Annotated in this window: 49 protein-coding genes (1 of these 49 only partly in view); 29 read left to right on the forward strand and 20 right to left on the reverse strand. The window is 74.5% G+C overall.

The window, feature by feature from the left end; all coding sequences use genetic code 11:
- Nucleotides 1-174: 174 nt before the first annotated feature.
- The gene (locus ABZ898_RS03440) at nt 175-1128 is read right to left on the reverse strand and encodes an ROK family protein (RefSeq protein WP_361652296.1); all 954 of its coding nucleotides are present in this window, start codon (nt 1126-1128) and stop codon (nt 175-177) included.
- Between the two features lie 219 nt (nt 1129-1347).
- Between ABZ898_RS03440 and ABZ898_RS03445 the strand changes: the two genes are divergently transcribed.
- Nucleotides 1348-2397 (forward strand): LacI family DNA-binding transcriptional regulator, encoded by a 1050-nt coding sequence (locus tag ABZ898_RS03445; protein WP_361652298.1) that lies wholly within the window; start codon nt 1348-1350, stop codon nt 2395-2397.
- Nucleotides 2398-2402: 5 nt separating this feature from the next.
- On the opposite strand, the gene ABZ898_RS03450 is transcribed toward ABZ898_RS03445, so the two are convergent.
- The 5 genes from ABZ898_RS03450 to ABZ898_RS03470 all read right to left on the reverse strand — a co-directional run bounded on the left by ABZ898_RS03450 (nt 2403) and on the right by ABZ898_RS03470 (nt 6864).
- Entirely contained in the window at nt 2403-3665 is a 1263-nt protein-coding gene (locus tag ABZ898_RS03450; protein ID WP_361652300.1) for an aldolase, read from the reverse strand.
- Between the two features lie 127 nt (nt 3666-3792).
- A complete protein-coding gene (locus tag ABZ898_RS03455; protein ID WP_361652302.1) occupies nt 3793-4755 on the reverse strand; it encodes an electron transfer flavoprotein subunit alpha/FixB family protein in 963 nt (320 codons plus the stop codon).
- 54 nt (nt 4756-4809) lie between these two features.
- A complete protein-coding gene (locus tag ABZ898_RS03460; protein ID WP_361652304.1) occupies nt 4810-5595 on the reverse strand; it encodes an electron transfer flavoprotein subunit beta/FixA family protein in 786 nt (261 codons plus the stop codon).
- A gap of 221 nt (nt 5596-5816) precedes the next feature.
- Entirely contained in the window at nt 5817-6326 is a 510-nt protein-coding gene (locus ABZ898_RS03465) for a flavin reductase family protein (RefSeq protein WP_361653090.1), read from the reverse strand.
- Between the two features lie 193 nt (nt 6327-6519).
- The gene (locus ABZ898_RS03470; protein WP_361652306.1) at nt 6520-6864 is read right to left on the reverse strand and encodes a thioredoxin family protein; all 345 of its coding nucleotides are present in this window, start codon (nt 6862-6864) and stop codon (nt 6520-6522) included.
- Between the two features lie 263 nt (nt 6865-7127).
- Here ABZ898_RS03470 and ABZ898_RS03475 point away from each other — a divergent pair, with 263 nt between their 5' ends.
- Entirely contained in the window at nt 7128-7856 is a 729-nt protein-coding gene (locus ABZ898_RS03475) for a lysophospholipid acyltransferase family protein (protein ID WP_361652307.1), read from the forward strand.
- Between the two features lie 67 nt (nt 7857-7923).
- Here ABZ898_RS03475 and ABZ898_RS03480 read toward each other — a convergent pair whose 3' ends face one another.
- The 3 genes from ABZ898_RS03480 to ABZ898_RS03490 are packed head-to-tail and all read right to left on the reverse strand — an operon-like array spanning nt 7924 to nt 11176.
- On the reverse strand, nt 7924-8994 hold the full coding sequence (locus ABZ898_RS03480) for a low specificity L-threonine aldolase (protein WP_361652309.1): 1071 nt from the start codon (nt 8992-8994) through the stop codon (nt 7924-7926).
- Nucleotides 8991-9737, reverse strand: coding sequence for an SDR family oxidoreductase (locus ABZ898_RS03485; protein ID WP_361652311.1), 747 nt, complete (start codon nt 9735-9737; stop codon nt 8991-8993). Before ABZ898_RS03485 ends, ABZ898_RS03480 begins: the two co-directional genes overlap by 4 nt.
- A gap of 41 nt (nt 9738-9778) precedes the next feature.
- A complete protein-coding gene (locus tag ABZ898_RS03490; RefSeq protein ID WP_361652313.1) occupies nt 9779-11176 on the reverse strand; it encodes a DUF6421 family protein in 1398 nt (465 codons plus the stop codon).
- Nucleotides 11177-11518: 342 nt separating this feature from the next.
- Here ABZ898_RS03490 and ABZ898_RS03495 point away from each other — a divergent pair, with 342 nt between their 5' ends.
- On the forward strand, nt 11519-12202 hold the full coding sequence (locus ABZ898_RS03495; RefSeq protein WP_361652315.1) for a glycerophosphodiester phosphodiesterase family protein: 684 nt from the start codon (nt 11519-11521) through the stop codon (nt 12200-12202).
- A gap of 12 nt (nt 12203-12214) precedes the next feature.
- Here ABZ898_RS03495 and ABZ898_RS03500 read toward each other — a convergent pair whose 3' ends face one another.
- A complete protein-coding gene (locus tag ABZ898_RS03500; RefSeq protein ID WP_361653092.1) occupies nt 12215-12751 on the reverse strand; it encodes a GNAT family N-acetyltransferase in 537 nt (178 codons plus the stop codon).
- A 71-nt stretch (nt 12752-12822) separates the two neighbouring features.
- Between ABZ898_RS03500 and ABZ898_RS03505 the strand changes: the two genes are divergently transcribed.
- Entirely contained in the window at nt 12823-13215 is a 393-nt protein-coding gene (locus tag ABZ898_RS03505; protein WP_361652317.1) for a VOC family protein, read from the forward strand.
- Between the two features lie 11 nt (nt 13216-13226).
- On the opposite strand, the gene ABZ898_RS03510 is transcribed toward ABZ898_RS03505, so the two are convergent.
- Together ABZ898_RS03510 and ABZ898_RS03515 are read right to left on the reverse strand one after the other, a co-directional pair.
- The gene (locus ABZ898_RS03510; RefSeq protein WP_361652319.1) at nt 13227-13781 is read right to left on the reverse strand and encodes a MarR family transcriptional regulator; all 555 of its coding nucleotides are present in this window, start codon (nt 13779-13781) and stop codon (nt 13227-13229) included.
- A gap of 37 nt (nt 13782-13818) precedes the next feature.
- Entirely contained in the window at nt 13819-15411 is a 1593-nt protein-coding gene (locus tag ABZ898_RS03515) for an FUSC family protein (protein ID WP_361652321.1), read from the reverse strand.
- A gap of 173 nt (nt 15412-15584) precedes the next feature.
- On the opposite strand from ABZ898_RS03515, the gene ABZ898_RS03520 reads away from it, so the two are divergent.
- The 7 genes from ABZ898_RS03520 (at nt 15585) to ABZ898_RS03550 (ending at nt 22564) form a co-directional block, all read left to right on the forward strand.
- Nucleotides 15585-16130: a DUF5134 domain-containing protein gene (locus ABZ898_RS03520; protein ID WP_361652323.1), complete on the forward strand. Its 546-nt coding sequence runs from the start codon at nt 15585-15587 to the stop codon at nt 16128-16130.
- Nucleotides 16131-16214: 84 nt separating this feature from the next.
- A complete protein-coding gene (locus ABZ898_RS03525; RefSeq protein ID WP_361652325.1) occupies nt 16215-17147 on the forward strand; it encodes a M56 family metallopeptidase in 933 nt (310 codons plus the stop codon).
- Between the two features lie 114 nt (nt 17148-17261).
- On the forward strand, nt 17262-17915 hold the full coding sequence (locus ABZ898_RS03530; RefSeq protein ID WP_361652327.1) for a phosphatase PAP2 family protein: 654 nt from the start codon (nt 17262-17264) through the stop codon (nt 17913-17915).
- Nucleotides 17916-17925: 10 nt separating this feature from the next.
- Nucleotides 17926-18636, forward strand: coding sequence for an HAD-IA family hydrolase (locus ABZ898_RS03535; protein ID WP_361652329.1), 711 nt, complete (start codon nt 17926-17928; stop codon nt 18634-18636).
- Nucleotides 18637-18750: 114 nt separating this feature from the next.
- Nucleotides 18751-19458 (forward strand): helix-turn-helix domain-containing protein, encoded by a 708-nt coding sequence (locus ABZ898_RS03540; RefSeq protein ID WP_361652331.1) that lies wholly within the window; start codon nt 18751-18753, stop codon nt 19456-19458.
- Nucleotides 19459-19743: 285 nt separating this feature from the next.
- Nucleotides 19744-21084 carry an NAD(P)-binding protein gene (locus tag ABZ898_RS03545; protein WP_361652333.1) on the forward strand — a complete coding sequence of 447 codons (1341 nt, stop codon included), beginning with the start codon at nt 19744-19746 and terminating at the stop codon, nt 21082-21084.
- A gap of 136 nt (nt 21085-21220) precedes the next feature.
- On the forward strand, nt 21221-22564 hold the full coding sequence (locus ABZ898_RS03550) for a nucleobase:cation symporter-2 family protein (protein ID WP_361652335.1): 1344 nt from the start codon (nt 21221-21223) through the stop codon (nt 22562-22564).
- Nucleotides 22565-22602: 38 nt separating this feature from the next.
- On the opposite strand, the gene ABZ898_RS03555 is transcribed toward ABZ898_RS03550, so the two are convergent.
- From ABZ898_RS03555 to ABZ898_RS03565, 3 genes are all read right to left on the reverse strand, one after another.
- A complete protein-coding gene (locus ABZ898_RS03555) occupies nt 22603-26973 on the reverse strand; it encodes a cation-translocating P-type ATPase (protein WP_361652337.1) in 4371 nt (1456 codons plus the stop codon).
- Between the two features lie 9 nt (nt 26974-26982).
- Entirely contained in the window at nt 26983-27501 is a 519-nt protein-coding gene (locus ABZ898_RS03560) for a hypothetical protein (protein ID WP_361652339.1), read from the reverse strand.
- 171 nt (nt 27502-27672) lie between these two features.
- The gene (locus tag ABZ898_RS03565) at nt 27673-28434 is read right to left on the reverse strand and encodes a PaaX domain-containing protein, C- domain protein (RefSeq protein WP_361652341.1); all 762 of its coding nucleotides are present in this window, start codon (nt 28432-28434) and stop codon (nt 27673-27675) included.
- 65 nt (nt 28435-28499) lie between these two features.
- On the opposite strand from ABZ898_RS03565, the gene ABZ898_RS03570 reads away from it, so the two are divergent.
- Entirely contained in the window at nt 28500-30158 is a 1659-nt protein-coding gene (locus ABZ898_RS03570; RefSeq protein ID WP_361652343.1) for a DNA alkylation response protein, read from the forward strand.
- Between the two features lie 31 nt (nt 30159-30189).
- Here ABZ898_RS03570 and ABZ898_RS03575 read toward each other — a convergent pair whose 3' ends face one another.
- Complete coding sequence (locus tag ABZ898_RS03575; RefSeq protein WP_361652345.1) at nt 30190-30777, reverse strand: hypothetical protein; 588 nt, start codon at nt 30775-30777, stop codon at nt 30190-30192.
- Between the two features lie 204 nt (nt 30778-30981).
- Here ABZ898_RS03575 and ABZ898_RS03580 point away from each other — a divergent pair, with 204 nt between their 5' ends.
- Entirely contained in the window at nt 30982-32067 is a 1086-nt protein-coding gene (locus ABZ898_RS03580) for an exo-alpha-sialidase (protein WP_361653094.1), read from the forward strand.
- A gap of 90 nt (nt 32068-32157) precedes the next feature.
- Here the strand turns inward: ABZ898_RS03580 and ABZ898_RS03585 are convergent, their stop codons facing one another.
- Complete coding sequence (locus tag ABZ898_RS03585) at nt 32158-32835, reverse strand: uracil-DNA glycosylase (RefSeq protein WP_361652347.1); 678 nt, start codon at nt 32833-32835, stop codon at nt 32158-32160.
- 125 nt (nt 32836-32960) lie between these two features.
- On the opposite strand from ABZ898_RS03585, the gene ABZ898_RS03590 reads away from it, so the two are divergent.
- Together ABZ898_RS03590 and ABZ898_RS03595 are read left to right on the forward strand one after the other, a co-directional pair.
- A complete protein-coding gene (locus ABZ898_RS03590; RefSeq protein ID WP_361652349.1) occupies nt 32961-33968 on the forward strand; it encodes a BadF/BadG/BcrA/BcrD ATPase family protein in 1008 nt (335 codons plus the stop codon).
- Nucleotides 33969-34120: 152 nt separating this feature from the next.
- Complete coding sequence (locus tag ABZ898_RS03595; RefSeq protein WP_361652351.1) at nt 34121-35041, forward strand: hypothetical protein; 921 nt, start codon at nt 34121-34123, stop codon at nt 35039-35041.
- A 143-nt stretch (nt 35042-35184) separates the two neighbouring features.
- Here the strand turns inward: ABZ898_RS03595 and ABZ898_RS03600 are convergent, their stop codons facing one another.
- Nucleotides 35185-36678, reverse strand: a complete 1494-nt coding sequence (locus ABZ898_RS03600; RefSeq protein WP_361652353.1) for an FUSC family protein — start codon at nt 36676-36678, stop codon at nt 35185-35187.
- A 261-nt stretch (nt 36679-36939) separates the two neighbouring features.
- Here ABZ898_RS03600 and ABZ898_RS03605 point away from each other — a divergent pair, with 261 nt between their 5' ends.
- The gene (locus ABZ898_RS03605) at nt 36940-37419 is read left to right on the forward strand and encodes an Lrp/AsnC family transcriptional regulator (RefSeq protein WP_361652355.1); all 480 of its coding nucleotides are present in this window, start codon (nt 36940-36942) and stop codon (nt 37417-37419) included.
- Between the two features lie 63 nt (nt 37420-37482).
- Complete coding sequence (locus ABZ898_RS03610) at nt 37483-38967, forward strand: MFS transporter (protein ID WP_361652357.1); 1485 nt, start codon at nt 37483-37485, stop codon at nt 38965-38967.
- Nucleotides 38968-39030: 63 nt separating this feature from the next.
- Here the strand turns inward: ABZ898_RS03610 and ABZ898_RS03615 are convergent, their stop codons facing one another.
- A complete protein-coding gene (locus ABZ898_RS03615; protein ID WP_361652359.1) occupies nt 39031-39777 on the reverse strand; it encodes a LysR family substrate-binding domain-containing protein in 747 nt (248 codons plus the stop codon).
- Nucleotides 39778-39835: 58 nt separating this feature from the next.
- Here ABZ898_RS03615 and ABZ898_RS03620 point away from each other — a divergent pair, with 58 nt between their 5' ends.
- From ABZ898_RS03620 to ABZ898_RS03655, 8 genes are all read left to right on the forward strand, one after another.
- Entirely contained in the window at nt 39836-40228 is a 393-nt protein-coding gene (locus ABZ898_RS03620; RefSeq protein WP_361652361.1) for a DUF5997 family protein, read from the forward strand.
- A gap of 108 nt (nt 40229-40336) precedes the next feature.
- Entirely contained in the window at nt 40337-41191 is an 855-nt protein-coding gene (locus tag ABZ898_RS03625) for a DUF4132 domain-containing protein (protein WP_361652363.1), read from the forward strand.
- Nucleotides 41188-46185, forward strand: coding sequence for a hypothetical protein (locus ABZ898_RS03630; protein ID WP_361652365.1), 4998 nt, complete (start codon nt 41188-41190; stop codon nt 46183-46185). Before ABZ898_RS03625 ends, ABZ898_RS03630 begins: the two co-directional genes overlap by 4 nt.
- Before the next feature lie 35 nt (nt 46186-46220).
- Nucleotides 46221-47378 (forward strand): AAA family ATPase, encoded by a 1158-nt coding sequence (locus tag ABZ898_RS03635; protein ID WP_361652367.1) that lies wholly within the window; start codon nt 46221-46223, stop codon nt 47376-47378.
- 5 nt (nt 47379-47383) lie between these two features.
- On the forward strand, nt 47384-50848 hold the full coding sequence (locus ABZ898_RS03640) for a DUF5682 family protein (RefSeq protein ID WP_361652369.1): 3465 nt from the start codon (nt 47384-47386) through the stop codon (nt 50846-50848).
- The gene (locus ABZ898_RS03645) at nt 50845-52560 is read left to right on the forward strand and encodes a hypothetical protein (RefSeq protein WP_361652371.1); all 1716 of its coding nucleotides are present in this window, start codon (nt 50845-50847) and stop codon (nt 52558-52560) included. Before ABZ898_RS03640 ends, ABZ898_RS03645 begins: the two co-directional genes overlap by 4 nt.
- Before the next feature lie 43 nt (nt 52561-52603).
- Nucleotides 52604-53386, forward strand: coding sequence for a class I SAM-dependent methyltransferase (locus tag ABZ898_RS03650; RefSeq protein WP_361652373.1), 783 nt, complete (start codon nt 52604-52606; stop codon nt 53384-53386).
- Between the two features lie 14 nt (nt 53387-53400).
- Entirely contained in the window at nt 53401-54210 is an 810-nt protein-coding gene (locus tag ABZ898_RS03655) for a M15 family metallopeptidase (RefSeq protein ID WP_361652375.1), read from the forward strand.
- 175 nt (nt 54211-54385) lie between these two features.
- Here ABZ898_RS03655 and ABZ898_RS03660 read toward each other — a convergent pair whose 3' ends face one another.
- Nucleotides 54386-54808: a secondary thiamine-phosphate synthase enzyme YjbQ gene (locus tag ABZ898_RS03660; RefSeq protein WP_361652377.1), complete on the reverse strand. Its 423-nt coding sequence runs from the start codon at nt 54806-54808 to the stop codon at nt 54386-54388.
- A 123-nt stretch (nt 54809-54931) separates the two neighbouring features.
- On the opposite strand from ABZ898_RS03660, the gene ABZ898_RS03665 reads away from it, so the two are divergent.
- From ABZ898_RS03665 to ABZ898_RS03680, 4 genes are all read left to right on the forward strand, one after another.
- Nucleotides 54932-55015, forward strand: a complete 84-nt coding sequence (locus ABZ898_RS03665) for a putative leader peptide (protein WP_361653096.1) — start codon at nt 54932-54934, stop codon at nt 55013-55015.
- Between the two features lie 142 nt (nt 55016-55157).
- Nucleotides 55158-56027 carry an ABC transporter permease gene (locus ABZ898_RS03670; RefSeq protein WP_361652379.1) on the forward strand — a complete coding sequence of 290 codons (870 nt, stop codon included), beginning with the start codon at nt 55158-55160 and terminating at the stop codon, nt 56025-56027.
- Nucleotides 56000-56773 (forward strand): ABC transporter ATP-binding protein, encoded by a 774-nt coding sequence (locus ABZ898_RS03675; protein WP_361652381.1) that lies wholly within the window; start codon nt 56000-56002, stop codon nt 56771-56773. The genes ABZ898_RS03670 and ABZ898_RS03675 overlap by 28 nt, the downstream gene beginning before the upstream one ends.
- Nucleotides 56774-56808: 35 nt before the next feature.
- Nucleotides 56809-57309, forward strand: partial view of an ABC transporter substrate-binding protein gene (locus tag ABZ898_RS03680; RefSeq protein WP_361653098.1) — the start only. It continues 513 nt past the right edge of the window; the window shows 501 of its 1014 coding nt (coding positions 1-501); the start codon lies at nt 56809-56811; the stop codon falls past the right edge of the window.

A 57309-nucleotide genomic window follows, 5' to 3' on the forward strand; every position in this document is an offset into this window, starting at 1 on the left:
TGCCTTCGGGCCGACCCGAGCGGGGTCTGGTGCGTGCGGCTGCAAGGCGGAGGAGGGCGTCGACGCGGAGCGTCGGCAACCGACGACAACGCCGCTGGGGGTCCCCCCTGCTCGCAGAGCTTGGGGGAGTGCGTGCCAGACCCCGCGACCCCGGCAAGATCCGGAAGACAGGCCCTAGACCCCGGCCGCCGCAGTGTCCGGCCTGAGGGCCAGCGCCGCGGCCGCGGCGCCGACCAGGCCCGCGTCGGTGCCCATCTGCGCGGGCACGACCGTGAGCCGCTGGACGAAGGAGAGGGTCGCGTAGTCGGTGAGGGCCTTGCGCAGCGGGGCGAAGAGCACGTCGCCCGCCTTGCCGACGCCGCCGCCGATGACCGCGATGTCGATCTCCACCAGGGTCGCGGTCGCCGCGATCCCGGCGGCGAGCGCCTGCGCGGCCCGCTCGAAGGAGGCGACGGCGACCGGGTCGCCCCGGCGGGCGGCCTCGGCGACCGCGGCGGCGGAGGCGTCGCCGTCCGGGCCGGGCCGCCAGCCCTCCGCGAGGGCGCGGCGGGCGATGTTGGGTCCGCTGGCCAGGCCCTCCACGCAGCCGCGCGCCCCGCAGGGGCAGGGCTCGCCGTCGAGGTCGACGCTGATGTGGCCGATGTGACCGGCGTTGCCGGTGGGGCCCGGGTGCAGCCGGCCGCCGAGGACCAGTCCGCCGCCGACCCCGGTGGAGACCACCATGCACAGCGCGTTGTCGTGCCCGCGCGCGGCACCCTGCCAGTGCTCGGCCGCCGTGATGGCCACCCCGTCGCCGATCAGCTCGACCGGGAGCCCGCCGGTCGCCGCGCGCACCCGCTCGACCAGCGGGAAGCCCCGCCAGCCCGGCACGTTCACCGGGCTCACGGTGCCCGCCGAGGCGTCCACCGGGCCGGCGCTGCCGATGCCGACGACCGAGGCGCGTCCCCACAAGGGCGAGTCGGCGAGATCGCCGAGCACCTGCTCGACGGCCTGCATGACCGTTTCGCCATCCTGTCGCGCGGGCGTCGCGCGCTGCGTGCGCGCCTGGATCCGGCCATGGCCGTCCACCAGCGCACCGGCGATCTTGGTGCCGCCGATGTCCAGGGCCGCCACGAGGTCGGTGTGCATCAGAGTCAGGTCTCCCCGTCGAGCCGTAGGTTGCGATTCACGTCGTGAGCGTCCCTGGCCGGTCGCGGTGGGGACGCGGGCCGGGACGGCGGTGGACAGTCTCTCGCGCACCTGACAACGTTGTCCAGGCTCTATGCTCGACGCCACATGCTTGTACCGGCCCCCGATTGCCCGCAGCACCCCGCGACATCCCCGGACAACAGGACAGGACACCGCACCGTGCCCGAGACCACCCGCCGAGCAGACCGCGCCAACGGCAGCCTTTACGGCAACCGGCCCACCATGAAGGACGTGGCCGCGCGGGCCGGGGTCGGCCTGAAGACGGTGTCCCGGGTGGTGAACGGCGAACCGGGCGTCACCCCCGACACCGAGCGCCGGGTGCGGGAGGCCATCGAGGCGCTGGGCTTCCGGCGCAACGACAGCGCGCGGGTGCTGCGCAAGGGCCGTACCGCGAGCATCGGCCTGGTGCTGGAGGACCTGGCGGACCCGTTCTACGGACCGCTCAGCCGCGCCGTCGAGGAGGTGGCGCGCTCCCACGGCGCCCTGCTGATCAACGGCTCCAGCGCCGAGGACCCGGAGCGGGAGCAGGAATTGGCGCTGGCGCTGTGCGCGCGGCGGGTGGACGGTCTCGTGGTGATCCCGGCCGGGGACGACCACCGCTATCTGGAGCCGGAGATCAGGGCGGGTGTGGCGACGGTGTTCGTGGACCGCCCGGCCGGGGGGATCGACGCGGACGTGGTCCTCTCCGACAACTTCGGCGGCGCCCGTGACGGCGTGGCCCATCTGATCGCCCACGGCCACCGCCGGATCGGCTTCATCGGCGACATGCCCCGCATCCACACGGCGGCCGAGCGGCTGCGCGGCTACCGGGCGGCGATGGAGGACGCGGGGATATCGGTCGCGGACCACTGGATGTCGCTGGGGGCGACCGATCCGGAGCGGGTGCGGCGGGCCACGGAGGAGATGCTCACCGGCCCGGAGCCGGTCACCGCGGTCTTCACCGGCAACAACCGCGTGACGGTGACGGTCATCCGGGTCCTGGCCGGACACGCCCGGCCGGTCGCCCTGGTCGGGTTCGACGACTTCGAGCTGGCCGATCTGCTCCAGCCCGGCGTGACGGTGGTCGCGCAGGACGCGGCCGCCCTCGGCCGCACGGCCGCCGACCGGCTCTTCCAGCGTCTGGACGGCGCGCCCGGCTCGCCCGAGCGGATCGAGCTGCCGACGCGCCTGATCGCCCGGGGCTCCGGCGAGCTGCCGCCCGCGGACTGACCCCGCTACCCGCGCCGGACCGACGCCAGGTCCTCCAGACCGGCCCGCGTCAGCCTGCTCGCGGCCGTGACCTCCGCCCCGTCCAGGGCGCCGCAGTCCAGGCCGCGCAGCAGGTAGCCGCTGAGGGCCCGTGCGGTGGCCGGCTCGTCCAGGATGTCGCCCTGGGCGCGGGCGGTGTAGGCGGCGAGGCGGGCCGCCGCCTGGGCGAACCCCTCGCGGTAGAAGGCGAAGACGGCCGCGTACCGGGTGGGGAGGTGGCCGGGGTGCATGTCCCAGCCCTGGTGGTAGGCGCGGGCCAGGGCACGGCGGGTGAGCCGGTGGTGCAGCCGCCAGGCGTCGTGGACCTGTGCGGTGGGCCCGACCGGCAGCACGTTGGTGGAGCCGTCCGAGACGCGTACGCCGGTCCCGGCGGCCGCCACCTGCATCACCGCCTTGGCGTGGTCGGCGGCGGGGTGGTCGGGGGCCTGGTGTGCGGCGGACACCCCCAGGGCGGCGCTGTAGTCGAAGGTGCCGTAGTGCAGCCCCGTGGCCCGGCCCCCGGCGGCCTGGATCATGCGGGCCACGGTGGCGGTGCCGTCGGCGGCGAGGATCGCCTGGCTGGTCTCGATCTGGATCTCGAAGCCGAGCCGTCCGGAGTCCAGGCCGTGGGTCCGTTCGAAGGCGTCCAGGACCCGGGCGAAGGCGCCGACCTGCTCGGCGTACGTCACCTTGGGGAGGGTGAGGTTGAGCCCCTCGGGCAGCCCGCCGGCCGCCATGAGGCCGCTGAGGAAGACGTCGAGGGTACGGATGCCGCGCTCGCGCGTGCCCGCCTCCATGCACTTGACGCGCACGCCCAGGTACGGAGGTGCCTCCCGCGCGAGCAGCCGGGCGGCGCGGGCGGCGTCCTCGTCCTCCTCGGCGTCCGGCCGGTGCCCGTACCCGTCCTCGAAGTCGACCCGCAGGTCTTCCACGGGCTCGCGCTCCAGCTTGGCCCGGACCCGGGTGTACACGGGCCCGGCGAGTTCGTCCGACAGCCCGAGCACGGCCGCGAACGAGGCCGCGTCCGGGGCGTGTTCGTCGAGCGCGGCCAGCGCCCGGTCACCCCAGTCGCGCACGGTGCCGGCGCCGAACACATCGCCGGGCACGTACACGGTGTGGACGGGCTGGCGCGTGCCGGGATCGCCGGGATAACGGAGGGCGAGTTCGGCGTCGACGGGCGCGAGAAGCCCGTCGACCTCCTTGCCGACCTCCGCGCCGAGACTCGTCCTCACCTGTTCCTGCCGACCCATTGCGCACCCTCCGGCCTCGACAAACCGTTGCCGGACGGTATCCAGGGCCGTTCCCGCCGGTCAACAACAGGGCGAGGCCCCCAGGACCGCAGGGGTCCTGGGGGCCTCGCTCGGCGTGCCGGGGGTGTCAGCCCTTGCGGGTCTTGACTTCCTCGGTGAGCTGGGGGACGACCTCGAAGAGGTCGCCGACCACGCCGTAGTCGACCAGGTCGAAGATCGGGGCCTCGGGGTCCTTGTTGACCGCGACGATCGTCTTCGACGTCTGCATACCCGCGCGGTGCTGGATGGCGCCGGAGATGCCGTTGGCGATGTACAGCTGGGGCGAGACCGACTTGCCGGTCTGGCCCACCTGGTTGGTGTGCGGGTACCAACCGGCGTCGACGGCGGCACGGGAGGCACCGACGGCCGCGCCGAGGGAGTCGGCGAGGGCCTCGATCAGCGCGAAGTTGTCCGCACCGTTCACACCACGGCCACCGGAGACCACGATCGCGGCCTCGGTCAGCTCGGGGCGGCCCGTCGACTCACGCGGCGTACGCCCGGTGACCTTGGTACCGGCGGCCTTGTCGGAGAAGGACACCGACAGCGCCTCGACCGCACCGGCGGCCGGAGCGGCCTCCACGGCCGCCGAGTTCGGCTTGACCGTGATGACCGGGATGCCCTTGACGACCTGGGACTTGGTCGTGAACGACGCGGCGAACACCGACTGGGTGGCGACGGGACCCTCGGCCCCGGCCTCGATGTCGACGGCGTCGGTGATCAGACCGGAGCCGATGCGCAGCGCCAGACGCGCCGCGATCTCCTTGCCCTCCGCGGAGGACGGCACCAGCACGGCGGCCGGGGACACGGCCTCGACGGCGGCCTGCAGCGCCTCGACCTTGGGGACGACGAGGTAGTCGGCGTACTCGGACGCGTCGTGGGTGAGGACCTTCACCGCGCCGTGCTCGGCGAGGACGGCGGCGGTGTCGGCGGCGCCGTTGCCCAGCGCGACCGCGACGGGCTCGCCGATGCGGCGGGCCAGCGTCAGCAGCTCCAGGGTGGGCTTGCGGACGGAACCGTCCACGTGGTCGACGTAGACGAGAACTTCAGCCATGGGATTGCTCTCCTGCGTAACGAAGTTGAGGGGCGGGCGGCGGGGTGCGGAGCCTTAGATGAACTTCTGGCCCGCGAGGTACTCGGCGAGCTGCTTGCCGCCCTCGCCCTCGTCCTTGACGATCGTGCCCGCGGTACGCGCCGGACGCTCGTTCGCGGCCTCGACCTTGGTCCACGCACCCTCGAGACCGACCTCCTCCGCCTCGATACCGAGGTCGGACAGGTCCCAGGACTCCACCGGCTTCTTCTTCGCCGCCATGATGCCCTTGAACGACGGGTAACGCGCCTCACCGGACTGGTCCGTCACCGACACCACGGCAGGAAGCTGCGCTTCGAGCTGCTCGGAGGCGGCGTCGCCGTCGCGGCGGCCCTTCACGGTGCCGTCCTCGACCGAGACCTCGGCCAGCAGCGTCACCTGCGGCACACCCAGACGCTCCGCGACCAGCGCCGGAACGACACCCATCGTGCCGTCCGTGGAGGCCATGCCGGAGATCACCAGGTCGTAACCGGCCTTCTCGATCGCCTTGGCCAGCACCAGCGAGGTGCCCATGGCGTCGGTGCCGTGCAGGTCGTCGTCCTCGACATGGATCGCCTTGTCGGCACCCATGGAGAGCGCCTTGCGCAGCGCGTCCTTCGCGTCCTCGGGGCCGACGGTCAGCACGGTGACCTCGGCGTCGTCCGCCTCGTCCGCGATCTGCAGAGCCTGCTCCACCGCGTACTCGTCCAGCTCGGAGAGCAGACCGTCCACGTCGTCGCGGTCGACGGTCAGGTCATCGGCGAAGTGCCGGTCGCCAGTGGCGTCGGGCACGTACTTCACAGTGACAACGATCCTCAAGCTCACGCCGGCTCTCCTACTGCATCGTCTTTTCCGGGCTGCCTCTTGAAGTGCAGCATAGGCGCCTCAAGCGGCCGATCGCGGTCGGGGCGTCCGCGCGCTCCGACCGAAATATTACTCGCCAGTACATCCAGTTCCTGCCCGCTAAGCAAGCGCTTTGAACTGTGACCTTCGCAACGCAGCGTAACCGGAACTCGACGGCTCCCCGGAGCCGGGGCCCAACCCGCTCAGTCCCGCAGGGCGTTGAAGCGTCCCTGGTGGTAGAGCAGCGGACGGCCGTCGCCGGAGGGGTCGCCGAGCATGACCTCGGCGAGCACGATCCGGTGATCCCCCGCCGGTACCCGCGTCACGATCCGGCACACCAGCCAGGCGAGCACGCCGTCCAGCACCGGCACACCCTCGGGTCCCTCGCTCCATGCCGTGTCCGCCCCGAAGCGGTCGGCGCCGCTGCGGGCGAAGGTGGCGGCGAGGTCGCTCTGGTGCTCACCGAGCAGATGGACGCCGACATGGTCGGTCCGCGCGACCGCCGGCCAGCTGGAACCGCCGGTGCCTATGCCGAAGGAGATCATCGGGGGCTCGGCCGAGACGGAGCTGAGCGAGGTGGCGGTGAAGCCGACCGGGCCGTCCTCGCCGAGCGCGGTGATCACCGCGACACCGGCGGCGTGCCGGCGGAAGACCGAGCGGAGCAGGTCCGGCGAGGCGGGGCGGCGCGAGCCGAGGCCGGGGATGGCCGTCATGGAGTCGTCCTTCTGGCTGACGGGGGCGAGCTGGTCCGGTCCGGGGGTGTTCACCGGCCGGGACAGTGGGCGCTCCCGAGAGGGGCCGGGCCGCTGGGGACCGGTCCGGCGAGAAGGTGTTCGATCGGCACCGGGCAAGGCTGACGACAGACGGCCGCCGCCGTCAAGTCGCCGCCGGCGCGCCCGCGGGCGCTCAGACATCGCGGCGCCCGTCCACGGCCTCGCCGAGCGCGGCGATGACATCGGCTCTGCGCGGCTGCCCCTGGGCACGCCGCACGACCTCACCGGCCGGGCCGAGGACGAGCACGGTGGGGGTCTTGACGACCTCCAGCTCGCGGACGAGACCGAGGCGCGCCTCCGCGTCGATCTCCACATGGGCGACGCCGGGAACCATGCGCGCGACCTCGGCGAGCGTGCGCCGGGTGGCCCGGCAGGGTGCGCAGAACGCGCTGGAGAACTGCACGAGGGTGGCCCGTTCTCCCAGCCCGCCGCCCAGGTCCGCCGCCGTCAGCCGCCGCCCGTCTTCCCGCCCGCTCACCCGTGTCCTCCGCTCAGCCGCGTACGCGGCACATGCCGTCCGATCCTCCTCAACACCAGCGCATCGGGGGCCGAATGGATTCCCGGCCTCCGAAAGTGGGGCGTACGGGCGGACGTGACGAGGATCTCGCCGCCACCGGGCACCAGGACTGGCCACCCGCCCGTTCTTGGGGCACGATCTGCGAGAGCCGTAAACCTACGGCTCCGTAACTTACCGCCGGGAGCCCCCTTTCCCGAGCAGAGCAGAAAGGGATCACCCCGCTTATGGCAGAGCTGGTCTACCGCCCCGTCGTCGGTTTCGCCAAGACGTTGTTCAAGGTGTGGGACCTCAAGATCGACTGCCAGGGGTCGGAGAACATCCCGCGCACGGGCGGGGCCGTGCTGGTGAGCAATCACATCAGCTATCTGGACTTCATCTTCAACGGTCTGGCCGCGCTGCCGCAGAAGCGCCTCGTGCGGTTCATGGCCAAGGAGTCGGTCTTCCGGCACAAGGTGTCGGGGCCGCTGATGCGCGGCATGAAGCACATCCCGGTCGACCGCGCCCAGGGCGAGGCCGCGTACGCGCACGCGCTGGAGTCGCTGCGCGCCGGTGAGATCGTCGGGGTGTTCCCGGAGGCGACCATCTCGGAGTCGTTCACCCTCAAGAGCTTCAAGTCCGGTGCCGCGCGCCTGGCGCAGGAGGCGGGCGTCCCGCTGGTCCCGATGGCGCTGTGGGGCACCCAGCGGCTGTGGACCAAGGGACAGCCCCGCAACTTCAAGCGCAGCCACACCCCGATCACCATCCGGGTCGGCGAGGCGCTGGAGGCGTCGCGCGAGCAGTACGCGGGCGCGATCACGCGCCGGCTGCGCGAGCGGGTACAGGAGCTGCTGGACGCCGCCCAGCGCGCCTACCCGGCGCGCCCCAAGGGCGCCGAGGACTCCTGGTGGCTCCCCGCCCACCTGGGCGGCACGGCCCCGACGAACGAGCAGCTGCGGGCGGCCGAAGCCCTCTGAGACGGCAGAAGGCCCGGCCGGACGGTGATCGTCCGGCCGGGCCTTCTGACGTGTCCCGGGCAGGCCCTCAGCGGGCCATCTCCTCCTTGAGCGCCGCCACGAAGGTGTCGACGTCCTCCTCCGTGGTGTCGAAGGAGCACATCCAGCGGACGTCACCGGCCGCCTCGTCCCAGAAGTAGAAGCGGAACCGCTTCTGCAGCCGCACGCTCACGTCGTGCGGGAGCCGGGCGAAGACACCGTTGGCCTGCACGGGGTGCAGGATCTCGACGCCGTGCACCGCGCGGACGCCCTCGGCGAGCCGCTGGGCCATGTCGTTGGCGTGGCGGGCGTTGCGCAGCCAGAGGTCCTTGGCGTACAGGGCCTCCAACTGGACCGAGACGAAGCGCATCTTGGACGCGAGCTGCATGGACAGCTTGCGCAGGTGCTTCATGTGCGAGACGGCGTCCTGGTCGATGACGACGACCGCCTCGCCGAACAGGGCGCCGTTCTTCGTGCCGCCCATCGAGAGGATGTCGACGCCGGCCGCGTTGGTGAACGCCCGCATGGGGACGTCCAGGGAGGCGGCGGCGTTGGATATCCGGGAGCCGTCCAGGTGCACCTTCATGCCGTGCGCGTGGGCGTGCTCGCAGATCGCGCGGATCTCGTCGGGCGTGTAGAGGGTGCCCAGCTCGGTGGACTGGGTGATCGAGACGACCTGCGGCATCGCCCGGTGCTCGTCGTCCCAGCCGAACGCCTGCCGGTCGATCAGCTCCGGGGTGAGCTTGCCGTCCGGGGTGGGCACGGTGAGCAGCTTGAGCCCGCCCATCCGCTCGGGGGCGCCGCCCTCGTCGACGTTGATGTGCGCGCTCTCGGCGCAGATCACCGCGCCCCAGCGGTCGGTGACCGCCTGGAGCGCGACGACGTTGGCGCCGGTGCCGTTGAACACCGGGAACGCCTCGGCGGTGGCGCCGAAGTGGCTGCGGATGATCCGCTGGAGGTTCTCGGTGTACTCGTCCTCGCCGTACGCCACCTGGTGGCCGCCGTTGGCGAGCGCCACGGCGGCGAGCACCTCGGGGTGCGCCCCGGCGTAGTTGTCGCTGGCGAAACCGCGGACCTGCGGGTCGTGGTGACGACGGGCGTCGGTCCTGGGAGGGTTCACGGCTTCTCGGTCAGCCACAGACGGTTTCCGTTCACTTCGGCGGCGGGCCTGTTCCAGACGTCCTCGATGGCCTCGGCCAGTTCCTTGACGTCCGTGAAGCCCGCGAACTTCGCGTTGGGACGCTCGGCGCGCATCGCGTCGTGCACCAGCGCCTTCACCACCAGGATCGCAGCAGCGGCCGCCGGCCCCTCCTCGCCCCCCGCCTTGCGGAAGCCGTCGGCCATGGCCAGCGTCCACGCCTCGGCGGCCGCCTTGGCGGCGGAGTACGCGGCGTTCCCCGCGGTGGGCTTGGAGGCGCCGGCCGCGCTGATCAGGAGGTAACGGCCGTCCCCGGCGCGCTGGAGGGCGTCGTAGAAGGCCAGCGAGGTGTGCTGGACGGTGCGGACGAGCAGCTTCTCCAGCAGGTCCCAGTCGGCGAGGTCGGTGTCGTCGAACTTGGCGCCGCCGCGCCAGCCGCCGACCAGGTGGACCAGGCCGTCGACGCGGCCGAACTCCTTCTCGATGCCCGCCGCCCAGGCACGGGTGGAGTCCAGGTCGAGCAGGTCGACCGTCTCACCGGTGACCGTGGCGCCGCCGTTGGCGTAGCGCGCCGCGTCCACGGCCTCGGCCAGCCGGGCCGGGTCGTTGTCCGCGCCGACCACGGTCGCGCCCGCCTCGGCGAGCCTGATCATGGCGGCCCGTCCCGCCGGTCCGCCCGCTCCGGCGACCGCGATCACCGCGCCCCGAAGAGCCCCGTTCCGCATCGTCTTCCCTTCTCCGTCCGTCCTGTCGTGCCCGCGCTCGCTCACGCGGCGATCCGCTCGGCACCGTCCGCCGTGATGCCCTTGGTCTCGGCGATCACATTCTTCAGCTTCTTGGCCAGGGCCTCATAGAACATGCTCAGCGGAAACTCGTCCGGGAGCACGTCGTCCACCAGCTTGCGCGGCGGCAGGCCGAGGTCGAGGGCGTCGGGGCCCTTGGCCCACTTCGAGCCCGGGTGCGGGGCGAGGTAGCCGGCGACCAGCTCGTACCCGGCGAACCAGTGCACCAGCTTGGGCCGGTCGATGCCGTCGCGGTAGAGCTGCTCGATGTCCGCGCAGAGCTGGTTGGTGACCTGCGGGGCGCGCTCCCAGTCGATGGCGAGCTTGTTGTCGGTCCAGCGGACGACGTCGTGCTTGTGCAGGTAGGCGAAGAGGAGCTGGCCGCCGAGCCCGTCGTAGTTGCGGACGCGGTCACCGGTGACCGGGAAGCGGAACATCCGGTCGAAGAGCACCGCGTACTGCACGTCACGGGCCTGCGGGACGCCGTCGGCCTCCAGCTTCACGGCCTCCTTGAAGGCGGTGAGGTCGCAGCGCAGCTCCTCCAGGCCGTACATCCAGAACGGCTGGCGCTGCTTGATCATGAAGGGGTCGAACGGCAGGTCGCCGTGGCTGTGGGTGCGGTCGTGGACCATGTCCCAGAGCACGAAGGCCTCTTCGCAGCGCTTCTGGTCGTGGACCATCGCGGCTATGTCCTCAGGCAGTTCCAGGCCCAGGATGCCGACGGCCGCGTCGGTGACCCGGCGGAAGCGGGCGGCCTCGCGGTCGCAGAAGATGCCACCCCAGGAGAAACGTTCCGGCGCCTCACGGACGGCGATGGTCTCCGGGAAGAGGACGGCGGAGTTGGTGTCGTACCCGGCCGTGAAGTCCTCGAAGGTGATGCCGCAGAACAGCGGGTTGTCGTACCGGGTGCGCTCCAGCTCGGCCAGCCAGTCCGGCCAGACCATGCGCAGCACGACCGCCTCCAGGTTGCGGTCGGGGTTGCCGTTCTGCGTGTACATCGGGAAGACGACCAGGTGCTGCAGACCGTCCCGGCGGTCGGCCGCGGGCTGGAACGCCAGCAGGGAGTCCAGGAAGTCCGGCACCTCGAAACCGCCGCCGGCCCAGCGGCGCAGGTCGCCCACGAGGGCGCGGTGGTACGCGGCGTCGTGCGGGAGCAGCGCGGAGAGCTCCTCCACCGCGGACACCACGCGGTCCACCGCCGCCTCGGCCTCGGCTCGCTCAGGGGCGCCTTCGGCGGCGAAGTCGATCGAGCCGTCCTTGGACTGCCATGGCCGGATCCGCTCCACCTCACCCTTCAGGACGGGCCACGCCGCGTGCTCGACCACCCTGGACAGCGAAGGAACCTGTCCTTCCGTACCGGCCTGCACAAGAATTTCCGTCATGTCCCATCCTCCACGGGAGAACCTCGCGTATGGACACCGTATGCATACCCCGTTTCGCCGAACAAGAGGGGCATCGGGAAATTATTCTGCGCGACCGCATGGTCACCGCCGTTTTTCCCGCATCAAACCGTGACTGCGCTCACTTTCACTGTGGGTGTCGGGGCGTCGCGGGCCGGTGACCGATCGGCCGGTTCCGGCCATCGCATACCCGGCGCCGCGCCGGGAATGCGACGGGCACGCCGGTGCGGGCCCGGCCGTTAGGCTGCGGGCCAGGCATGCGGACGACGGCACTCCGCCGGGTCCGCGCACGCCGATCCGCCGTCGACGGAAGCGAGTTGAACCTTGAACTTCCTTACCATCGGGCACCGTGGGGTCATGGGGGTCGAGCCCGAGAACACCCTCCGCTCCTTCGCCGCCGCCGAGCAGGCCGGGCTCGACCTGATCGAACTCGATCTGCACCTGAGCAAGGACGGTGCGCTGATCGTCATGCACGACGCCGCGGTGGACCGCACCACGGACGGCACCGGCCGGATCGCCGACAAGACCCTGGAGGAGCTGCGCGCTCTGGACGCGGGTCGGGGCGAGCGGGTGCCGGTGTTCGAAGAGGTCCTGGACGCGGTGGGCGCGCCGCTGCAGGCCGAGATCAAGGACGTGGCGGCCGCGAAGGCGCTGGCGGAGGTGATGCTGCGGCGGGACCTCGTCTCACGGGTGGAGGTCATCTCCTTCCACGACGAGGCGATCGCCGAGATCTCCCGGCTGGTGCCCGGCGTGCGCACCGCGCTGGTGGCCGAGCACTACGGCCCGGAGGTGGTGGACCGCGCGGTCGCGGCCGGCGCGGCGACCCTCTGTCTCGACGTCCACAGGCTGACGCTGGAGGTCGTGGAGAAGGCCCGCGCGGCGGGTCTGCGGGTCTTCGCCTGGGTGGTGAACACGCAGGACGAACTGCGGCTGGTGCGCGCCCTGCAACTGGACGGCGCGACCACCGACCTCCCGGACATCAAGCGCACCGGCCGCTTCACGGCGTAGGCGGGGCGATGGTCACGTCAGGGGCTTGACCAGCAGCTCGAATCGCAGGTCGGGGCGGCGCGGGATGCCGAAGCGCTCATCGCCGTACGGGAACGGGGTCGTCTCGCCCGTACGGCGGTAGCCGCGACGCTCGTACCAGGCGATCAGGTCGTCGCGGACCGAGATCACCGTCATGTGCATCTCGGTGGCACCCCAGTCGCCGCGCACCCGCCGCTCGGCCTCCGCCATGACGGCCTTGCCGAGCCCGGCGCCCTGGAGGCCGGGGCTGACCGCGAACATGCCGAAGTAGGCGTGGGCGCCCCGGTGTTCGAGCTGGCAGCAGGCGACGGTCCGGCCGTCGCGCTCCACGACGAGCAGTACGCTGTCGGGCGCCTTGACGACCTGGAGCACGCCCTCGGGGTCGGTGCGCTGACCGTCCAGGATGTCCGCCTCGGTGGTCCACCCGGCACGACTGGCGTCACCCCGGTACGCCGACTCGACCAGCGCGACGAGCGTGTCCACGTCGGCGTCGGTGGCGTCGCGGAACGTCAGTCCGGTGGCGGTGTCCATGGGGGTGTACTCCGATCTGGGGCGCGGCATGACCAGGGATGAGGGTAACCGCGCGATTAGTCTCCGCTGACATGGTGCACGTACTGAGCAGCCGGACCCTGATCCGGCCCACGGACCCCGACCGTTCCCGCGCCTTCTACGGCGACCGGCTCGGGCTCGCCGTCCACCGCGAGTTCGGCGAGGGGCCGGAGCGCGGGACCGTCTACTTCCTCGGCGGCGGCTTCCTCGAGCTCTCCGGCCGGGCCGAGGCTCCCGTCGCCCCGTCGGTGCGGCTGTGGCTCCAGGTGCCGGACGCCGCGGCCGCCCACGACGAGCTGCGGGCGGAGGGCGTGGAGATCGTGCGGGCGCCGGTCCGGGAGCCGTGGGGGCTGGTCGAGATGTGGATCGCCGACCCGGACGGCGTCCCGATCGTGCTGGTGGAGATCCCGGCCGACCATCCGCTGCGGCACCGGCCGGGCATCTGAGGCGCCGGTCGTCAGGCGCGCAGGGCGCCGAGCCGGCCCTCCAGGCCGTCGAGGAGTCCGGCGAGCAGGGCGGACAGTTCGTCCTGGCGGCCGGGGGCGAGGACCGACAGCACGGCCTCCTCGTAGGCGAGCTGCTCGGGAAGGATGCCGTCCACGAGGTCGCGGCCGGCGTCGGTGAGGCGGAGGTGGGAGACGCGGCGGTCGCGGGTGTCGCCGCGCCGTTCGACGAGCCCCCGTTCGGTGAGCTGCCTGACCCGCTTGGTGACGGCGGCGCCGGAGGAGAAGGTCTCCCGGGCCAGCTCCCCCGGTGTCAGCTCGTGGCCGGTGCGGCGCAGCGCGCCGAGCAGGTCGAACTCGGCGCGGCTGAGCCCGGCCCGGCGCAGCGGGGCGTCCTCGGCCTGCTGGAGGAGCGCGGCGCAGCGGTTGATCCGGCCGATGACCTCCATGGGCCCGGTGTCGAGTCCGGGGTGGACGGCACGCCACTGCCGGACGACCGAGGCGACGGTGTCGGCGCGCGCGGCGCCCTCGTGCGCCGCCGTCGGGTGGTGGCTTCCCGTGTCGGTCATGGCCGTGTGTCCTCCGTGGTCCCGCTGTCGTCCTCGGTCAGTCCTGCTTCCAGGGTGCGGCCCCGGGGTGCCGTACCGCAGCGGTGAGCGTACGGTGTCCGGCCCGCTCGGCGAGCGTGAGGCGTTCGGCGGGGACCGGACGGCTCCACCATTCCCCGCTGGCGGTGTCGGCGGCGGCACGCAGTTCGGTCAGCGCGGAGGCGAGGCCCCGGTGGGCCGCCGGGAGGTCGTGGGGTGCGGGAGCCGGGTGGCCGAGCAGGTACTCGGTGTGCGCGCGGGCGTGCTCGACGGCGGTGAGCGCCTCCGCCACGCGGTCGCCTGCCCGTCGGTTGGTGACGACCACGGCGGCGGCGAGTCCGGCGAGGGCGCCGACCAGGGTGTCCAGGGTCCGCTGGGCGATGAGTTCGCCGGGATTCTGGAGGCGGGTGAACTCGGTGATGAGCAGCGCCATGGGCGTCACGCAGACCGTGCCGAGCCAGTAGTTGCGGGCGATGAGCGCCTCGGCGCCGAAGGCGCAGGCCAGGACGCTCAGCACCAGGGCGGCGGGGTGGAGGTGCGTCAGCGGGGTGAGCGCGGCGAAGAGGAGGACGCCGAGGAGGTTGCCGACGACGCGCTGGACGCCCCGGCTCCAGATGAGCGTGACGTTGGCCTGGACGAGGGAGGCGGCGGTGACCAGGGCCCAGTAGGGGCGGCCGACCCCGAGGGCGAGGGCGGCCGTCCCCGCGAGCGCGCAGCCGAGTGCGGTGCGGGTGGCCGTGGGGGCGAGGGAGTGCAGGAGGCCGCGGCGTCCGGCGGCCGGCGCCGGGTGCGGACCGGGGTGTGGGTACGCCCCCTGCGGCGCGGGGACCTCCGGTACGCGAGCCGTACCCCGCAGGGCTCCGGCCCAGTCGCGCAGGCGGCGGGGGTCGGCCTCGGCCGGTGCGGCGAGGGCGGCCTCCGCGTGCGTCAGGAGATGCGCGAGGGCGCGCCGGGTCGGGTCGGGGCGGACGCCGGGGGTGTGCAGGGTCTGCCAGGCGGTGTGCACGGCGGTACGGGCGCGGAGGCCGCCGTCCTCCTGTCCGGCGGCCGCGTGGAGGGCGGCCGCGACGGCGCGCCGCTCGGGACCGTGCGGGCGGAGGAGTCCGGGGGCCATGCAGACGAGCCAGGCCCAGGCTCCGGCGGCCAGGGCGAGTCCGATGTGGCCCGGTATCCGGCCGGGCGTCTGCGGGACGAAGAGGGCGGCGGAGCTGATGAAGGTGACGACGACGTTGCCGGGCGGTCCGACCCGGGTCGCCTCGCAGAGCGTCTTCTGCACGGCGGCCAGCAGGGCGCCGACGATCACCAGGACGACGGGGCCCGGGGTGAGCGCCGAGGTGAGCAGGGCGGCGGCGAGGCCGGTCGTCATGCCGAGCACCACCCCGGCGAGCACCCGGGCGCGGGCCGCGTAGGGGCGGTGGTGGGCGTAGAGCGCGCACAGGGACCCGGCCATCGTGTAGAGGGCGAGGTCGAGGCGGCCGAGGGCCAGCAGGAGGAGGTTGGGCGGGCCCGCCGACGCGACCACGCTGAGCGCGGGTTTGAACCAGATGGCGGAGGGCCCCTGAAGGCGGAGCGCCTGGGCGAGGGGGAGTCGGCGGACGTGCAGGCTGCTCATGCTAATAACTTAACAGGTGTTTCACCTGTAAAAGATTTTCCCCGCTCGGCAACAGCCCTGGTCACGCGCCGCGCTCCGCCGAACGCTCCCCGTGCACCCCCCTGCGCTCGCGTGCGTCGCGCGTGTCGTGGGCATCGCATCCCTCGACCGAGCGTCGAACGGGGGTGGTGCGCGTGCACGGACCGGTGTCACCGGCCTGGCTGCTGGTCGCGCTGTGCGCGGCGACCGGCGCCTACTGCCTGTTGCGGATGCGCAGCGGCGTGGAAGAGCAGCGGCGGGCGGCGGGCGGCGAAGCGCTGATGGGGTTCGGCATGGCGGCGATGGCGGTGCCCGCGGCGGCGTTCGCCCCGCCGCGCTGGGTGTGGCCCGTGTACGCCGCGGTGTTCGGGCTGGCGGCGCTGCGCGCGCTGTGGTCGGCGCGGCGGAGCCCGCACCATCTGCACCACCTGCTGGGCAGCGCGGCGATGGTGTACATGGCGGTGCTGATGGCCGCCTCCCCGGTGTCGCACCATCACACGGGCGGCTCGGGACCGGCCCCGGTGACGGGCGCGCTGCTGCTGTACTTCACCGGCTATGTCCTGCTGACCGGCGCCCGGTTGGTGCCCGCCGTCGTCCAGGGTGGACCGGGCGGGCCGCGGTGGGGCGACCGGCCCGAACTGTCCCGGGTGTGCCGGCTGTCGATGGGGATAGGGATGCTGGCGATGCTCCTGACGATGTGACACCTCAAGCGGCGGGTGTGAAAAGGGAGTTGCCTGCGTCACTTCGGCACCGGCGGGCCGTCCGGTGCTCATAGGCTGCTGCCCATGATGGTCCCCGTGGCGCTGCTGCTGCTCGGCATCCTGACCTCCGTCGTCGCCCCGCGTCTGCTGACCGGGGCCGACTGGCCGGACCGGGAGCCGGTGGTGGCGCTGTGGGTGTGGCAGTGCGCGGTCGCCGCCGTACTGCTGTGCTGCGCGCTGTCGATGACACTGAGCGCGGCGGCGGCCTGGCAGGCGGTGCGCGGGCAGCTGTTCAGCGGGGCTCCGCACGGGGTCGTCGAGGCGTACGCCCTCGGGGCCGCGGGACCGTGGGCCGCGCCGACCGCCGTGGCGCTCGCGTGCGGCGGGCTCTGGAGCCTGACGATGCTGGCCGGCGAGGTGCTGCGCGCGCGGCGCCACCGGCGGGCGCGGCGGGCCGAACTCCGCTCGCGGGCACCCCTGTTGCCCGGCGAGGCGGCGCGCGGAAGGCTGGTGGTGCTGGAGGGCGAGCGGCCCGGCGCCTGGTGGCTGCCCGGAGCGACGCCCCGGCTCGTCGTCACGACGGCCGCGCTGCGCCGCCTGGAGGGGAGCCGGCTCGACGCCCTGCTGGCGCACGAGCAGGAACACGCCCGCTTCCGCCACGACTGGCTGCTGCACTGCTCGGCCGCCCTGGCCGGCGGATTCCCACAGGTGCCGGTGTTCGCCGCGTTCCGCGACGAGATGCACCGGCTGGTCGAACTGGCCGCCGACGACACGGCCTCCCGCCGCTTCGGCCGGGTGACGACCGCGCTGGCCCTGGTCGAACTGAACGAGGACCGGGGCGTGTTCGGCCCCTCCCCCGCCCCGCACTCCCAGGTGCCGCAGCGCGTGGACCGCCTGCTGTCGGCACCGCGCCGCCTCCCGGCCCCGCACCGCCTGCGCCTGACGGCGACGGCCACGCTGGTCCCGGTGATGCCGGTGCTGGTCGCCTTCGTTCCGGGGCTGCGGGCGTTGCACTAGGGGTCTCGTCCGCCCTGGGCGATACGGTGGCCGGGCGGCCGCGCGACCCGGTCGAGCGCGGCCGGCGCAGCGTAGGACGCCACCGGGCCCGCGTCGACGAGGATGCCCCTCCCCATGCGCCACCAGATCCCCCGTTCCGCCCTTCTCGCCACAGCCGCCCTCGCCTTCTCCTCCGCCCTCCTGCTCACGCTGGTCGCGGTCGAGTGGGGCCCGCTCTTCGCGCTGGACGAGGACATCGCCCGCACCACCCACCGCTGGGCGGTGCGGCAGCGCGGTCTCACCCAGGTCTTCCGGGTGCTGACCGACTGGGTGTGGGACCCGGTGACCATGCGGCTGCTGTGCGCCGGGGTCGCTCTGTGGCTGTTGTGGCGTGCGGGGGCCTGGTGGACGGCGTTGTGGCTGGTGCTCACGTGCGGGGTGGCGGCGGTGGCGCAGCAGGGGGTGAAGGCGGCCGTCGCCCGGCCCCGGCCGGTCTGGCCCGATCCGGTGGACAGCGCGCGGTACTCCGCGTTCCCGTCCGGGCACGCCATGACGGCCACCGTGGTGTGCGGGCTGCTGCTGTGGCTGATCCACCGTCATGGCCTACGCGGTGTTCGCTGGTGGGCGGCGGTCGCGGTGTCCGTAGTCTCGGTGGCCGGGGTCGGCCTGACGCGGGTGTGGCTGGGGGTGCACTGGTTCTCGGACGTGCTCGGCGGCTGGCTGTTCGGAGCCCTGCTGGTCGCGGGCGCGGTGCTGATCTCCGAGCGGCGACGGGGCAGGCGGGAGTAGGGTCCGGCCCATGACCGCCGTGCTGTTCGACTTCTCGGGCACGCTCTTCCGTGTCGAGTCCACCGAGTCCTGGCTGCGGGGCGCCCTCGTGTCGGCCGGCCTGACGCTGCCCGAGCCCCGGCTCGTCCGGGCGGCGGCCGCGCTGGAGGCGGCGGGCGCGCTGCCGGGCGGGGCCGAACCCGATGCCGTACCGGAGACGCTGAGCGGGGCGTGGGCCGCGCGGGACCTGGGCTCCGCCGAGCACCGGGCCGCGTACACGGGGCTGTCCCGGCGGGTTCCGCTGCCCGCGCCGGATCTGCACGACGTGCTGTACGACCGGCACATGACCCCGGCCGCCTGGGCGCCTTACCCCGACGCGCCTTATGTGCTGCGGGAGTTGCGCGGGCGCGGGATCGCGGTCGGGGTGGTCAGCAACATCGGCTGGGATCTGCGCCCGGTCTTCCGGGAGCACGGTCTCGACGCCTTCGTGGACGCGTACGTCCTGTCGTACGAGCACGGGGCGCGGAAGCCGGACCCCCGGCTGTTCGCCGTCGCCTGCGCGGAGTTGGGGGTCGAGCCCGAGGAGACCTTGATGGTCGGCGACAGCAGGGAGGCCGACGGCGGCGCGGCCGCGCTCGGCTGCCGGGTGCACTTCGTGGACCATCTGCCGGTGGCTGACCGGCCGGAGGCGCTGCTGCCGGTGCTGGATCTGATGGCGGGAGCGCGACTGCCGTCCGCCTGAGGCGCTCCCCCGCGGCGCTCAGACGAACGGCAGCACTGAGAAGGCCCCGCGGAACGCGGCGCCTCACTCCTTGAGTATAGTTGGCTGACAGCCAGTCAACGCAGGAGTTTCGAAATGTCCCCGCGCAGCGCCTCGGTCAACGAAGAGTTGCGGCGGCGTTCGCGCGAGCGGCTCCTGCAGGCGGCGGTGGAGCTGGTGGACGAGCGCGGGTTCGAGGCGACCACCCTGGGCGACATCGCGGACCGCGCGGGTTCGGCGCGCGGACTGGTCTCGTACTACTTCCCCGGCAAGCGCCAGCTCGTACAGTCCGCCGTGCACCGGCTGATGCACCGCACGCTTCAGGAGGCGCTGGAGCGGGAGCCGCGCACCGAGGACGGCCGGGAGCGGCTGGCCCGTGCCATAGACGCGATCCTCGGGCTCGCGCGGGAGCGGCCGGTGCTCATGCGCCAGCACATGTCGGGCCTGCTGCTCGCGGAGGGCTTCGTACAGTGCCCGGAGCAGCGGCGGCTCTCGGAACTGCTCGGCGACACGGTCGCCCGCTGCGGCTCGGACGACGTCGCGGCCGACTATCCGATGCTGCGGGCGCTGCTGATGGGCGCGGTGTACGCGGCGCTGGTGCCGGGGGTGCCGATGCCCGTGCCGGTGCTGCGCGCGGAGCTGTTCGAGCGGTACGGACTCGACGGCGGGCTGGGCGCACCGCCGGGCAGCGGCACGGACGCCGGACCGGCGCGAGGCGACCTCTCCCGCTTCTTCGCCACGGACGAGCGGACGGACGGGCCGACCGACGAAGGGACAGGAGAGCGGGGCGGGTCGCCCTCCTAGGGCCTTTCTTCCGGATCAGGCCGGCTCGGGCCGACGGTGCCTTCGGGCCGACCCGAGCGGGGTCTGGTGCGTGCGGCTGCAAGGCGGAGGAGGGCGTCGACGCGGAGCGTCGGCAACCGACGACAACGCGGCAGACGTGCGTGCCAGGGCCCGCGACCCCGGCAAGATCCGGAAGACAGGCCCTAGCCGCCCGGCCGGCCGCACCCCCCTGCCGACCGGCGTCCCCGGTGCGATGCTGGACCCCTCAGGGCTGTCTCCCGAGACCCCCGGGGTGAGGAGTGCGCCGTGCTGCGGGTCGCCGTCGTCGGCTCCGGACCGAGCGGGTGCTACACCGCGCAGAACCTGGTGGAGCGCCATCCGGACGTGCGTGTGGACGTGCTGGACCGGCTGCCGGCGCCCTTCGGTCTGGTGCGCTACGGCGTCGCCCCGGACCACGAGAAGATCAAGTCGCTCCAGTCGAGCCTGCGCTCGGTGCTCGAGCATGACCGCGTCAGGTTCCTCGGCGGGGTCGGGGTGGGCGGCCCGGACGGGGTGCCGGCGGAACGCCTGCGGGAGCTGTACCACGCGGTGGTGTACTGCGTGGGCGCGGCGGCCGGCCGCCCCCTGGGCATCCCCGGCGAGGACCTGCCGGGCAGCTGGTCGGCGTCGGAGTTCGTGTCCTGGTACAGCGCGCATCCGGACGCGGCCGACGAGGGTTTCCTGCGCGAGGTGCGCTCGGCCGTGGTCATCGGGGTCGGCAACGTGGCCGTGGACGTGACGCGGATGCTGATGCGCGGCGCGGCCGAGCTGCACGGGACGGACATGCCGCAGGCGGCGCTGGAGACACTGACCGGGGGCGGCGTCCACGAGGTGCTCATGGCAGGCCGGCGTGGGCCCACGCAGGCCAGGTTCACCACCAAGGAGCTGCGTGAGCTGGGCGGTCTGCCCGGTGTCGGGGTCTCGGTCGATCCGGCGGAACTGGGACTCGATCCCTCCTTCGCGGACCTCTCCGCGCTCCCCGCCGCCCGGCGCCGCAACGCCGAGGTGCTGCGCGACTGGGCCGCCGCCCCTCCCCCGGACACCGGGCGGACCATCCGGCTGCGGTTCTTCCTGCGGCCGGTGGAGGTGCTGGAGGCGGACGGCCGGGTCGGCGGGGTGCGGTTCGAGCGGACCGTTCCGGACGGTCAGGGCGGGGTGCGGGGCACCGGGGTGTACGAGGACGTGCCCGCGCAGCTGGTGCTCCGCTCGGTGGGGTACCGCGGGATGCCGCCCGAGGGGCTGCCGTCCGACCCGGTGACCGGGACGGTGCCGCATCTGGCGGGCCGGGTGCTGCGGGACGGCGTGCCCGTGCCGGGCGAGTACGTGGCCGGGTGGATCAAGCGCGGCCCGACCGGTGTCATCGGCAGCAACCGCTCCTGCGCCAAGGAGACGGTGACCTCACTGCTGGAGGACGCCCCCGCTCTGGAAGCCCGTGAGGTGCCCCGGGACCCGCTTCCGGGACTGCGGGCGGCGGGCGCGGACCCCGTTCTCTGGCCGGGCTGGCTGGCGATCGAGCGCGCGGAGGCGGAGCTGGGCGCGAGCCTGGGCCGCAACCCGGTCAAGCTGGCCGACTGGGACGCGCTGCGGGCGGCGGCGCGCCCGGAGTAGCGCGGCGGGGAGTGTTCCCGCTGTTCACGTGGGCATGACACACAGCGGCAACGCCCCGGAAATCAACATTCTGTTCAAGGCCCCTACGGTCGCGGATGTCCGGTTGCCGCTCCCCGCCCGCCGCTCAGGAGACCCCATGGCCACGACCGCAGAAGAAGTGCACCCCGTCGACGCGATACCCCCGCTGCGACAGCTCTCGGCCTTCGCGCTCCAGCATGTGCTGGCCATGTACGCGGGGGCCGTGGCGGTGCCCCTGATCGTGGGCGGCGCGCTGCGCCTCCCGCCCGCCGGCCTGGCGTATCTGATCACCGCCGACCTGCTGGTGTGCGGGGTGGCGACCCTGATCCAGTGCGTCGGGTTCTGGCGGTTCGGCGTACGGCTGCCGATCATGCAGGGGTGCACCTTCGCGGCCGTCTCGCCGATGGTGCTGATCGGCACGACGGGCGGTGGACTGCCCGCGGTCTACGGCTCGGTGATCGTCGCGGGGCTCGCGATCGTGCTGCTCGCGCCGGTCTTCGGCCGGCTGCTGCGGTTCTTCCCGCCGCTGGTCACCGGCACGGTGGTCCTGATCATCGGCGTCTCCCTGCTGCCGGTCGCCGGGAACTGGGCGGCGGGCGGCGTGGGCGCGAAGGACTTCGGGGCGCCCCGGAACCTGGCGCTGGCCGCGTTCGTGCTGGCGGTGGTGCTGGGCGTGCAGCGGTTCGCCCCGGCGTTCCTGGCCCGGGTGGCCGTGCTGACCGGCATCGTGGCGGGCCTGGCCGTGGCGGTGCCGTTCGGCTTCACGGACTTCGGCGGAGTCGCGGACGCGGACTGGGTGGGGATCAGCACCCCGTTCCACTTCGGGGCACCGGAGTTCCGGCTGTCGGCCATCGCGTCGATGCTGGTGGTGGCGTTGGTGACGATGACCGAGACCACCGGTGACCTGATCGCGGTGGGCGAGATGACCGGGCGCGAGGTCGAGCCGCGTCCGCTGGCGGACGGACTGCGCGCGGACGGCCTGTCGACGGTGCTGGGCGGGGTGTTCAACACCTTCCCGTACACGGCGTACGCGCAGAACGTGGGCCTGGTCGGCATGACGCGGGTGCGCAGCCGCTGGGTGGTGGCCGCGGCGGGCGGTCTGCTCGTGCTGCTCGGGCTGCTGCCCAAGCTGGGGGCGGTGGTCGCGGCCGTGCCGGTGCCGGTGCTCGGCGGGGCGGGCCTGGTGATGTTCGGGACCGTCGCGGCCAGCGGTCTGCGCACGCTCGCGGCGGTGGACTTCCGGGGCGGCCACAACCTCACCGTCGTGGCGGTGTCGGTGGCGGTCGGCCTGCTCCCGGTGGGCGTGCCCGCGGTGTACGCGAAGTTCCCCGACTGGTTCCAGACGGTCATGAACAGCGGGATCAGCGCGGGCTGTCTGACCGCGATCGCGCTGAACCTGCTGTTCAACCACCTGCCCGAGCGCGCGGCCCGGAAGCGGGCGGTGCTCGCCGAGGGTGTCTAGCGCGCGAGGCCGCTCCGGGTGTCGCGGCGTCCTGCGGATCAGGTCGGCAGGCCCGAGCCCCGGTCCTCCATCGGCACCATCCCGGCGACGATCTCCTCCAGCCGGGGCAGGGCGCGCTGTCCGGCCAGCGCGAGGCCGATCGCCAGGGCGACGCCGGCCCAGGCCAGCGGGCCCAGCGGGGTGCAGTCGACCAGTCGGCTGACACCGGGGGTCTGGATCACGGCGACGAGGACCGCGCCGGAGCCGAGGGCGGTGACCCGGACCAGGGTGCTGTCCCGGCGGTCGAGGAGGGTCTGCGCGAGCTGGGTGCCGACCACTCCGCACAGGGCCATGGTCGCGGCCCGGCGGGGGCTGCCCGGTGTGGCCCGGCCGATGAGCCAGGCCGTGACGGCGCCCAGCGCGGTGGTGAGGGCGCGATGCCGGATCTGCCGGATCAGGGGCGCGCCCAGCACTTCGCCCGCCACGTCCTCGGGGGACGCGGTGCGGACGCGTGCCTCGGTGTCGTCGCCGCCCTTCGGGGTCACGGCCACCGCCATGGCCGGGAACAGGTCGGTGAAGAGGTTGACCAGCAGCATCTGCCGGGTGGACAGCGGGGCGGTGCCCGAGACCAGGGTGCCGAGGATGCCGAAGGCGACCTCGCCCGCGTTGCCGCCGATGAGGATGGCGATGGCGTCGGCGACGCTGTGCCACAGCGAGCGTCCTTCGCCGATGGCGTCGATGAGGACGGTCAGGTCGTCGTCGGTGAGGACGATGTCGGCGGCGTTGCGCGCGGCGGCCGAGCCCCGCGCGCTGATGCCGACGCCGATGTCGGCGGCGCGGATCGCGGCGGCGTCGTTGGCGCCGTCACCGACCATGCCGACGACCCGGCCCGCGTCCCTGAGCGCCTCCACGACCTGGAGCTTCTGCTCGGGCGCGACGCGGGCCACGACTCCGGCGTCCCGCAGCATGCGGGCCCTGGTGCGCCGGTCGGCCGCGGCCAGCTCGTCCCCGGTGACCACCTCGGTGTCCTCCGGCCAGCCCAGTTCACGGGCGATGGCGCGGGCGGTCTGGGGGTGGTCGCCGGTGAGCATGACCGGCCGTACGCCCTCCTCGTAGAGACCGCGTACCAGCGCCTCGGAGGTCTCGCGGGGCACGTCGGACAGGGCCACCAGGCCGGTGAACTCCAGCCCGCCCAGGGGTGCCTGGAGGGCGTCGGACTCGCTCTCGTCCGCGCCGAGGCGCCGGGAGGCCACGGCGAGGACGCGCAGTCCGGCACCGGCCAGGACGTGCGCGGTGTCGTCCGCACGGTCGGACAGGTCGGCGCAGCCGGGCAGCACGGTCTCGGGGGCGCCCTTGACCACCAGGGTGCGGGGACCGTCGCCCGCGCGGCCCACGGCGGCGGCGTAGCCCCGCCCGGCCTCGAAGGACAGGCCGGCGAGCTGGGTCCACACCGGGTCGGGCGGGGCGGCGTCGATGACGGCCTCGTCGGTGGCGTGCACCGGGCGCCCGGAGCCGTTCACGCGGGGGCAGGCCCGCGCCGCACGGCGCAGGGTGGCCGCGGGTCCCGCCTCGCCGGCGTCACCGGCCGCCCACTGGTCGCCCGCGGCGTCGGAGACGCGGACGACGCGGAGCCGGTTCTCGGTGAGGGTGCCGGTCTTGTCGAAGCAGATGGTGTCGACGCGGCCCAGCGCCTCCAGGGTGCGCGGGGTGCGGACGAGGACGCCGTCGCGGCTGAGTCTGCGGGCGGCGGCGAGCTGGGCGACGGTGGCGACCAGCGGCAGCCCCTCGGGGACGGCGGCGACGGCGACGGCCACGCCGCCGCTGACCGCCTCGCGCACCGGGGTGCCGCGCAGCAGGGCCAGGCCGGTCACGGCGGCGCCGCCCGCCAGGGTCAGCGGGAGCGCCTTGCGGGTGAGTTCCTGCAGCCGGGCCTGCACGCCCGCCGCCGGGGGCGTACGGGCGGCGAGGTGGACGGCGCGGGCGGCCTCGGTGCGCTCGCCGGTGTCGACGACGACGGCGTGGCCGGTGCCCGCGACGACGGTGGTGCCCTCGAAGACCATGCAGTGCCGGTCGGCGACGGCCGCGTGCGGGGTGGCCGCGACGTGCTTGTGCACCGGCAGGGACTCACCGGTCAGCGCGGACTCGTCCACCTCCAGGCCGTCCTGCCACAGCAGGCGGGCGTCGGCGGGCACCACGTCGTCGCCCTTCAGCTCGATCACGTCACCGGGCAGCAGTTGTCCGGCGTCCACGGTGCGGGTGCCGCCCGCGGGGGCCTCCTCCGGCGGCGGCGCGACCCGCGCCTTGCGCTGCTGGTCGGCGTGCAGCCCGGACAGCGCCCGCTCGGCGCGCAGCCGCTGCACCCCGCCGACGAGGGCGTTCAGGTCGAGGGCGCCGACGACGAGCAGGGCGTCCACGACCGAGCCGAGGATGGCGGAGGCGGCCGAGCCGACCGCCAGGACGGGGGTGAGCGGATCGTCCAGCTCGCCGCGCACGGCCTGGCCGAGCTGCCAGCTGAAGCGGGCGGGGGCGAGCGCGGGGACGTGCGCGATCCGGCCGGCCGTCTTACGGACGGCGGTGACGGCCCGTTCCAGGGGGCCGGGTTCCGGGGGCGCCTCGCGGTCCAGCCGTTCCACGGCCTCGTCGGGGTCGAGTTCGTGCCAGCGCACGCGCGCGTGCGGGTGCGGGGCGCGGGCGGCGGCCACCCCGAGCGCGGCCCAGACGCCGTACGCGAGCGCGGTGAACGCGGCGGTGTCGACGGGCGCGTGGCGCAGTCCGGGCAGCACCGAGCGCCGGCCGCGGCCGCGCCGCGCCTCGCCGACGGCCACCAGGAGGCCGGAGAGCGCGGCGCCGGAGCGGGCCAGGATCTGGCCCCGGCCGCCGACGGTGCGGGCGGCGGGGATGGCGGTGAGCAGCCGCCACACGTCGGGGAGTCCGTGCGGGGCGAGGATGTCGGCGCCCCAGACGACGGCGCCCTCCCGGTCGGTGAGCACGACGGCGATGTCGGCGGCCTCCAGCCCGGCGAGGACGTCGCTCTCCTGGGCGGCGCGCGGCCGGGCGACCGTGATGACGACGCGCTCGTCCCCGTCGTCGTCCTCGTCCTCGGCGCGGACGTCCAGCTCGCCGCGCAGGGCGTGGACGACGTCGTCCAGCGGTCTTCTGGCGTCGATCACCTGGTCGGCGAGCCCGGTGAAGTCCTCCAGGGCGGGGTCGTCCACGAGGACGACGCGCAGCCGGGCCCGGCGGGCCGCGTCGAGCACGGCCTCGGTCCACGGGTCGGGCAGCCCCTCGTCGGTGCGCAGCGCGCTCGGGTGCAGCAGGAGAGTCCCGGCCATCTCCAGCTGTCTGAGCCGTTCCGGGTCGCGGACCAGAACGTCGGCGCGGGCCAGCGAGGTGCCGAGGACGGCGTGGAAGGCGGCGGGGGCGTACCGGGCGGCCTTGGGCGAGCCGGAGAGGGCGGCCTCGGCGGCGGAGTTCAGGTTCCGCTTGACCAGCAGCGCGGCCGCCGCGCCGAGCACGCTGCCCGCCGAGGCGTGCGCCGCGTACACCTGGGCCGGGGACTCGCGCAGCGCGGGGCGCGGGGAGTCGGTGGGGGCGACGCTGACGCGCTCGGGTCCGCACAGCTCGTCGTGCAGGGCGTCGAAGGCGGCGGCGCGGGCCATGGTCTCGGTGAGCTGGAGGGAGCGCAGGGTGCCGTCGAGCACGAGCGAGGTGGGGGTCTGCCCGGCGGCGTGCACGATCGCGTTGGCACTCGCCAGGAGGAGGTCCATGCGGGCGGCGCCGAGGCGGGCGCGCAGCAGGGCGCGGACGCGGGGGTTCTCGCGCAGCAGGGTGACCAGGGCGGTGAGCGCGCGGGGCGAGGGGGGCAGCCGCAGGGCGTAGCCGGTGAGGGCGCCCGCGATGCCGATCAGGTCGACGCCGAGGGTGGTGGCGGCGGCGCGCACTCCGGCCGGGTCGGCGGGGTGGACGTGTTCCTCGGGGTCGCCGCCGGTGACGAGCAGTCCCTCGCGGACGGCGAGTTCGGCGGCGTGGTCCACCACCTGGTCGCCTACGGCGTCCTCGGTCATGGTGACGACCAGGCGGGCGAGGCCCTCGTCCCAGTAGGCGAGGAGCACGTCGGGCCGGTCGGCGAGCGCGGCGGCGATCCGGCGGCCCAGGTGGGCGCGGCCGCCGCCGTCGGCCACGCGGACCGGTTCGGCGGTGCGCAGCGGGAGGTGGAGCCGGGCGCCGGAGCGCCAGTGGGCGGGGCCGCCGGGCAGCGCGGTGCGGGCGACCCGCGTCACGCGTACGGCGGCGTCCGCGCCGCGCACCCCGGCGCGGGCGGTGCCCGCGGCGGCGCCGGCCGCCGCGCCGATCAGGGGCGCGGCGGCCTCGGCGAGGAGCCTGGGCAGGCGGGCGGCGGCGAGGGGCGCGGTCAGGAGGTGGAGGACCATGCGGGGCCGTCAGAGGCTGGTGCGTTCGGGGCGCGCGGTCGGGCCGAGCTGCCCGGTGGCGCCCTTGCTCTGCTTGCCGGCCTTGGCCTGCTTGCCGTGCTTCTTGTGCGCGGACTCCGGGTGCGCGGAGGCGGTGTCCGTGGCCTTGACCGGGCCCGGCGGCTCGGGGTGTTCGGCGTGCAGGGCGGCCTCGCCGACCTCGGCCTCGCTCGCGGGGGCGGGCTCGTCGGGCCGGGCCCGCGGTGTCTCCTCGGTGCCGTCGTGGCTGTGGGCGGGGCGGGGCTGGGTCAGCCAGGCGATCGCGGCCCCGGTCAGCGCCACGGGCCACTCCACGACCCCGGCGACGCCGAGCACGCCCGCCCCGGTGTACACCAGGAGGCGTCTGCCTCTGGGCGAGACCGCGCCGACCATGTCGAGGGTGTCGTGGGCCGCCTTGGAGACCATGGACGCGCCGGGCACCTTGTTCAGGACGCAGGCGGCGCCGCGCAGGGGCGCGGTGAGGACCGACGACGACGTGTGCTCAGCCATGACTCTCCTCGGGCGAGATCGCCTGCCGTGCCCCGCCCCGTGCCCGGAAGCACGCGCACGCTGGTCACCCCCTCCACTCCCAGGAGACGACAGGCCCCGGGCCCTCGCCACTCGGCCCGCCCGCCCGGACCAGTGCGGTGCGTCGCCCCGGCCAGGGGCGTCGGGCAGGCTTTACGCCCCGGCCGGCAGCCCGACCGACGCGGCCAGTTCCCGCTGGTATCCGGCGTAGGCGGCGCGCAGGTCGTCACCGGGCCGGCCTGCGGGGAGGAGGGGTGCGGGCAGGACCGGGTCGGTGAGCAGGTGGCGGACCACGGCCGCGTAGACGGTGAGACGGTCGGCCGGGTGGGAGGCGGCCGCGGCCCGGTCGAGCAGGGTGCGCGCGTCGGCGGCCCAGGCGACGGTGGGCCACAGCCGGGCGGCGAGTCCGGCGGCGGGCTCGTCGGGGCGGGCGGTGCAGGTCAGGGCCACCTCGGACAGTTCACCGGGCAGCGTCCGGACGAGGTTGGCGGGGCGGAGCCAGACACCCTCGCGCAGTTCGGCCAGGCGGAGCGCCGTCAGCCGGGAGCGCAGCTCGGCGCGTTCGGCGGGGCCGCGCCCGGTGGCCGTGATCACGACCATCTCCCAGTCGCCGTCCCACGCGCGCGTGCGCGGCCGCAGCGCCTCGTCCTGGCGGCGCTGCCGGTCCAGCAGCCGGTCGCTGAGTCCGTACACGGCGTCGGTGCGCCGGAGGTCGCCCGCGGCCACCATGCGGCTGAGCGCGGCCCTCAGCGTGGAGCCGCCCACGCCGAACGGTTCGACCAGCCGGACCAGTTCCCGCACCGGCAGCCGGGGCGGATGCGCGCCGAGCAGCAGGCTCAGGACGACCGACCGCGCGGACAACGGCCTGGTCACGGGTCCGGCGCCGCTCTGCTCGGCCGGCGGATGGGTGCGCATGGGCACGTACTGTACGTGCGGCGATCGATGTTGCGTCATTGCTACAACCGTAGAGGGAGTGCAACATGGGCTCCATGGTCCCGATGCCCGAGCAGTCGCCGTCCGCCACCCACGACGTCACCAACCAGCCGCCGCCGCTGGCTCCCTACGACGCCTCCGCCGACCCCGCCCTGCTGGAGGGGCTGCGCCGGGAGGGCGCCGGATGGGCCGAGGACGGCATCCGGCGGCTGGGGCTGCGCGCGGGCGGCGCCGAGGCGCAGGAGTGGGGCGAGCTGGCCAACCGGCACGAGCCGGAGCTGCGCACCCACGACCGCTACGGCAACCGCGTCGACGAGGTCGAGTTCCACCCGAGCTGGCACCACCTGATACGCACCGCCGTCGCCGAGGGCCTGGCCGGCACCCCGTGGGCGGAGGACCGCGTCGGGGCGCACGTGGCCCGCACGGCGGGCGGCCTGGTCTGGGGGCACACCGAGGCCGGACACGGCTGTCCGACCTCGATGACGTACGCCGCCGTCCCCGCCCTGCGCGCCCAGCCGGACCTGGCCAAGGTGTACGAGCCGCTGCTGACCGGCCGGGAGTACGACCCGGGGTTGCGCGTGCCCACAGAGAAGCGGGGTCTGCTCGCCGGGATGGGCATGACGGAGAAGCAGGGCGGCTCCGACGTCCGCACCAACACCACGATGGCGACACCGACCGGCGAGCCCGGCGTGTACACGCTGCGCGGGCACAAGTGGTTCACCTCGGCGCCGATGTGCGACGTGTTCCTGGTGCTGGCACAGGCTCCGGGCGGGCTCTCCTGCTTCCTGGTGCCGCGCGTGCTGCCGGACGGCAGCCGCAACACCTTCCGCATCCAGCGCCTGAAGGACAAGCTGGGCAACCGCTCCAACGCGTCCTCCGAGCCGGAGTTCGACCGCACGGTGGCCTGGCTGGTCGGGCCGGAGGGGCGCGGGGTGAAGACCATCATCGAGATGGTCAACTGCACCCGGCTGGACTGCGTGATGTCCTCGGCGACCCTGATGCGCAAGACGCTGGTGGAGGCGGGCCACCACGCCCGCCACCGCAGCGCGTTCGGCGCGAGGCTGTTCGACCAGCCGCTGATGCGCAACGTCCTGGCGGACCTGGCGCTGGAGTCGGAGGCGGCGACGACGCTCACCCTGCGGCTCGCGGGGGCGGCGGACCGGGCGGTGCGCGGCGACGAGGGCGAGCGGGCGTTCCGGCGGATCGCCACCGCCGTGGGCAAGTACTGGGTCACCAAGCGGGGCCCGGCGTTCACCGCCGAGGCTCTGGAATGCCTGGGCGGCAACGGCTACGTCGAGGACTCCGGGATGCCCCGGCACTACCGGGAGGCGCCGCTGCTGTCGATCTGGGAGGGCTCGGGCAACGTCAACGCCCTCGACGTGCTGCGGGCGCTGGCCCGGGAGCCGGAGAGCGCCGAGTCGCTGTTCGGCGAACTCGCCCTCGCGCGCGGGGCCGACGCCCGCCTGGACGCGACCGCGGCCTCGCTGAAGCGGGAGCTGGCCGGGGCGGACGAACTGAGCGCGCGCCGGGTGGTCGAGCGGATGGCGCTGGCCCTCCAGGCGTCCCTCCTGGTCCGGCACGCCCCGCCCGCGGTCGCCGACGCCTTCTGCGCGACCCGGCTGGGCGGCGACTGGGGCCACGCCTTCGGCACGCTTCCCGCCGGTGCGGACCTGGACGCGGTGCTCGCACGCTCGCTGCCCGCCTGAACCGGGCGGGCCCTCGTTCCGGGGCAGGCCCTCACCCCGTCCTGCGTCCCCACCGCGGTCCGAGCCTCGCCCACTCGGCGTCCCAGAGGGCGAGGCGGCGGCGCTCCAGCCGGGCCAGCAGGAGGCGGCCCCCGGCGAAGGGGACGGCGGCGGCGCCCGCACCCGTCAGGGTGCCGATGAAGGCGGCGCGGACGGCGGCCTCGGACGCGGTGGCCGGCCTGGTGACGAGGCGTCCGCGCCCGTCGGTCCAGACGGCGACCGGTGCGCCGGTCTCCGCGCCGGGCGCGACCCGGATCTCGCCGGTGCGGAGCGAGCCGTCGGACCCCGTCCAGCGGACCCGCGCCCAGACCCGTTCGCCGCTGGAGCTGCGGGACCCGGAACGGCCGGGGGCGCGCGAGACGACGTAGGCGACCATCGGATGCCAGGTGGCGCGCTCGTGGGCGAGGCCGTGCTCGACCGACCGCGCGGCCGCCAGTCCGGCCACGGTCCCGGCGAGCAGGGTCAGCAGCCAGAGGCCGAGCAGCACCCACCCCTCCACCATGTCGGCACGGCGCCGCAGCGGGCCGCGCCGGAACCGCCACAGCCACACACGCCGAACACGGAACGCCTTCAAGGTCATCCTCCTCACGAGCGCGCCGGCAGGGCCGGACCGCCTTCCGGTACGGACGCCCGGCCTCCGTTGCTCACACTCCGCCGTGACCTGCGACGACGGCCGCGCTCGCGGTGACTGTCAGTGCCGGGGTGCAGACTGGGCGGAATCGGAGATCGCCGCGTCCGAAGGCGGTGCGGCAGAGTGGACGACGACGTCCCGGAGGTGGTCGGCATGACCGAGGTACTGCTCGCCGTGGGTACGCGCAAGGGCCTGTTCATCGGCAGACGGCGCGGCGGCGCCTGGGAGTTCGACGACGGCCCCCGGTTCAACGCCCAGGCGGTCTACGCGGTCGCCATCGACACGCGCGAGGGCAGGCCCCGGCTGCTGGCCAGCGGCGACAGCGCGCACTGGGGGCCCTCGGTGTTCCACTCCGACGACCTGGGCCGCACCTGGTCCGAACCGGCCCGGCCGGCCGTCCGGTTCCCCAAGGACACGGGCGCCTCGCTGGAGCGGGTGTGGCAGCTGCACCCGGCCGCCGCCGAGCCCGGCGTGGTGTACGCGGGTACCGAACCGGCCGCGCTGTACCGCTCCGAGGACCGCGGGGAGAGCTTCGAGCTGGTGCGTCCGCTGTGGGAGCACCCGACCCGCTCCCGCTGGGTGCCCGGCGGTGGCGGCGAGGGGCTGCACACGGTGCTGACCGACGCCCGCGATCCGGACGCGGTGACGGTGGCGGTCTCCACGGCCGGGGTGTTCCGCACGACGGACGGCGGCGAGAGCTGGGCCCCGTCGAACTCCGGGGTGTCCGCCGTCTTCCTGCCCGACCCCGACCCGGAGTTCGGCCAGTGCGTGCACAAGGTCGCCCGGGACGCGGCGGACCCGGACCGCCTGTATCTGCAGAACCACTGGGGCGTGTACCGCAGCGACGACGCGGGCGCCCACTGGAGCGACATCGGCGACGGCCTGCCGTCGACCTTCGGCTTCGCGGTGGCCGCCCATCCGCACCGGGGCGGCACGGCGTACGTCTTCCCGATCAACGCCGACGCCGACCGGGTGCCCGCCGACCGCCGCTGCCGGGTGTTCCGCACCTCCGACGCCGGCAAGAGCTGGGAGCCGCTCTCCGAGGGGCTGCCCCAGGAGGAGCACTACGGCACCGTGCTGCGCGACGCCCTGTGCACCGACGACGCCGACCCGGCCGGCGTCTACTTCGGCAACCGCAACGGCGAGGTGTACGCCTCCGCCGACGACGGCGACACATGGCGGCAGCTCGCGAGCCATCTGCCGGACGTGCTGTGCGTGCGGGCGGCGGTGGTGGGCTGACGACCGGCGCGCGGACCGCGCCGGGGGCGGACGGCGGCGGGGGCGGACAGCGGCGGCGCCCGGCGCCCCGGCGGCGCGGCGCCCCGGCGGCTAGGGGAGGCGCCAGTCCACGGGCTCGGCGCCCAGGCCGGTCAGCGCCTCGTTGGCGCGGCTGAACGGGCGGGAGCCGAAGAAGCCCCGGTCCGCCGACATGGGTGACGGGTGCGCCGACTCGATCGCCGGATGGTCGCCGAGCAGGGGCCGCAGGTTGCGGGCGTCGCGGCCCCACAGGATGGACACCAGCGGCTTGCCGCGTGCGGCGAGCGCGCGGATGGCCTGCTCGGTGACCTCTTCCCAGCCCTTGCCGCGATGGGCGGCGGGCTTGCGGGGCGCCGTGGTCAGGGCCCTGTTCAGCAGCAGGACACCCTGGGAGGTCCAGGGGGTCAGGTCGCCGTTCGACGGCCGGGGCAGGCCCAGGTCGGTGTTCAGCTCCCGGTAGATGTTCTCCAGGCTGCCGGGCAGCGACCGCACCTCCGGAGCCACCGCGAAGCTCAGCCCGATCGCCATGCCCGGTGTCGGATACGGGTCCTGACCGACGATCAGGACGCGTACGTCGTCGAAGGGCTGCTGGAAGGCCCGCAGGACGTTCGCCCCGGACGGGAGATAGGTCCGGCCCGCCGCCACCTCGGCACGCAGGAAGTCCCCCATGGCCGTGATGCGGTCGGCCACCGGGTCCAGGGCCTTCGCCCAGCCGGCCTCTACAAGTTCGTTCAACGGTCGTCGTGCCACGTCAAGTCACTCTACTGGCCCCCACTGACAACGCCCGAACGGCTGTGGAACGACCGGCACGCACTCCCCGGCCCGCTACCCTTCCCCCCGTCCCGCAGGCGCTCCGACGAGGTGGGGGAAGCCCGTTGTTCCCGAACAGCACGGCGGCCGGCCCGGCCGTCCCCGGTTACCTCGCGGTCGACTCCGGGGGCTCCGGTCTGCGCGTGGCCGTGGGGGCGTTCGGCGGCGCGCCGCCCGCACAGGGCAGGTCCTCGACACCCGTACGGACCGGGGACCGGGGCATCGACCCGGCTCATCTGCTGGAACTGGTCGTGCCGTTGGCGCGGACGCTCGCGGCGGAGGCCGGGGTGGACGAGCTGACCACGGCCGTGGTCGGCGCCGCCGGGTTCGCCACCCTGGGCGCCGCCCTGCGCGCCGAACTGCCCGGCGCGCTCGCCGGGGAGCTGGGCGTGGGCACCGTCGGGCTCGCCGCCGACGCGGTCACCGCGTACATCGGCGCCCTCGGAGCGCGCCCGGGTGCCGCGCTCGCTGCGGGCACCGGGCTCATCGCCATCGGCACGGACCTGCGGAGCTGGCGGCGCGCGGACGGCTGGGGCCATCTGCTGGGCGACTGCGGAGGCGGCGCCTGGATCGGCCGGGCCGGTCTGGAGGCGGCGCTGCGCGCCCACGACGGCCGGGCGGGCGGCTCCGCGCCGCTGCTGGAGCGGGCGCGGGAGCGGTTCGGGCCGCCGCCCGAGCTGCCCGGACTGGTCTATCCCCGGCCGGACCGTGCCGCCCTGCTCGCCTCCTTCGCTCCGGAGGTCGCCGCCTGCGCCCCGGACGACCCGGCGGCCACCGGCATCCTGCGGGCCGCCGCCCGGCACATGGCCGAGTCGGTCGCCGCCGCGTGCCCGGAATCCGGGGAACCGGAAGTCGCCTGCACCGGCGGCCTGTTGAACCTGGGCGAGCCCCTTCTCTCCTTTCTGCGCGAGGAGTTGGCCCGACAGGTACCGCACGCCCGAACGGCGACGGCCCAGGGCGATCCGCTGCACGGCTGTGTCCGGCTGGCGTCCGGGCTGGCCGCGGGCGACGCCGTCTGGCCCGAGGACCCGCGCCTGCTGTGCGTGACGGACGCGAGGAAGAGAGCGACATAAGGGGAATCGGGCCCAGCCGCTCCCCAACTGCCTGATAGTGGGCCGGATCAGCCACCCCATGTACGCAACTCATCCGACAAAACCGGACGGATACCGCTCACCTGCACCCTCCCCGAACAGGGGAGCCCTGGAAACCAGTAACATGCGGCGCCATGAGCTCCCCCACTGGACCCGAGTCCGGCCTGCCAGTACGAATGCCGCGACCCCGCCAGCCCGGACGGCACCGCCGTCCGGAGCCGCTGGTGGCTCCCGAGGACGCGCCCGCGTTCGTCCTCGCGGTGCCCGGTGCGCCCAGCGCCGCCACGCGCAGCCTCGCCGAGGAGGTCGTGAGCATCGCGCGCTCCGAGCTGCCCGGCCTCGACGCGCGGATCGGTTACCTGGACGGGGACGACAAGGAATTCCCGAGCCTGCGCGCCGTCCTCGCGGGCGCCTCCGAGGAGCGCACCGCCCGCCACGAGCAGGCGGTCGCCGCCGGTTCCGACGCCAAGGCGCCCGACGGCCCGGTGGCCGTGGTCGTACCGCTGCTGGCCGGCCCCGACAACGCCCTGCTGCGGCAGACCCGCCAGGCCGTGATGGACAGCCGGGTCGCCGCCGAGCTGACCGATGTCCTCGGCCCGCACCCGCTGCTGGCCGAGGGGCTGCACGTGCGGCTGTCGGAGGCGGGCCTGGCCCGCGCCGACCGGGCGCGCCTGTTCACGGTGGCCACGGCGGCGGACGGGATCATCCTGGCGTCCGTGGGGGGCGAGGAGGCCGTGCAGGCCGCCGGCATCACCGGCATGCTGCTCGCCGCGCGCCTGGCCGTGCCGGTGATGGCCGCCGCGCTGGACCAGGACGGCTCGATCGCCTCCATCGCCGAGCAGCTGCGCAACTCGGGTTCGCAGCAGCTCGCGCTGGCTCCGTACCTGATCGGCCCGGAGATCGACACGGCGCTGCTGACGGCCGCCGCCGAGGAGGTCGACTGCGCCACCTCCGAGGCGCTCGGCGCCTACCCGGCGATCGGCAAGCTGGCCCTCGCCAAGTACACGGCCGCCCTGGGCATCGCCCAGCAGCCGCAGGGCGCGCCCGCGTTCTAGGGAAGCCCGGCTCCACGCACACACAGAAGGGCCCGCTCCGGTTCGTACCGGAGCGGGCCCTTCCGTGCTCTTCCCGCCGGAGCGGGCCGCGGCGGCTCAGGGGCGCGGGCGACCGCCCGACGAGCCGCCCCGCGTCCGCGCTCTCAGGCCCCCACCAGCCGGGACGGTGCCGCGGCACCCCGGAGGGGTTCCGCCAGGTCGGCCAGGGCGTGCTCCAGGCCGTGCAGGTGGACCAGAGCCGGTTCCACGGGCATCCCGGCGGGCCGGTGCAGCGGTCCGGAGCCCCCGTCCGTGAGCGCCTCCACCGCGGCCTCCACCCGCCAGCAGGCGGCGGCCAGGCGGGCGTCGTGGGACGCCTCGGGGTCCGCGGCGACGGCCACCAGTCCGCGGACCTCGCGGGCACAGTCGTCCAGCAGGGCGAGGACGCTGCGGGCCCGCCGCTTGCGGCCCACCAGGGGGTTCAGCGGATGCACCAGCGGCGCGACGGACATCCGCACCCGGCCGAGCAGCTGCTCGAGCTCGGCCACCCGGGGCGCCGGATCGGCGGTGTCCGACCCGGCCAGCCGGGCGGCCGCCTCCGCCGTGCAGGCGTGCACACAGCGCAGCGCGCGCTGGATCCACGTGTCGGTGGTGGCGTGGGTCGTCACCGGCAGCACAAACAGCACGGCGAGCATCGCGCCGGCCGCGCCGACCGCCGTCTCGGCCACGCGCAGCGCGAGCAGGGACGGGGTGAGGACGCCGAGCAGGCCGTAGAGGACCTCGGCCAGCAGGGTCACGCAGAGCATCATCCAGGTGTAGGAGACGGCCGCCGAATAGAAGATGCCGAAGACGGCGACCGCGACGAGCACCAGTGACGGCACGACGGCCCCGTCGAGCGGCAGCGCGACGAGCAGCCCGAGGCCGATCCCGAGGACCGTGCCGAGGACGCGCCGGAACCCGCGGACCAGCGTCTCGCCGCGCGAGGCGGTGTTGACGAAGACCCACCAGGTCGCGCCCACGGCCCAGTACCAGCGCTGCCCCGAGAGCAGTTGCCCGAGGACCAGGGCGAGACCGGCGCCCGCGACCGCCTGCAGGGCCTGGCGGGTGGTCACGCGGGCCAGGCCGGTGCCGCCCGGCGCCGCGGGGGCCGCCGGGGCGGGGCGCCCGCGCTCGTAGCACCACACCCCGAACCTGACCGCGGCGGCGGTCAGCACGGAGAGCAGGACGGCGGCGTACAGCTCGGGCAGCTGTGCCGGGGTGACGTGCAGGAACTGGCCGACGAAGAACATCATGAAGGCGAACACGCCGACGCTGTGGCCGCGCGGACCCCAGCGGCGCGCGTACACGCCCGCGCCGACCACCGCGAGGAAGGCGAGGTCGCGCGCGACCGGGTAGGCGTGCAGTTCGGCGGCGACGGCCAGCACCAGCACGCCGGTGACGGGCAGCAGGGCCGTGGTGACGGCCTGCCCGCGCACGGTGGCGTCGGCGACGGTGAACAGGGCGAGCAGCGCGGCGAGCCCGCCCGCGACCATGCCGGTCAGGGACTGGCCCAGCAGCCCGCACACCACGACGGCCAGGCCGATGCCGAGCACGGCCCGCGCGGCGAAGCGCAGCCGAGCCCGGCCCGGGTCCGGCGCCATGAACACCTTCTTCAGCACTACGCGTCCGCCCCCTAGTGGCCATCAGCACGAAAAAGGCGCCGCGGAATCCGCAGCGCCATCGACCCCCCTATGACAGCACCTCAGGTCCGTTTGGCTCAACAGCCTCCGATTTCTCTGCGCCATTGGCCCAGAAACGGCGGATCGGCGGAAGCGGTGGGCGGACCAACGGCCCAGCTCGCACAGGTCGGGCCCGGTGCGGGAGACTGGGCCATTGGTACAGTCACCGGCGGTCGACGAGGCACGAGGAGGCCGGACGCCATGGCCGTGGACGAGCTGGACACCCGCATCCTGCGGCTGCTGCTGGAGCAGCCGCGTACCAGCGTGCGCGAGTACGCCCGCGTCCTCGGCATCGCGCGGGGCACCCTGCAGGCCCGGCTGGACCGGATGGAGCGGGACGGGGTGATCACGGGCACGGGCCCCTCGCTGTCCCCCGCCGCGCTCGGCCATCCCGTCCTGGCGTTCGTGCACATCGAGGTCACGCAGGGCCATATGGACGATGTCGGAGAGGCGCTGGCGGCGGTCCCGGAGATCGTCGAGGCGTTCTCGACCACCGGCGGCGGGGACCTGCTGGCACGGGTGGTGGGCCGGGACAACGCCCATCTGGAGGACGTCATCCAGAAGCTGATCAGCGTGCCCGGCGTGGTGCGCACCCGCACCGAGGTGGCCCTGCGGGAACGGGTGCCGTTCCGGCTGCTGCCCCTGGTGGAGTCGGTCGGACGGTCCGCCGGCCGGGCCTGACCGGCGGGGACTCGGGCGCTTCCCCGTGGTGCGGGGTGCGCCGTCACTGCATAGCGTGACCTCATGACTACAGTCCAGACGAGTGCCGCCGCCGACCGACGGCGCTGGCAGGCGCTCGCGGTCTGTCTCGTGGCGGGCTTCATGACGCTGCTCGACAGCTCGATCGTGAACGTCGCCCTGCCCTCGATGGAGAACGGACTGGGCGCCGACGCGGCCGACGTGTCCTGGGTGGTGTCCGGTTACGCGCTCACCTTCGGCCTCGCCCTCGTCCCGGCGGGCCGCCTCGGCGACGTGCGCGGGCGCCGGGCGGCGTTCCTGTTCGGGCTCGCCCTGTTCACGGTCGCGTCGGTGGCGTGCGGGCTGGCGCCCAGCTCCGGGTGGCTGGTGGTGTTCCGGCTGGTGCAGGGCGCGGCCTCGGGCATCGTCGCACCGCAGACGACGGGACTGATCCAGCAGATGTTCCAGGGCGCGGAGCGGGCGCGCGCCTTCGGCATGCTCGGCAGCGTGGTCGGCATCTCGACCGCCGTCGGGCCCCCGGCGGGCGGCCTGCTGATCCAGGCGTTCGGCGTCGAGGACGGCTGGCGCTGGGTGTTCTACGTGAACCTGCCCATCGGTGTGGCCGCGTTCTTCGCGGCGCTGCGGCTGCTCCCCAGCACCCCGGCGGCGGAGAAGAAGCGCGAGGGCGCCGACCTGACGGGGGTCCTGCTGCTCGGCGCGGGCGTGCTGGCGCTGATGCTGCCGCTGGTGCAGGAGCAGCAGTGGACCGGTCGGCTGAAGTGGGCGCTGCTGCCTGTCGCGGCACTGCTGCTCGGGGCGTTCTGGCAGTGGGAACGGCGCCAGGGCCGGCGCGGACGCGGGCCGCTGATCGATCTGGAGCTGTTCTCCCTGCGGTCGTTCACCCTGGGAGTGCTGCTGAACCTGGTGTACTTCGGCGGCTTCACCACGGTGTTCTTCGTGTACACGCTGTACTTGCAGAACGGTCTCGGCTACGGCGCCCTCGCGGCGGGGCTGGCCTCGCTGCCGTTCGCCGTCGGTTCGGCGGCCGGGGCGGCGCTGGGCGGGAAGCTGGTGGTGCGGCACGGCCGCAAGCTGGTCGTCGTGGGCCTGGCCGGGGTGGCCGTGGGCCTGCTCGGCGTCATCGGCGCCGTGCAGCTCGTCCCGGGTTCCGGCGCCGCGTGGGCGGCCGCGCTGCCGCTGCTCCTGGCGGGGATCGGCTCCGGCGTGACGATCTCCCCCAACACGACGCTGACGCTCACCCGGGTCCCCGTCCGGCGGGCCGGGGCCGCGGGCGGCATCCTGGTCACCGCCCAGCGCATCGGGTCGGCGGCGGGTATCGCGGCGGTGGGCGCGGTCTACTTCGCCCACCTCGCCAACCACGGCACCTCGACCCGGGCGCTGCAGCTGGGTCTGCTGACGGCCGTGGGGATCATCCTGGTCGCGCTCGCCCTGGCCGTCGCCGACCTGCGGGAGCGGCAGACGCACGCGGAGGCGCCGCTGGGCGAGGGCCCGGCGCCGGAGCCGGTGGAACGGACGGCGTCGAAGGCGTGAGCGGCCCGCTCAGTACTTGCGACGTAAGGGGCCCGCTCAGGACTTGCGACGTGAGCGCCCCGGTCAGGACTTGCGGCGCGGCTTGCCCGGACGGCCGCCGGAGCGTCCGCGCGTGGGGCCGCCGGTGGGCTTTCCGCTCTTCTGCCGCGCACCGCCCTGGGCGGGCTTCTTCTTCTGCTGCTGGGGCTCCGGGGCGCTCGCGCGGCCCCGGCTGCTGTTGACGGTGCGGCCCCGGACGATGCCGATGAAGTCCTCCACCCGGTCGGTGGTGGCCTCCTCGGGCCAGGACAGCGCGATCTGGGAGCGCGGGGCGTCGACGACCGTGCGGTAGGTGAGGTCCTTGCGGTGGTAGAGCCGGGCCAGGGACTGCGGGACGATCAGCAGGCCGACATTGGCCGCGACGAGTTCCAGGGCGTCCGGGGTGGTGGCGGGCCGCTCGAAGCCGGGCTCACCGGGCGGGCCGTCCCAGTCGAAGACGTCGTCCAGCGGGTGGAACAGCACCTCGTCGGCGAGGTCGGCGAGGGTGACCTCCTCGGCCGCGGTGATCACGTGGTCCTTGGGGACGACGACCACGGTCTCCTCGGTGTACAAGGGGATCGCGCTGAAGAAGTCACGGTCGACGGGCAGGCGGACGAAGCCCGCGTCCGCCTCCCCCGCGCGCAGCAGGGCGTCGGCCTCGGCGGCGGGGACCTGGGTGAGGACGAGGGGGGTGCCGGGCAGGCGTTCGTTCCAGATCCGCACCCATTTGGCGGGGGTCACTCCGGGAACGTACGCGAGCCGGAACGACGGTGATTCTTCCGAGCCTGTCACCAGGCCAGGGTATCGGCCGTGGTCGGCTCGCACGCACGCGGCCGATACCCTTGACCTCATGAGTTCGCAGCAGAGCACCCAGACGATGAAGCCCGCCACCGCGGCGAAGAAGCTGGGTGTGTACCTCCCCGCCACCCCCGCCGCCTTCCAGGAGGGTGTGGTCTCGCGCGCGGAGCTGAACGAGCTCCAGACGAACCCGCCCGAGTGGCTGCGCGAGCTGCGGCAGAACGGCCCGCACCCGCGTCCCGTGGTCGCTGCCCGGCTGGGCGTGTCCATCGCCGGCCTGGCGCGCGGCGGTGTCACCGAGCCGCTGACCACCGAGCAGATCGAGGCGCTGCGCGAGGAGCGGCCCGAGTGGCTGGCGAAGGAGCGCGCCACCCAGGCCGAGGTCCGCAAGGAGACCGCCCGGGTCAAGAAGCTCCACGAGGAGAAGGAAGCCAAGAAGGGCTGACGCTCCGTAGTACGTCCTGACCAGCGCCCCCGGCCCGTCCGGGGGCGTTGTCAGTGGGCTCCTCTAGAGTTCCCGTCACTTGATCGTTTCGGGTACGGGGAGACACACATGGGGTGGGTTCCGGCGGGCGACTACGAGGTCGCCCTGGAGGACGGGAAGGTGGTCTGCCGCAACGCGGCCGGACGGCTGCTGAAGTCGGTGCCGCCGAAGATCGCCGACGAACCGGCGGTCGTGGGTCTGCGGCAGCTCACCGAGTGGCTGGAGCGGCACGAGCGGGAGGCGCTCGCCGCCGTGGAGCGGTGGATGGTCGGCTCGCTGCCCGTACCGCTCGCCGTCGTCGCCCGCGTGTGGCCCGACCCGGCGTGGCGGGCCGCGCTCGGCGACCTGGTGGTCACGGGTGAGGACGGCCGCGTCGCCGGTTTCCTGCGGGACGCCGACCCCGAGCGGGGTCTCGGCCTGGTCGACCTGGACGGCGACACCGTCCGCATCTCCCCCGCCCTGGTCCGTATCCCGCACCCCGTCCTCCTCGCCGACCTGGAGGAGCTGCGGGAGTTCGCCGTCGAGCTGGGTGTGGAGCAGCGTGCCCAGCAGCTCTTCCGCGAGGTGTTCCCGCGCCCGGCCACCGTGTCCGCCGACGCGAAGGAGGTCGACGACTACGCAGGCGGCTCGTTCAAGGAGCTGCGTTTCCTGCACGGCCGCGCCACCCAGCTCGGCTACCGCGTCCGCGGCGGCAACGCCGTCTGCTCCGTGCTGGAGGACGGCCGGGGCGTGGAGGCCCGCGTCTGGATCGGTGACTACGACGGCTACGAGGAGACCGAGACCGGCCCGCTGACCTGGACCGATTCCGCCGGCCGGCCGCTGAGGCCCGCTCAGGTGGGACCGGTGGCCTGGTCGGAGGGCATCCGCATGGCCGCCGCGCTGTACGCAGGCCGCGACATCGAGGACGAGGAGCGGGCGGCATGACGGACATCACCGCGTACGACGAGGCGACCCTGACCGTCCTGCTGGAGGCGGGCGCGGTCCTGCCTCCGGGCAGCACCGGCCGCGAGGACGCCGACACCCTGACGGTGCGGACCTACTCCCATCCCGCGCTGGAGGACCGCCCGATAGTGCGCCTGGTCCCGGGCATGCTGGGCGAGGCCGAGGACCTGGCGCTGGAGTTCCTCGGGCTCACCCCCGCCGAGGAGGCGTTCGAGGCCGGCCAGGTGCGCCGGGAGACGCTGGGCTTCCCCGCCTGGGCGCTGGTGCACGACCCGGCCAACGGCCACCACGCGCTCGCGCTGGTCAAGGACGTCGAGCGGCTCGCGCGGCAGGCCAAGACCCGCCCCGGTAGCGCCAAGGAGGGCTTCGAGGCGCTCGGCACCCGGCTCGGCCGGGCGGTGCCGCACTTCCTGCCGACGTTCTACGAGCAGGCCGCGCGGATCTTCCTCCAGCACGAGAACACCACGTACGCGGCCGCCTTCTTCGGCAAGGCCCGCGAGGCAGAGCGGGTGCACGCCCTCGCGGTGGACGAGGAGCGCCGCCGCGCGGTGTTCCTGGAGTTCGCCTTCGCCGGTGCGCTGACCGTGAAGGCGCTCAAGGAGCATGTGAAGGATCTCGGCCGCCGGCTCGACCCGGCGGCCGCCTGGGCGCAGTTCCGGCAGCTCACGGTGGAGCGGTGCGCGGCCGGGATGCCGCCGTACGCCTCGCTGCCGCAGGACGCGCGCGGGCTGATCAAGGCGGCCGGGCTGGACCGGGAGGCCGAGGAGCGCGCGCTCGCCGCCGACCTGATCGCCTCTCCGGCCGCCGTGCGGGCACCCGCGTCGTTCTGGACCGCCTACCGCCCGGCGCTGCGCGCGCTCGCCGAGGAGCGGCCCGAGGTGCGGGCGCGGCTGCTGGAGATCATGCCGAGCGGCATCGGGCGGACGGTCGAGGACGACGAGTCCTGGCTCGCGCTGCTCGCGGAGTCGGGCGCCGACCGGCTGCTGACGGACGCCGAGGCGGCGGCCGAGCACGGCGTCGACCCCGCCGAGTGGCTGAGCCGCTGGGCGCTGTTCCGCAAGCACGGCGGCACGATGTCGCTGCGCTCCCCGGCGACTCTGGCGCTCGTCGCCCGGATGGCGCCGGTGCTGCGGGCGGCCGGGCGCCCGGTGGACCTGTTCACCGGCCGCTGGCACGCGGGCGCCGACCTCGACCTGCTCGACCTGTGCGTGGCCGAGGACGTCCCGCTCACCGTGCCGGGCGCCGATGTCACCGTGCACCTGATGCTGTACCCGTGGCTGCACGACGACCGGGCCGGCCGCCGTGACCTGGCCGCCGTGGCCGCCGACCGGAGACTGCGCCGGATGCTGCACCAGGCGGTGGAGCAGACCGGGGAGCATCGCCAGGCGCCCGACGTGCTGGCCCGGATCGCCGCGCACCCGGTGCTGTCCGAGGTGCTGCGGGAGTGGCTGGAGGAGACGGCCGCCGAGTTCACCGGCGCGGCCGGGCTGCCCGGCGCCCAGGAGTCGCTGTCCCGGCTGCGGCGCTTCCACCGGGTCGCCCCCGGTACCGGGCCGGACGCGGTGGCCCGGGTCGCCGCCCACCCGGTGCGGACGCTGCTCGCGCGGACCCTGCGCGCGGGCGTCCTCGACGAACTCGGCTGGCCCGCGCTGGAAGAGGCGCTGGACGTGCTGGGCGCCGAGCCGCAGCGCAAGAACGCCGACAACTCCCTGTCCGTGCACGAGGCGTGGCCCGCGCTCGTCCTGTGCCGGGGGACGAAGGCGGTCGTCGTCGGGCCGGAGCGGGTGCTCCTCGACCACGATCTGCGGCTGCCGCACGACCTGGACCGCTGGCAGCGCCCCCGGTTCCGGTACGTGGACGGCGAGTTGCTGGTCATCTGGTGGCACAAGAGCAAGCAGTACGCCTACTGGTCGGCGCGCCCCCAGGAGGTGTTCCAGCCCGGCGGCGAACGCACCCCGGCCTGGTGGTCCGGCAACGACACGGTCGTCGCCTCCCTGCCCCTGCCCGGCGGGGGCCGGGCCACCGGCGGGCGCACCCTGCACGCGGGTGACACCGAACTCCCCGCCACACGCCCCGTCCTCGGTGACGGCACCGCCTACTGGCGGCAGGGCCGGCACGGCAGGCGGACGGTGTGGCTGGAGTACGACCCCGCCACGGGCACCCACGGCCGCGCCTCGCTTCCCGCGCTGCTCGCGTCGGGCGTCCGCGAGGGGACCGAGCTGCTGCCGGGCGAGTGCGAGGTGCTCCCGCTTCTGCCGGGCCTGGAGGCGAGCCCGTTCGGTACCGACGGCACGGTGCTGGGCCGCTGGGTGCGCGCCGAGCGCGAGGGCTCCGGGGACCTGCGGACGGCCGGCACGCCGGACGGCCGCACGGTGTCCCTCCCCGTCGCGGCCGACGGCCGGGAGAACCGCGTGCCGCTGGGTGCGCTGCGGCTCCCCGGTGGTGCGGAGCCGGTCGTCGGACGGCACCCCCGCGGGCTGGGACTGTTCACCCGGGGCGACGCCCCCGGCGGCGGTCAGCTCGGCCGGGTGACGCCCAACGGGCAGGGCGGGGAGTTCGCCGCGGGCACCCGCCTGGTGCCCCCGCTGCCCTTCTGGCACGCGCTACGCCCCCGCGACGAGGCGGGTTCGGCGGTCCTGCGCGCCGTCACCGACGCGCGGGCGGCCGAGCTGATGCGCGACGTGGCCGAGGCGCTCGCCGAGCGGCAGGCCGCTCTGGTCCGCGCCGGGGAGGACGAGGCGGCCAAGGCAGCGCTCCGGCCCGCCGAGGAGATCAGCGTGGACGTCGTACGCCGGACGCTGCCGGGTATCACCGACCCCCGGCTGTTGCTCGGGGTGGCGTCGCTGGTGCGCTCGGCCGTGCGGCTGGCCGACTCGGCCGCCGCCTTCGTGACCCCGCCGAAGGCTCCAAAGGCCCGTCCGCTCGCCCGGACCGAGGGCATGTTCGCCGACTTCAGCCCCGAGCACGGAGACGACCGCAGCCTGCGGGAAGCCCTGTCCGGGTTCGACGGGATCAACGGCTGGTGGCACTCCGGCCGGACGGTGCTGCGTCAGATGCGCGCGGTGAACCATGTGCTGTCCGGCAAGCCGGCCGACGGCAAGCCGCTGACGGACGCGAAGCGCCTGGGCGCCCTGCGGGACGACTGGCTGAGCGAGGAGTTCACGGTCCCGGACTCCGGCAGCGGCTGGCCCGGCATGCTCCCCCACCTGCGGGCGCTGGCCCTGCGGGCCGCGTCCCCGGCCCTGCCGGACACCCGGCGCGAGCCGCTGCTGCTGATGTTCGAGGCGCTGTCCGAGGGCCCGCTCCTCACGACGGAGGGCACGCTGCGCATGGTGGTCCTCGGCGAGCCGCGCGGCATCGACGGGCGGGCCGGCCAGGTCCTGCGCCGCGGTGGCCGCACGGTGGTGATCCTCGGTTCGCAGAACGTCGACTACCGCCGCGACCAGATCAACTGGCTGGCCCTGGACCACGATCCGGACGGGACGTTCGGCGCGGTCGCCCACTTCACCACCGAACGCGAGGACCGGTACGCCCCGGAGATCTCCGCCTCCGACCTGGCCGCCGTGGCGCGCCTCGCGCGGGACAAGGGCGCGGCCGGCTGGCGGCCCGAGGCCGTCGCGGAGCTTCAGGCGGCCACCGGCGGCGGGCTGGGCCCGACGCAGGCCGCCGCCCTGCTCGCCGGACTGCCGGACGAACCGGGCGCGGAGGGACTCGCCCTGATGGACCTGAAGGTCCGTCAGTACGAGTTCGGCGTCCGCCGCGTCCAGGCGCTGGGCATGCGGGAGCGGACCGCCCTCCTGGGCTCGCTGCTCCCGCGGGACCCCGCCGGCCTGTGGCTCTCCGGTCCGGACACCGCGGCGGCGGGCCGGTTGTGGACCGAGCGGCTGGGCTCGCTGGTGCGCGTACCGGAGGACATCGCCGCGGAGCTGACCGGCCTGGGCGCCACGCACGCCGAGGACGTGCTCAACCCGGACCGCACGCCGTGGCTGAGCCGCACCACGCGCCTGGTCACCGGCAAGGACGGCGACCTGGTGCCGGAGGACCCTGCGGCCCTCCCGTCGGGCAACGCCGTGCAGGGGTGCGTCACCGCGCTCGTCGCGCTCGCGTACACCCTGCCCGTCGGCCACCCCCTGCGCGCCGCCCTGCCGTCCGGTCTGGCCGCCCTGCGCCGCCGGATGTCCGACCCCGAGCTGATGCTCGACCTGGGCGTGGGGCGGACCGAGAAGAACACCTCCACGGCGGCCGAGCTGCGCAAGACGTACGGGCTGCCGCCGGCCGGCGGACAGGACACCCAGGGCCTGACCCGGATCGGCGAGGCGCTGGTGCTGCGGCCCTGGTACTACGGCTCGGAGGCGGTCCTGGTGCGTCCGGCGGCGCTGTCCGGGCCCGGCGATCCCGTGTTCGGACTGCTGGAGGGGCTGACCGGTCCGGACGGAACCGACGGACCGCGCGCGCTGGCACTGGTCCTGGGGACGGAGCTGGACGCCGTCGTGGCGGCCGGTGCGGGCACCTTCGAGGGGTACGCGCAGAATCCGGCCCTCAGCGTGCCGGAGCTGGTCACCGAGGTCGCCGGGGCGCATGGCCTGGGCGAGGACGCGGCCGCGCTCTACCTGCAGTTGCTGGCGCTGCCCGACCCGACGGACCGCAACATCGTGCGCTGGAACGGCTGGAAGCCGGCGCGGGCGAAGAAGGCCCGCGCGGAGCTGGCCGCGACGGCGCTGGTCGTGGAGGCCAAGCGGCCGCGCGCCGGACGCTCCCTCTTCCTGCCGTGCGGCTGGCGTGACCTGAGGTCGCCCGCGCTGCCGGTGGAGACATGGAAGGAGGGCCTGTACCCGGTCCCGGGCCACCGCGGGGCGCTGCCCCTGCAGCCGGTGCCGGAGCTGTTCGCCCGCGCCTGGGCCCGCGTCGGCGCGGGTGACGCCCCGGCGTACGAGGAGCTGACCACCCGCGCGGTGCGCAAGGGGCGCCGCCGATGACCACCGATCGCAGCCGTGTGAAGGAAACCCTCCCGATGAGCACCGCCCCCACCCGTCAGATCGTCCCGGCGGAGGACCTGTTCGCCGCCGAACTGGCCTTCCTCGCCGCGTACGACACCGGGCCGCGCCCGCCCGCGTGGCGGCTCACCCCGCGCGCCGTGGTCACGTTCGTCATGGGCAGCGACGGCCGCGCGCTGGCCCTCCCCGAGGACGCGGAGGTGCCCGAGGGGGTGCCGCGCAGGCTGGAGATAGCGGGCAAGTTCGTCGGGGAGCGGGCGCTGGTGGAGCGGTGCGTGGTCACGCTCGCCGGTGAGCGGGGACTGCTGCTCGTGGGCGAGCCGGGTACGGCCAAGTCGATGCTGTCCGAGCTGCTGTCGGCCGCCGTGTGCGGGACCAGCGGACTGGTGGTGCAGGGGACGGCGGGCACGACCGAGGACCAGCTCAAGTACGGCTGGAACTACGCCCTGCTGCTCGCGCAGGGACCCAGCACGAAGGCGCTGGTGCCGTCGCCGGTGCTCACCGCGATGACGCGCGGCGCGATCGCGCGGGTCGAGGAGGTCACGCGCTGCCTTCCCGAGGTGCAGGACGCCCTGGTGTCGCTGCTGTCCGAGCGGCGCGTCGCGGTCCCCGAACTGGCGGGCGGCGAGGACGCCCTGGCGCACGCCGCTCCGGGGTTCAACCTCATCGCCACCGCCAACCTGAGGGACCGGGGCGTCTCGGAGATGTCGGCCGCGCTCAAGCGCCGTTTCAACTTCGAGACGGTCGGCCCCATCACCGACATCGACGCCGAGACCGCCCTGGTGCGCACGCAGGCGAAGGCGTCGGTGGAGCGGGCCGGGGCGGCCTTCCAGGTCGACGACTCCGTGCTGGAGGCGCTGGTGACGGCGTTCCGGGACCTGCGCGAGGGGCGCTCGGCGGAGGGCTGGGAGGTGGAGCGGCCGTCCACGGTGATGAGCACGGCGGAGGCCGTGTCCGTCGCGGGCGCGCTGGGCCTGGCTTCCGCCTACTTCCCCGGCGACCGTGACGTGCTCGGGCTGCTGCCGGGCCACATGCTCGGCGTGGTGCGCAAGGACGACCCCGCCGACGCGGCCCGGCTGCGCGGGTACTGGGACGGGCCCGTGCGCCGCCGCGCCGAGCAGGGCTCCGCCACCTGGCGCACCCTGTGGGACCTGCGCACGGTGCTGGAGGGCTGAACGTCGTGTCCTCCGCATCCCCCGAGGCCGCGCTCGCGGCCCTCACCGGCCCGGCGGCGCCCTTCCTGATCGGCGTACGGCATCACGCGCCGTCCCTGGCATGGGCGGTGCCGGCGCTGCTGGACGCCGCGCGGCCGGACGTGCTGCTGGTGGAGCTGCCCGCCGAGTTCCAGGAGTGGCTGCCCTGGCTCGCCCATGAGGACACGGTGGCGCCGGTGGCCCTGGCGGCGGCGCCCGGGGCCGGGGGCGCGGGGCCGGCGTTCTACCCGTTCGCGGACTTCTCGCCGGAGCTGGCGGCGGTCCGGTGGGCGGCGCGGCACTCCGTACCCGTGGTCGCGTGCGATCTGCCGCTCGCGGACCGGGGCTGGGAGGAATCCGCCGTCGCGTCCGAGCCCCCGGCCCCCGGAGTCGCCACCGCGCTGCGCGCCCGGCTCACCGGCCGCCGGGACGACGACCTCTGGGACCGCCTGGTCGAGACCACCGCCCCCGGCTCCACGCCGGAGGCGGTGCGGCGGGCCGCGCTGCTCACGGGCTGGGCCCTGCGGCAGGACGCGGCGGCCTCGGGCGGGGTGCCGGAGACGGACCTGCGGCGGGAGCACCGGATGCGGTCCTGCCTGGCCGCCGCCACGGCGGACGGAGAGCGCGCCGCCGTGGTGGTGGGCGCCTTCCACGCCCCCGCCCTGCTGTCGGGGACCACCGGACCGGTCGCGGCACCGCCCGCCACCCCTTGGACGACGTCGCTGATCCCCTACGCCTACGCCCTGCTGGACTCCCGCTCCGGTTACCCGGCCGGCATCCGCGACCCCGAGTGGCAGCACCTGGCGCTCGACGCGGCGGGCGATCCCGGCGCGATGGAGGAGGCGCTGACGGGCGCGGCGGTACGGATCTGTGCCGAGCTGCGGTCGCTCGGGCATCCCTCCGGGCCCGCCGACGCGCGGGAGATCGTCCGGCTCGCCGGTGATCTGGCCCGGCTGCGCGGGCTGCCCGCGGCGGGGCGCGGCGAACTGGTGGAGGCCGTGCAGACGGTGCTCACGCAGGGCGAGCCGTACGGACGCGGGCGGGCCGTGGCCCGTGCCATGGAGGCGGTACTCGTCGGCGGGCGTGCCGGACGGCCCGCGCCGGAGGCGCCCCGCAGCGGGCTGGCTCCGGCGGTCGAGGCCGAGCTGGCGGAACTGGGCCTGCCCGGCCCGGCGGACTCCGGGCGCGGCCCGGCGCGCGATCTGCGGCTGAACCCTTTGCGCTCGGAGCTGGACCGGCGCCGCGAACTGCTGCTGCGGCGCCTGTCGGTGTGCGGTGTGCCCTACGCGGAGGCGAAGGAGGTCAGCGGTGCGGGCGGCACCGAGGCACTGACCTCGCGCTGGGAGGTGCGCTGGACTCCGGCCACGGCCGCGATGCTGACGGCCGCCGGTGTCCGGGGCGTGACCCCGGCCCAGGCGGCCGAGGGCGTGCTGCGCGAACGGCTGCGCGCGGAGCGCGCCGAGGGCGGTCCCACGGCGGCGCAGACGCTGCGGGGCCTGGACGAGGCGGCTGACTGCGGGCTGCCCGCGCTGGTCGGTGAACGTCTGGCGGAGACGGCATCCGTGCTCCCCGACACCGCCACGCTGCCCGAACTCCTCGTCGGTCTGGCCCTGTTGGACCGGCTGCGCGCCGGGCACGCGACGGGGCTGGACGCGTCGGGGGACCGTACGGCCCGTGCGGAGGCCGTGGCCGGGCTGCTGACCACGGCCGCCGTACGCCAGGTGGACGGCCTCACCGGTTCCGAGGACCCGGCCGACGCCCGCGCTCTGCTCGAACTGGCCCACCGGGCCGACCTGTTCGGCGGCATCCGGCTCACCGACGCGCTCGCCCGGCTGGCCGCGGACGGTTCCCCGCTGATGCGGGGCGCCGCGGGTGCCGTACGCGTGCTGCTGGGGCACGAGGAGCCGGCCGCGCTCGGGCGCCGGGTGGCGTCCTGGGTGGACGGCGCCGTGGACGCCGGTTCCCGCGCGGCGTTGACCGCGCGGCTGGCCGGACTGCTCACCGCGGCGGGACAGTTGCTGGAGTCGGCGCCGCCCGCACTGGAACCGCTGCTGGGCCGGGTGTCGGAGCTGTCCGACCAGGATTTCGTGGAGCGGCTGCCCGCCCTGCGCGGCGGCTTCGACACAATGAGCCCCGCGGCCCGTGAGCGTCTGCTGTCCACCGTGGAGGAGCGTCTGGGCGAGCGTCACCTCGCCGGGACGGGCGCCGTCGATCCGGCGGCCCTGGCCGCGTGGACCGTGGCGGACCTCGCGGCCCGCGACATGCTCGCGGCGCTGGGCCTGCTGCCCCCGCCCCGCCCCACCGGGGCCGCACCCGACACCGCGCAGCCCGCCCCCGCGAACGGCGACCGGCTGACCCCGGCCGACCGCTGGCGTCTGGTCCTGGGCCGCCGTACCGACCGGCTCCCCGCCTCCGCCCGCCCGCTGGCCACCGCGCTGGACGAGCTGTACGGCAGCGGCCGGGGCGAGGGCAGCCGGGGCGACCTCGGCGGGCAGGGACCGGGCGGCCGCGAGCCGTCGTACCCCGGCGCGCGGGAGTGGTCCGAGGAACTGGCGGCGCTGTTCGGGCCCGGCGTGCGCGAGGAGGTGCTGGCCGCGGCCGCCGACGCGGGCCGGACGGACGTGCTGACGGAGCTGGACGCGGAGTCCGCGCGCCCGTCCGTCGATCTGCTGCGCGCGGTGCTGCGGCACGCGGGCGGGCTGCCGGAGGCACGGATCGCGGCGCTGCGGCCGCTGGTCCGGCGGCTGGTCGACGCCCTGACCCGGCAGTTGGCGACCAGGCTGCGGCCCGCGCTGCACGGCGCGTCGCTGCCCCGTCCGAGTTCCCGGCCGGGCGGCGGGCTGGATCTGCCGCGCACCCTGCGGGCCAATCTGGCCACCGCCCGCCGCACCCCGGACGGAGCGGTCCAGGTGATCCCGGAGCGTCCCGTGTTCCGCACGCGCGCCCGGCGGGCCGCCGACTGGCGGCTGATCCTGGTGACCGACGTGTCGGGCTCGATGGAGGCGTCCACCGTCTGGGCGGCGCTCACGGCCTCGGTCCTGGCCGGGGTGCCGACGCTGTCGACGCACTTCCTCGCGTTCTCCACCGAGGTGATCGACCTGAGCGACCATGTCGCCGATCCGCTGTCCCTGCTGCTGGAGGTCAGCGTCGGCGGCGGTACGCACATCGCGGCCGGACTGCGGCACGCGCGCGAGCTGGTCACCGTGCCCTCGCGGACCCTCGTGGTGGTGATCAGCGACTTCGAGGAGGGCTGGCCGGTGGGCGGACTGCTGGCGGAGGTCCGCCAACTGGTCGGGGCCGGCTGCCATGTGCTGGGCTGCGCGAGTCTCGACGACGCGGGCCGCCCGCGCTACTCCACCGGTGTGGCCGGCCTCCTCGTCTCGGCGGGCATGCCGGTCGCCGCCCTCAGCCCGCTCGAACTCGCCCGCTGGATCGGGGAGAAGATCGCATGAGTCTCCAGCTCCCGCCCGTCGCACCGGCCGTGACGGCCGAACTCGTCGCCGCGCTCTCGCCCCGGCTCCGCAAACGGCTGGACGCGGGCATCGCCAAGCTGGCGGACCGCCCGGTGACCCGTGACGGCACGACCGTACGCGTCGCCGTGGACGACGCCACGCAGGTCGAACTCCGCGCCCCCGAGGGCACGGTGACCCACGCGGACGCCGTCGTCTGCGGCTGCCTGCTGGCCCCGGCGTGCCTGCACCGCGCGGCCGTCGCCTCGGCGGCGCCGATCGCGGAGGCGGACGCCGAGGTTTGCGCACCCGAGGCCGACGCGGAGCCCCGTACGGAGACGGAGCACGCGACGCCCGAGCAGAGCGCCGCGGCCCAGGCCGTGCGGACCGCCGCGGCGGCCGTGCTCGACGCCGGTACGGACGGCTGCGGCGCCGTGCTCCAGGCGGAGTTGCTGCGCGCGGCCCACAGCGCACGGATCGCGGGTCTCCCCCGGCTCGCGGCCTCGGCCGTCTCGGTGGTGACCGCCGTGCGCGCGGCCCGCTCCGCCGACCCGGCGTACCGCCTGGCCGACTTGGTGGCCACCCTCGGCGACACCCTCGCCGTGGCCCACCGCCTGCCAAAGGCGCGGGACGCGGAGCTGGCCGAACTGCGCGGCAGCGCCCGCCAGTCGTACCGTCCGGACGGCTCGCTGCGCCTGTACGGCCTCTTCTCCGAGCCGGTGCTGACGGCGAGCGGCTACGCGGGCGCCGTCACCTGGACCGCCGATGCCGAGGGCCGCCTGTACCAGGTGTCGGACGTGGCTCCGGGCGGCCCCGGCCGGGCGGTGGGCGCGGCGGACAGGACAGTACGTGTCGGCGACACGGCACTGACCCACCGCGAGCTGTCGCGGGCGGGCCTGGCCATGTCGGGTGCCACGGTCTCGGCGTCCGGCCGGCTGGGCGCTGGGGCGGGGGTACGGGCGGTGCGCGCGTCCGGGGCGGGGTGGCGCGCGGAGCCCGTGGACCGGCTCTGGTCGGTGCCCGTCGCCGACCAGGTGTCGCGCGCGCTGGCGGGCGGCTCCGACCTGCTGTTCCTGGAGGTGACGGTGGCGGGTACGGTCCGCGAGGCGGCGGGCGACTGCCTGCTGGTGGAGTACGAGGGCGGCGGCGTCCGGCTGACCTCGGCGCACGACGACCCGGCACTCCCCCACCGGGACAACCTGCGCCTGCTGGCCGCCGCCCGGGGCATACCGCTGCGGGTCGTGGCCCGTCTCACCCCGGCGCCGCACGCCAGGGCGGCGCTGCTGGCGACCGAGCACCCGAGCATCGCGGGCACCCGCGTCGACCTCGGACTGGACCGCCTTCAGCGCGCGGACCTGCCCGCCGCCCCGGGCGTCCCCGGCACCCCGCTGTCGCCGGAGGAGGCTCCGGTGCACCTGCTGCGGCGCCGGGTGCACCAGGCGGCCGCGGGCGGCAGGCGCACGCTCGCCTTCCCCGGCGGCACCGGCACCGACCTCGACAGGCTGAGCGCCCACGGCCTCGGGACGGCCGCCGATCTCCTCGCGGAACTGCACGCCTCGGCGGCGGAGCGCTCCCGCGACGTCTTCGGCCGTCTCCTGCCGGCCGACACCGGCCGTTTCGCCCGGACCTGGCTGGCGGCGACCCGCTACACGGCGGAACTGGACCGTGCCCTGTGCGCGGCCGCGTGGGGCGCGGTGAGCCGCCCGGCGGGATAAATGCGTCGACAACGCCTCACCGTCACCGGCAAAGTGGCCGCCCGTGACGAGCAGCGAGCTGTGGACCCGTGCCAGTGCCGAACGCTACGACGCCGAGGAGACCGAGATGTCCTCGGCGGCGGTGCTCGGCCCCACGGTGGACTTCCTGGCCGCACTGGCGGGTGAGGGGCGGGCGCTGGAGTTCGCCGTCGGCACCGGCCGGGTGGCCGTTCCGCTGCGGGAGCGGGGTGTGCCGGTGGCGGGCATCGAGTTCTCGGAGCACATGGCGGCGGTGCTGCGCAAGAAGGTGGACGAGGAGACGCTCCCGGTCACGCTGGGAGACATGGCCACGACCCGCGTCCCGGGCGAGTTCACCCTGGTCTACCTCGTCTACAACACGATCTCGAACCTGCTCACGCAGGACGAACAGGTGGAGTGCTTCCGCAACGCCGCCCGGCATCTGGCGCCGGGCGGCCGCTTCGTCATCGAACTGAACGTACCTCCGCTGCGCCTGCTGCCGCCGACGCAGTCGGCGGTGCCGTTCGACGTGTCGGCGGGCCACATCGGCTTCGACACCTTCGACCTGACGGCGCAGGTCCTGGTCTCGCACCACCTCACCCGGGACGGCGAGGACGGCCGCTACCGCCGCTCGGCCTCCCGGCACCGCTACGCGTGGCCCGCCGAACTGGACCTGATGGCCCGCATCGCAGGTCTCGACCTTGAGCGCCGCGTGGCCGACTGGAGCGGGGCGCCCTTCACGGACACCTCGGCCAAGCACATCTCGGTCTGGCGCAAGCCGCGCCGACCCGGGGACCCGGGGGACTTCCCGGCGGCGGCCCGCACCTGATAGACGCAGGAGGCATGACACGACTCTCCCGTGCCGCACGCGGTGTCGTCACCGCCGTCGCCGCCCTGCTGACCGTGACCGCCGCGTCCACCACGGCCCGCGCCACGCCCGAGGAGAGGGCCCCCAAGGACTTCGTGGCCCTCAGCACGGTGGACCCCACCATCATCCAGGAGATGCGCTACTTCACCCCGCACAACTTCGTCGGCGAGCGCGTCGACGGCTACCGGCAGCCCCTGTGCATCCTCACCCGCCCCGCCGCCGAGGCGCTGCACCGCGCCCAGCGCCGGCTGCTGGGCCAGGGATACAGCCTGAAGGTGTACGACTGCTACCGGCCGCAGCGCGCCGTCGACCACTTCGTCCGCTGGGCCGAGGACCTCGACGACGAGGCCATGAAGGCCGAGTTCTACCCGAAGGTCGACAAGACCCGGCTCTTCGCCGACGGCTACATCGCGGAGAAGTCCGGCCACAGCAGGGGTTCGACGATGGACCTGACGATCGTCCGGCTCCCGGCGAGGCCGACCCGCCCGTACGTCCCCGGTCAGCCCCTCGTCCCCTGCTATGCGCCCAAAGCACAGCGTTTCCCAGACAACTCCGTGGACATGGGCACCGGCTTCGACTGCTTCGACCCCCTGGCCCACACCCTGGACCCCCGCGTCCAGGGCCGTCAGCACGCCAACCGCCTGCTGCTCAAGTCCACCCTGGAGAACCTGGGCTTCGTCAACCTCGCCGAGGAGTGGTGGCACTACACGTACAAGCCGGAGCCGTACCCGGACACGTACTTCGACTTCCCGGTCGCCTGGAAGTCGCTCACGGCCAAGCACTGACGGTGTCCGTGGATGTGATCGCCTGATGTTTCCGTCGCTCCGCGTTCGGGGACCCAGTACCTGATCGCCTCGCACATCACGTGGTGCGGTCGGCGGACTCTCCTCGGCGAGTGGCATACAGCGGGACTTGGCCATGGATCGGCCGAGGGCAAGACCGCGATCCCGGTCCCCCGGGTCACCCCAGGAAACTCAACCGCACCTGACGGTTCGGGTTGTCGACGTTCGTGTCCACCAGGCAGACCGACTGCCACGTGCCCAGTTCCAGACGGCCGTCGATCACCGGCAGGGTCGCGTGGGGTGGGACGATCGCCGGGAGGACGTGGTCGCGGCCGTGGCCGGGGCTGCCGTGGTGGTGCTGCCAGCGGTCGTCGGCCGGGAGCAGGGTGTGCAGGGCGGTGAGCAGGTCGTCGTCGCTTCCGGCACCGGTCTCGATGACGGCGACACCGCAGGTCGCGTGGGGCACGAAGATGTTGAGGAGGCCGTCGCGGCCCGCCGCGACCTCGCCGAGGAAGTGTTCGCACTCCTGGGTGAGGTCCACGACCCGCTCACGGGAACCGGTGGCGACCTCGAGTACGCGTGTGGTGAAGGCATCCGACATGCCTCCATCCTCACCCGGACGCCGCGCTTCACGCCCCCCGGCATGACCGTTCCCCGATACGTGCAGTCCAATGGACGAGACACCCGTTGACCCGCGCATGCCCACCTGGCTACCTTCACCGGCATGTCGCGTTCAGCCCTGCTCACCACGCGCGGTCACATCGACCTGCTGCGGGTGGCCTCCGCCGCGTGTCGCCCCGGCTGCTGACGCCTTTCCCCCGTTTCACCCGGCCCTCGCTTCGGGCTGTCTCGCGTTCCCGTGCACCCCGCATGCCCCTGCGCTGATCCAGGGGGCACCGTGGTGGCTGACGGGCGCACCCTCTTCCCGCTCTCCACCCTGTGGAGCACCCATGAGCCTCAGCCATGCCCCACCCCACCCTTCCGAGGCCCCGCCCGTCGGCCCGGAACCCACCTCCCCCGCCCTGCAACGCCTGCTTCCCGCGTCCTCCCGGCGCACCCGGCTCCCCCGCTGGCTGCGCCGCACCACCGGCCCGCTGGTCCTTCTCGCCCTGTGGCAGATCCTCAGCGCGACAGGCGTCCTGACACCCGACGTACTCGCCTCACCCGGCCGCATCGCCCAGGTCGCCGCCGATCTGACGGCCGACGGTTCGCTGCCCTCCGCCATGGGCGTCTCGCTGCGGCGCGTCGCCGCCGGGCTGGTGCTGGGGACCCTGACCGGCACCGGACTCGCCCTGGTATCAGGGCTGTTCCGCGTCGGAGAGGACGTGGTCGACGCCCCGCTGCAGATGCTGCGGACGGTGCCGTTCGTGGGCCTCATCCCGCTGTTCATCATCTGGTTCGGCATCGGCGAGGCGCCAAAGATCGCCATCATCACCCTGGGAGTGACGTTCCCGCTCTATCTCAACGTCTACGCCGGCATCCGCGGTGTCGACTCCCAACTCATCGAGGCCGGTGAGTCCTTGGGGCTCTCACGCTGGGGTCTCGTGCGCCACGTGGTGCTGCCGGGCGCCGCGCCGGGTGCGCTGACCGGCCTGCGTTACTCCCTCGGCATCGCCTGGCTCGCCCTCGTCTTCGCCGAGCAGATCAACGCCGACTCCGGCATCGGCTTCCTGATGGTCCAGGCACGTGACTTCCTGCGTACCGACGTGATCGTGGTCTGCCTGATCGTCTACGCCTTCCTCGGCCTCCTCGCCGATTTCATCGTCCGCTCCCTCGAAAGGCTGTTGCTGCGATGGCGACCGACGTTCACGGGCCGGTGAGCCCGGCGGCCACCGAAGCCGCCCAGGCCGTCCAGGCCGTCCATGTCGTCCATGTCGAAGGGCTGACACGCGCCTTCGACGGCCGTCCCGTCATCGACGATCTGCGTCTCGACCTGGCGCCGGGCGAGTTCGTCGCCCTCCTCGGCCTCAGCGGTTGCGGCAAGTCGACGTTGCTCCGGGTTCTGGCCGGGCTCGACCGGGACATCGACGGAACCGTACTGGTGCCGCGCCGTCGCGCGGTCGCCTTCCAGGCACCCCGGCTCATGCCGTGGAAGAGGGTGTGGCGCAACGTGTTGCTGGGTCTGCCCGGCAAGCCGGAACGGGCCTCGGCGGAAGCGGCGTTGGAGGAGGTCGGGCTCGGTCACCGGGTGACCGCCTGGCCCAGGACGCTCTCCGGCGGCGAGGCCCAGCGCGTCTCCCTCGCCCGCGCCCTGGTCCGCGAACCCGATCTCCTGCTGCTCGACGAGCCGTTCGGCGCGCTCGACGCGCTGACCCGCATCAACGCCCAGCGTCTGGTGGCCGAGTTGTGGCAGCGCCGGGGCTGCGCGGTGCTGCTGGTCACGCACGACGTGGAAGAGGCCGTACTGCTCGCGGACCGCGTCCTGGTGATGGACGGCGGCCGTATCGCGCACGAGCAGCGCATCGCACTGGACCGGCCGCGTGAACTCACCGACCCCCGCTTCGCCGAGATCCGCGCGGATCTGCTGGCGCGTCTCGGTGTCGCGCCCGCGACCGAAGCGGCCTGAGCCTCCCCTCCCCTCGCACCATGAACGGAACCTTCATGCGCCGACTCCTGGTCCCCGCAGCGCTGCTGCTTCCCCTCACCCTCCTGCTCACCTCCTGCGGAGGGGAGTCCGCCGCCGACACGGGCGGGCGGATCGACGGCTCGGGTGCCGTCACCCTCTCCGTCGGCGACCAGAAGGGCGGCTCCGAGGCCGTCCTGCGGGCCGCCGGGGAGCTGAAGAACCTGGACTACCGGATCAGGTGGTCGACCTTCACCTCCGGACCGCCCCTGCTGGAGGCCGTCAACGCCAAGGCCGTGGACGTCGGCGGCGTCGGCAACACCCCTCCCGTCTTCGCCGCGGGCGCCGGCTCCAGGATCGCGGTGGTGGCCGCCTGGCACGGCACGTCCCGGGGCGACGCCATCCTCGTCCGCGACGGGTCCGAACTGAGCCGCCCGGAGCAGCTCAGGGGCAAGTCCGTGGCCGTGGCCCAGGGCTCCTCCGCCCACTACCAACTGGTCGCCTCCCTCGAGAAGGCCGGGCTCCGCCTGAAGGACGTC

The organism is Streptomyces sp. NPDC046860 (assembly GCF_040645115.1).
Taxonomy (GTDB): Bacteria; Actinomycetota; Actinomycetes; order Streptomycetales; family Streptomycetaceae; genus Streptomyces.

Coding starts and splice junctions, on each gene's coding strand:
- ABZ898_RS03440 (WP_361652296.1), bottom strand. CDS start 1,128: ATGCACACCGACCTCGTGGCGGCCCTGGACATCGGCGGCACCAAGATC.
- ABZ898_RS03450 (WP_361652300.1), bottom strand. CDS start 3,665: ATGGGTCGGCAGGAACAGGTGAGGACGAGTCTCGGCGCGGAGGTCGGC.
- ABZ898_RS03455 (WP_361652302.1), bottom strand. CDS start 4,755: ATGGCTGAAGTTCTCGTCTACGTCGACCACGTGGACGGTTCCGTCCGC.
- ABZ898_RS03465 (WP_361653090.1), bottom strand. CDS start 6,326: ATGACGGCCATCCCCGGCCTCGGCTCGCGCCGCCCCGCCTCGCCGGAC.
- ABZ898_RS03475 (WP_361652307.1), top strand. CDS start 7,128: ATGGCAGAGCTGGTCTACCGCCCCGTCGTCGGTTTCGCCAAGACGTTG.
- ABZ898_RS03485 (WP_361652311.1), bottom strand. CDS start 9,737: ATGCGGAACGGGGCTCTTCGGGGCGCGGTGATCGCGGTCGCCGGAGCG.
- ABZ898_RS03490 (WP_361652313.1), bottom strand. CDS start 11,176: ATGACGGAAATTCTTGTGCAGGCCGGTACGGAAGGACAGGTTCCTTCG.
- ABZ898_RS03500 (WP_361653092.1), bottom strand. CDS start 12,751: ATGGACACCGCCACCGGACTGACGTTCCGCGACGCCACCGACGCCGAC.
- ABZ898_RS03505 (WP_361652317.1), top strand. CDS start 12,823: ATGGTGCACGTACTGAGCAGCCGGACCCTGATCCGGCCCACGGACCCC.
- ABZ898_RS03510 (WP_361652319.1), bottom strand. CDS start 13,781: ATGACCGACACGGGAAGCCACCACCCGACGGCGGCGCACGAGGGCGCC.
- ABZ898_RS03515 (WP_361652321.1), bottom strand. CDS start 15,411: ATGAGCAGCCTGCACGTCCGCCGACTCCCCCTCGCCCAGGCGCTCCGC.
- ABZ898_RS03525 (WP_361652325.1), top strand. CDS start 16,215: ATGATGGTCCCCGTGGCGCTGCTGCTGCTCGGCATCCTGACCTCCGTC.
- ABZ898_RS03530 (WP_361652327.1), top strand. CDS start 17,262: ATGCGCCACCAGATCCCCCGTTCCGCCCTTCTCGCCACAGCCGCCCTC.
- ABZ898_RS03535 (WP_361652329.1), top strand. CDS start 17,926: ATGACCGCCGTGCTGTTCGACTTCTCGGGCACGCTCTTCCGTGTCGAG.
- ABZ898_RS03540 (WP_361652331.1), top strand. CDS start 18,751: ATGTCCCCGCGCAGCGCCTCGGTCAACGAAGAGTTGCGGCGGCGTTCG.
- ABZ898_RS03550 (WP_361652335.1), top strand. CDS start 21,221: ATGGCCACGACCGCAGAAGAAGTGCACCCCGTCGACGCGATACCCCCG.
- ABZ898_RS03555 (WP_361652337.1), bottom strand. CDS start 26,973: ATGGTCCTCCACCTCCTGACCGCGCCCCTCGCCGCCGCCCGCCTGCCC.
- ABZ898_RS03560 (WP_361652339.1), bottom strand. CDS start 27,501: ATGGCTGAGCACACGTCGTCGTCGGTCCTCACCGCGCCCCTGCGCGGC.
- ABZ898_RS03565 (WP_361652341.1), bottom strand. CDS start 28,434: ATGCGCACCCATCCGCCGGCCGAGCAGAGCGGCGCCGGACCCGTGACC.
- ABZ898_RS03570 (WP_361652343.1), top strand. CDS start 28,500: ATGGGCTCCATGGTCCCGATGCCCGAGCAGTCGCCGTCCGCCACCCAC.
- ABZ898_RS03575 (WP_361652345.1), bottom strand. CDS start 30,777: ATGACCTTGAAGGCGTTCCGTGTTCGGCGTGTGTGGCTGTGGCGGTTC.
- ABZ898_RS03580 (WP_361653094.1), top strand. CDS start 30,982: ATGACCGAGGTACTGCTCGCCGTGGGTACGCGCAAGGGCCTGTTCATC.
- ABZ898_RS03595 (WP_361652351.1), top strand. CDS start 34,121: ATGAGCTCCCCCACTGGACCCGAGTCCGGCCTGCCAGTACGAATGCCG.
- ABZ898_RS03605 (WP_361652355.1), top strand. CDS start 36,940: ATGGCCGTGGACGAGCTGGACACCCGCATCCTGCGGCTGCTGCTGGAG.
- ABZ898_RS03610 (WP_361652357.1), top strand. CDS start 37,483: ATGACTACAGTCCAGACGAGTGCCGCCGCCGACCGACGGCGCTGGCAG.
- ABZ898_RS03620 (WP_361652361.1), top strand. CDS start 39,836: ATGAGTTCGCAGCAGAGCACCCAGACGATGAAGCCCGCCACCGCGGCG.
- ABZ898_RS03625 (WP_361652363.1), top strand. CDS start 40,337: ATGGGGTGGGTTCCGGCGGGCGACTACGAGGTCGCCCTGGAGGACGGG.
- ABZ898_RS03630 (WP_361652365.1), top strand. CDS start 41,188: ATGACGGACATCACCGCGTACGACGAGGCGACCCTGACCGTCCTGCTG.
- ABZ898_RS03635 (WP_361652367.1), top strand. CDS start 46,221: ATGAGCACCGCCCCCACCCGTCAGATCGTCCCGGCGGAGGACCTGTTC.
- ABZ898_RS03645 (WP_361652371.1), top strand. CDS start 50,845: ATGAGTCTCCAGCTCCCGCCCGTCGCACCGGCCGTGACGGCCGAACTC.
- ABZ898_RS03655 (WP_361652375.1), top strand. CDS start 53,401: ATGACACGACTCTCCCGTGCCGCACGCGGTGTCGTCACCGCCGTCGCC.
- ABZ898_RS03660 (WP_361652377.1), bottom strand. CDS start 54,808: ATGTCGGATGCCTTCACCACACGCGTACTCGAGGTCGCCACCGGTTCC.
- ABZ898_RS03665 (WP_361653096.1), top strand. CDS start 54,932: ATGTCGCGTTCAGCCCTGCTCACCACGCGCGGTCACATCGACCTGCTG.
- ABZ898_RS03670 (WP_361652379.1), top strand. CDS start 55,158: ATGAGCCTCAGCCATGCCCCACCCCACCCTTCCGAGGCCCCGCCCGTC.
- ABZ898_RS03675 (WP_361652381.1), top strand. CDS start 56,000: ATGGCGACCGACGTTCACGGGCCGGTGAGCCCGGCGGCCACCGAAGCC.